The sequence below is a fragment of the Streptomyces sp. NBC_01298 genome (genome assembly GCF_035978755.1).
Classification (GTDB): domain Bacteria; phylum Actinomycetota; class Actinomycetes; order Streptomycetales; family Streptomycetaceae; genus Streptomyces.
Map to the genome: position 1 here is coordinate 2,969,807 of NZ_CP108414.1, position 57,671 is coordinate 3,027,477.

At 71.0% G+C, this 57,671-nt stretch carries 44 protein-coding genes and 1 riboswitch (2 of these 45 running past the window's edge); of the genes, 23 read left to right on the forward strand and 21 right to left on the reverse strand.

Annotated features, from left to right (window positions below; translation table 11 throughout):
- On the forward strand, positions 1-985 hold the 3' portion of the coding sequence (locus tag OG730_RS13240) for an L-serine ammonia-lyase (protein ID WP_327304425.1). 398 nt of this gene lie to the left of the window's left edge; 985 of the gene's 1,383 nt are visible here — the last part of the coding sequence; its start codon lies off the left edge, out of view; it ends in the stop codon at positions 983-985.
- 146 nt (positions 986-1,131) lie between these two features.
- On the opposite strand, the gene OG730_RS13245 is transcribed toward OG730_RS13240, so the two are convergent.
- On the reverse strand, positions 1,132-1,584 hold the full coding sequence (locus OG730_RS13245; protein ID WP_327304426.1) for a hypothetical protein: 453 nt from the start codon (positions 1,582-1,584) through the stop codon (positions 1,132-1,134).
- Entirely contained in the window at positions 1,584-8,831 is a 7,248-nt protein-coding gene (locus OG730_RS13250) for a polymorphic toxin-type HINT domain-containing protein (protein WP_327304427.1), read from the reverse strand. The genes OG730_RS13245 and OG730_RS13250 overlap by 1 nt, the downstream gene beginning before the upstream one ends.
- A 298-nt stretch (positions 8,832-9,129) precedes the next feature.
- Between OG730_RS13250 and OG730_RS13255 the strand changes: the two genes are divergently transcribed.
- The 4 genes from OG730_RS13255 to OG730_RS13270 all read left to right on the forward strand — a co-directional run bounded on the left by OG730_RS13255 (position 9,130) and on the right by OG730_RS13270 (position 15,338).
- Positions 9,130-13,503, forward strand: a complete 4,374-nt coding sequence (locus OG730_RS13255) for a ricin-type beta-trefoil lectin domain protein (protein WP_327304428.1) — start codon at positions 9,130-9,132, stop codon at positions 13,501-13,503.
- A gap of 249 nt (positions 13,504-13,752) precedes the next feature.
- On the forward strand, positions 13,753-14,067 hold the full coding sequence (locus OG730_RS13260) for a hypothetical protein (protein ID WP_327304429.1): 315 nt from the start codon (positions 13,753-13,755) through the stop codon (positions 14,065-14,067).
- A 220-nt stretch (positions 14,068-14,287) separates the two neighbouring features.
- Positions 14,288-14,695: an SsgA family sporulation/cell division regulator gene (locus OG730_RS13265; protein WP_327304430.1), complete on the forward strand. Its 408-nt coding sequence runs from the start codon at positions 14,288-14,290 to the stop codon at positions 14,693-14,695.
- A 106-nt stretch (positions 14,696-14,801) separates the two neighbouring features.
- A complete protein-coding gene (locus tag OG730_RS13270; RefSeq protein WP_327304431.1) occupies positions 14,802-15,338 on the forward strand; it encodes an AMIN-like domain-containing (lipo)protein in 537 nt (178 codons plus the stop codon).
- A gap of 34 nt (positions 15,339-15,372) precedes the next feature.
- Here OG730_RS13270 and OG730_RS13275 read toward each other — a convergent pair whose 3' ends face one another.
- Positions 15,373-16,098 carry a flavodoxin family protein gene (locus tag OG730_RS13275; protein ID WP_327304432.1) on the reverse strand — a complete coding sequence of 242 codons (726 nt, stop codon included), beginning with the start codon at positions 16,096-16,098 and terminating at the stop codon, positions 15,373-15,375.
- Positions 16,099-16,207: 109 nt separating this feature from the next.
- Positions 16,208-16,401: riboswitch (cobalamin riboswitch) on the forward strand.
- Between the two features lie 29 nt (positions 16,402-16,430).
- Here OG730_RS13275 and OG730_RS13280 point away from each other — a divergent pair.
- From OG730_RS13280 to OG730_RS13305, 6 genes are read left to right on the forward strand one after another with little or no spacing between them, the layout of a single operon-like run.
- Positions 16,431-17,150, forward strand: coding sequence for an energy-coupling factor ABC transporter permease (locus tag OG730_RS13280; protein WP_327304433.1), 720 nt, complete (start codon positions 16,431-16,433; stop codon positions 17,148-17,150).
- Positions 17,151-17,158: 8 nt separating this feature from the next.
- Positions 17,159-17,506 (forward strand): energy-coupling factor ABC transporter substrate-binding protein, encoded by a 348-nt coding sequence (locus OG730_RS13285; protein ID WP_327304434.1) that lies wholly within the window; start codon positions 17,159-17,161, stop codon positions 17,504-17,506.
- A gap of 3 nt (positions 17,507-17,509) precedes the next feature.
- Complete coding sequence (cbiQ, locus tag OG730_RS13290; protein ID WP_327304435.1) at positions 17,510-18,259, forward strand: cobalt ECF transporter T component CbiQ; 750 nt, start codon at positions 17,510-17,512, stop codon at positions 18,257-18,259.
- Positions 18,260-18,264: 5 nt separating this feature from the next.
- On the forward strand, positions 18,265-19,089 hold the full coding sequence (locus OG730_RS13295) for an energy-coupling factor ABC transporter ATP-binding protein (RefSeq protein WP_327304436.1): 825 nt from the start codon (positions 18,265-18,267) through the stop codon (positions 19,087-19,089).
- Between the two features lie 18 nt (positions 19,090-19,107).
- Positions 19,108-19,830, forward strand: a complete 723-nt coding sequence (locus OG730_RS13300; RefSeq protein ID WP_327304437.1) for a hypothetical protein — start codon at positions 19,108-19,110, stop codon at positions 19,828-19,830.
- Between the two features lie 9 nt (positions 19,831-19,839).
- On the forward strand, positions 19,840-20,397 hold the full coding sequence (locus OG730_RS13305; RefSeq protein ID WP_327304438.1) for a PadR family transcriptional regulator: 558 nt from the start codon (positions 19,840-19,842) through the stop codon (positions 20,395-20,397).
- Positions 20,398-20,441: 44 nt separating this feature from the next.
- Here the strand turns inward: OG730_RS13305 and OG730_RS13310 are convergent, their stop codons facing one another.
- Positions 20,442-20,654, reverse strand: a complete 213-nt coding sequence (locus OG730_RS13310; RefSeq protein ID WP_327304439.1) for an EF-hand domain-containing protein — start codon at positions 20,652-20,654, stop codon at positions 20,442-20,444.
- A gap of 254 nt (positions 20,655-20,908) precedes the next feature.
- On the opposite strand from OG730_RS13310, the gene OG730_RS13315 reads away from it, so the two are divergent.
- Together OG730_RS13315 and OG730_RS13320 are read left to right on the forward strand one after the other, a co-directional pair.
- Positions 20,909-21,715 carry a tRNA-dependent cyclodipeptide synthase gene (locus OG730_RS13315; protein ID WP_327304440.1) on the forward strand — a complete coding sequence of 269 codons (807 nt, stop codon included), beginning with the start codon at positions 20,909-20,911 and terminating at the stop codon, positions 21,713-21,715.
- Entirely contained in the window at positions 21,696-22,934 is a 1,239-nt protein-coding gene (locus OG730_RS13320; RefSeq protein ID WP_327304441.1) for a cytochrome P450, read from the forward strand. The genes OG730_RS13315 and OG730_RS13320 overlap by 20 nt, the downstream gene beginning before the upstream one ends.
- A 97-nt stretch (positions 22,935-23,031) precedes the next feature.
- On the opposite strand, the gene OG730_RS13325 is transcribed toward OG730_RS13320, so the two are convergent.
- The 9 genes from OG730_RS13325 to OG730_RS13365 all read right to left on the reverse strand — a co-directional run bounded on the left by OG730_RS13325 (position 23,032) and on the right by OG730_RS13365 (position 33,601).
- Positions 23,032-24,219, reverse strand: coding sequence for a YncE family protein (locus OG730_RS13325; protein ID WP_327304442.1), 1,188 nt, complete (start codon positions 24,217-24,219; stop codon positions 23,032-23,034).
- Complete coding sequence (locus OG730_RS13330; protein ID WP_327304443.1) at positions 24,216-25,022, reverse strand: polysaccharide deacetylase family protein; 807 nt, start codon at positions 25,020-25,022, stop codon at positions 24,216-24,218. Before OG730_RS13330 ends, OG730_RS13325 begins: the two co-directional genes overlap by 4 nt.
- A gap of 408 nt (positions 25,023-25,430) precedes the next feature.
- Positions 25,431-25,943: an ATP-binding protein gene (locus OG730_RS13335; protein WP_442814900.1), complete on the reverse strand. Its 513-nt coding sequence runs from the start codon at positions 25,941-25,943 to the stop codon at positions 25,431-25,433.
- A 240-nt stretch (positions 25,944-26,183) separates the two neighbouring features.
- Positions 26,184-26,951 (reverse strand): enoyl-CoA hydratase/isomerase family protein, encoded by a 768-nt coding sequence (locus OG730_RS13340; RefSeq protein ID WP_327304445.1) that lies wholly within the window; start codon positions 26,949-26,951, stop codon positions 26,184-26,186.
- A 102-nt stretch (positions 26,952-27,053) separates the two neighbouring features.
- The gene (locus tag OG730_RS13345) at positions 27,054-28,295 is read right to left on the reverse strand and encodes a L,D-transpeptidase (protein ID WP_442814901.1); all 1,242 of its coding nucleotides are present in this window, start codon (positions 28,293-28,295) and stop codon (positions 27,054-27,056) included.
- 113 nt (positions 28,296-28,408) lie between these two features.
- The gene (locus tag OG730_RS13350) at positions 28,409-29,140 is read right to left on the reverse strand and encodes a L,D-transpeptidase family protein (protein ID WP_327304446.1); all 732 of its coding nucleotides are present in this window, start codon (positions 29,138-29,140) and stop codon (positions 28,409-28,411) included.
- Between the two features lie 109 nt (positions 29,141-29,249).
- Positions 29,250-31,451 (reverse strand): choice-of-anchor A family protein, encoded by a 2,202-nt coding sequence (locus OG730_RS13355; RefSeq protein WP_327304447.1) that lies wholly within the window; start codon positions 31,449-31,451, stop codon positions 29,250-29,252.
- 176 nt (positions 31,452-31,627) lie between these two features.
- Positions 31,628-32,290, reverse strand: a complete 663-nt coding sequence (locus OG730_RS13360) for a hypothetical protein (protein WP_327304448.1) — start codon at positions 32,288-32,290, stop codon at positions 31,628-31,630.
- A gap of 114 nt (positions 32,291-32,404) precedes the next feature.
- Positions 32,405-33,601 (reverse strand): L,D-transpeptidase, encoded by a 1,197-nt coding sequence (locus OG730_RS13365; RefSeq protein WP_442814902.1) that lies wholly within the window; start codon positions 33,599-33,601, stop codon positions 32,405-32,407.
- Between the two features lie 429 nt (positions 33,602-34,030).
- Here OG730_RS13365 and glgX point away from each other — a divergent pair, with 429 nt between their 5' ends.
- Positions 34,031-36,244, forward strand: coding sequence for a glycogen debranching protein GlgX (gene glgX / locus OG730_RS13370; RefSeq protein ID WP_327304450.1), 2,214 nt, complete (start codon positions 34,031-34,033; stop codon positions 36,242-36,244).
- A gap of 242 nt (positions 36,245-36,486) precedes the next feature.
- Positions 36,487-37,227 (forward strand): CDP-alcohol phosphatidyltransferase family protein, encoded by a 741-nt coding sequence (locus tag OG730_RS13375; protein ID WP_327304451.1) that lies wholly within the window; start codon positions 36,487-36,489, stop codon positions 37,225-37,227.
- A 51-nt stretch (positions 37,228-37,278) separates the two neighbouring features.
- On the opposite strand, the gene OG730_RS13380 is transcribed toward OG730_RS13375, so the two are convergent.
- Positions 37,279-37,752, reverse strand: a complete 474-nt coding sequence (locus OG730_RS13380; protein WP_327304452.1) for an FAD synthase family protein — start codon at positions 37,750-37,752, stop codon at positions 37,279-37,281.
- 172 nt (positions 37,753-37,924) lie between these two features.
- Between OG730_RS13380 and OG730_RS13385 the strand changes: the two genes are divergently transcribed.
- From OG730_RS13385 to OG730_RS13395, 3 genes are read left to right on the forward strand one after another with little or no spacing between them, the layout of a single operon-like run.
- Positions 37,925-39,130, forward strand: a complete 1,206-nt coding sequence (locus OG730_RS13385) for a glycosyltransferase (RefSeq protein WP_327309247.1) — start codon at positions 37,925-37,927, stop codon at positions 39,128-39,130.
- A complete protein-coding gene (locus OG730_RS13390; protein WP_327304453.1) occupies positions 39,127-40,896 on the forward strand; it encodes a lipopolysaccharide biosynthesis protein in 1,770 nt (589 codons plus the stop codon). Before OG730_RS13385 ends, OG730_RS13390 begins: the two co-directional genes overlap by 4 nt.
- Complete coding sequence (locus OG730_RS13395) at positions 40,893-42,134, forward strand: MATE family efflux transporter (RefSeq protein ID WP_327304454.1); 1,242 nt, start codon at positions 40,893-40,895, stop codon at positions 42,132-42,134. The genes OG730_RS13390 and OG730_RS13395 overlap by 4 nt, the downstream gene beginning before the upstream one ends.
- Before the next feature lie 107 nt (positions 42,135-42,241).
- Here OG730_RS13395 and OG730_RS13400 read toward each other — a convergent pair whose 3' ends face one another.
- Together OG730_RS13400 and OG730_RS13405 are read right to left on the reverse strand one after the other, a co-directional pair.
- Positions 42,242-42,823, reverse strand: coding sequence for a TetR/AcrR family transcriptional regulator (locus OG730_RS13400; protein WP_327304455.1), 582 nt, complete (start codon positions 42,821-42,823; stop codon positions 42,242-42,244).
- Between the two features lie 80 nt (positions 42,824-42,903).
- Positions 42,904-44,412 carry a hypothetical protein gene (locus OG730_RS13405; protein WP_442814903.1) on the reverse strand — a complete coding sequence of 503 codons (1,509 nt, stop codon included), beginning with the start codon at positions 44,410-44,412 and terminating at the stop codon, positions 42,904-42,906.
- Between the two features lie 112 nt (positions 44,413-44,524).
- On the opposite strand from OG730_RS13405, the gene OG730_RS13410 reads away from it, so the two are divergent.
- The gene (locus OG730_RS13410; RefSeq protein WP_327304456.1) at positions 44,525-45,064 is read left to right on the forward strand and encodes a WcaF family extracellular polysaccharide biosynthesis acetyltransferase; all 540 of its coding nucleotides are present in this window, start codon (positions 44,525-44,527) and stop codon (positions 45,062-45,064) included.
- A gap of 8 nt (positions 45,065-45,072) precedes the next feature.
- Positions 45,073-46,188 carry a glycosyltransferase gene (locus tag OG730_RS13415; protein ID WP_327309249.1) on the forward strand — a complete coding sequence of 372 codons (1,116 nt, stop codon included), beginning with the start codon at positions 45,073-45,075 and terminating at the stop codon, positions 46,186-46,188.
- 23 nt (positions 46,189-46,211) lie between these two features.
- On the opposite strand, the gene OG730_RS13420 is transcribed toward OG730_RS13415, so the two are convergent.
- The 4 genes from OG730_RS13420 to gmd form a co-directional block, all read right to left on the reverse strand.
- A complete protein-coding gene (locus tag OG730_RS13420) occupies positions 46,212-46,424 on the reverse strand; it encodes a hypothetical protein (RefSeq protein WP_327304457.1) in 213 nt (70 codons plus the stop codon).
- A 129-nt stretch (positions 46,425-46,553) separates the two neighbouring features.
- Positions 46,554-47,240: a hypothetical protein gene (locus OG730_RS13425; protein WP_327304458.1), complete on the reverse strand. Its 687-nt coding sequence runs from the start codon at positions 47,238-47,240 to the stop codon at positions 46,554-46,556.
- A gap of 79 nt (positions 47,241-47,319) precedes the next feature.
- Positions 47,320-50,097, reverse strand: coding sequence for a LamG-like jellyroll fold domain-containing protein (locus tag OG730_RS13430; protein ID WP_327304459.1), 2,778 nt, complete (start codon positions 50,095-50,097; stop codon positions 47,320-47,322).
- 252 nt (positions 50,098-50,349) lie between these two features.
- Positions 50,350-51,363 (reverse strand): GDP-mannose 4,6-dehydratase, encoded by a 1,014-nt coding sequence (gmd, locus tag OG730_RS13435; RefSeq protein WP_327304460.1) that lies wholly within the window; start codon positions 51,361-51,363, stop codon positions 50,350-50,352.
- A gap of 716 nt (positions 51,364-52,079) precedes the next feature.
- Between gmd and OG730_RS13440 the strand changes: the two genes are divergently transcribed.
- A complete protein-coding gene (locus tag OG730_RS13440; RefSeq protein WP_327304461.1) occupies positions 52,080-53,081 on the forward strand; it encodes a GDP-L-fucose synthase family protein in 1,002 nt (333 codons plus the stop codon).
- Positions 53,082-53,105: 24 nt separating this feature from the next.
- Here the strand turns inward: OG730_RS13440 and OG730_RS13445 are convergent, their stop codons facing one another.
- Positions 53,106-54,581 carry a sugar transferase gene (locus OG730_RS13445; protein WP_442814905.1) on the reverse strand — a complete coding sequence of 492 codons (1,476 nt, stop codon included), beginning with the start codon at positions 54,579-54,581 and terminating at the stop codon, positions 53,106-53,108.
- A 435-nt stretch (positions 54,582-55,016) separates the two neighbouring features.
- On the opposite strand from OG730_RS13445, the gene OG730_RS13450 reads away from it, so the two are divergent.
- Together OG730_RS13450 and OG730_RS13455 are read left to right on the forward strand one after the other, a co-directional pair.
- Entirely contained in the window at positions 55,017-57,287 is a 2,271-nt protein-coding gene (locus OG730_RS13450) for a M4 family metallopeptidase (protein WP_327304463.1), read from the forward strand.
- A 225-nt stretch (positions 57,288-57,512) separates the two neighbouring features.
- Positions 57,513-57,671: the beginning of a nitronate monooxygenase gene (locus tag OG730_RS13455; protein WP_327304464.1), read on the forward strand. 1,302 nt of this gene lie beyond the right edge of the window; the window shows 159 of its 1,461 coding nt (coding positions 1-159); its start codon is at positions 57,513-57,515; its stop codon lies beyond the right edge, outside the window.

Here is a 57,671-nt window from a genome sequence, read left to right on the forward strand (position 1 = left end):
GACGCTCTTCGCGTACGACGAGACCGGCAACCCGCTGCTGGAGAAGACCTACTACTCGGTCGGCGGCGGCTTCGTCGTGGACGAGGACGCGGTCGGCGAGGACCGGATCAAGCTCGACGACACCCCGCTGAAGTACCCCTTCCGCAGCGGTGACGAGATGCTGCGCCTCGCGAACGAGACCGGTCTGTCGATCTCCTCGATGATGCTGGAGAACGAGAAGGCCTGGCGCACCGAGGACGAGATCCGCGAGGGTCTGCTGGAGATCTGGCGCGTCATGCAGGCCTGCGTCTCGCGCGGCATGTCCCGCGAGGGCATCCTCCCCGGCGGCCTGCGGGTCAAGCGCCGGGCCGCCTCCACGGCGCGCCAGCTGCGCACCGAGGGCGACCCGATGATGCACCGCAGCGAGTGGGCGACCATCTATGCGATGGCGGTCAACGAGGAGAACGCGGCCGGCGGCCGGGTCGTCACCGCCCCGACGAACGGCGCGGCGGGCGTCCTGCCGGCGGTCCTGCACTACTACATGAACTTCGTGCCGGGCGCCGACGAGGACGGCGTGGTCCGCTTCCTCCTCGCGGCGGGCGCGATCGGCATGCTCTTCAAGGAGAACGCCTCGATCTCCGGCGCCGAGGTCGGCTGCCAGGGCGAGGTCGGCTCGGCCTGCTCGATGGCGGCGGGCGCGCTGGCCGAGGTCCTGGGCGGCACCCCGGAGCAGGTCGAGAACGCGGCCGAGATCGGCATGGAGCACAACCTCGGCCTGACCTGCGACCCGGTCGGCGGCCTCGTGCAGATCCCGTGCATCGAGCGCAACGGCATGGCGGCGGTCAAGGCCGTCACCGCGGCCAAGATGGCGATGCGCGGCGACGGCAGCCACAAGGTCTCCCTCGACAAGGTCATCAAGACCATGAAGGAGACGGGCGCCGACATGAAGGTCAAGTACAAAGAAACGGCCCGCGGCGGCCTGGCGGTCAACGTCATCGAATGCTGACCCGGCCGTCCGCGTAACCCGCGGCCGTCACCCCACGCAGAAGCCCCGCCGGGTCTCACCCGGCGGGGCTTCTGTTCGTTCGTGTTGCGGCTTGTTCGTGTTACGGCGTCTTCGACGCCCTAGGCCTCACGGACCCCAGCCGGAGGTCAGTACGGGCGCGTCGCATGCACGGCGCCACCGACCGGCTGGTACGTGTCCGCCTCCTCACGGTTGCGGCTGTCGAGCGGGGTGGGAAGTGTGAACGGGACCGGAAGCACGAACTCGGCCCACTCGACACCCCCCGCGATGATGTAGCTCTCGATCGAATCCGGTTCGAGCAGGAAGACCCATTTCTTCCCGATCGGCCCGATGCGGGATTCCAGGGTGGCGCGCTCCGCATCGTCCGCGGCCCGGAGATGAAGGGGCCCGATGTCCTTCCAGCAGGAGATTCGCTGGACGTTGATGAAATACAGGTCGAGGACCACGCCCTCGCCGCTCTCCACCACGAAATCGTCGAACGGCGGGAACCCGCGCAGGATCGCGTACGTGTGGCCGTGTCCGTAGTCGATCAGGCTGAAGCTTCGATCGTCGAAGAATCCCAATTCCCTTGGAACTGCCATCACTTCACCTTCGCGTAGGCGCCCAACCGCTTGTTCCAGCGGTAGAAGTCGACCTTGTCCATCAGTCCCGCGTCATCGATCTGGATGAGTTCCCACTGGGTGGCCATCGGTTTGCCCTTGCCATCGGCGGCCGCCCTCGCGAGCTTCAGCACCTTGGCCGAACCCTGGGTGTCTCCGGGAAGTCCGTCGAGCAGGAAGGAGATTCTTCCCTCGCCCCGGCCGAGCTTGCCGACGGCGGCGATCACGTCTCCCTCCCAGTCCTTGGAGTTCATGAAATGACGCGCCTGAACCACGCCCGCGAACTTCTCGACGCTGGCCGACCCGTCCTTCATTTCCCGCCCGAGGGCCACGTGGTCCTGGGGACCGATGAAGTCGTCGCAATTGTGGACGAGGACCGGGGCGAGCCCTGCCAGCACATAGTACGTGTGGACATCGTCGACGGTGAGGTTGTGGGTGGTGACGGCGTAGCGGTAGTTACGGCCGGCAGTCACCGTGAGGGTGGTGCCGTCCGGCTGGAGGAGCTGCTCGCCGACAGTGAGTTCGCCGGCATCGATCCACTGGTGGCGGGTTTCGCTCCAGTAGGGGTGGTGAGAGGTGGAGGTGATCTTCGCGGGCGGACCGCGGGGAGCGGCCTCGTCGGTGAGGGTGAGGTCGGTGAATTCCTTGTCGTCGGGGGTGGTGATGGTGGCGGTGACCTTCTTGGGGCCGGTTCTGCCCGTCTGGGGGTCCGTGGCCATCACGGTGTCACCGACGCGGACGTCTTCGATCGCCTTGGTGCTGCCGTCGGCCATCTGGACGTGAGTGCCGGTCGGGAAGCTGTTCTTCTTGGCGCAGGACGGACCCGAGGGAGAGTCGGCCGAACCGCTGTCGGCCTTCGCGGCGTCGGCTTCGTCCGCCACCGATTTGGCCTCTGTTCCGGCGCTGTCGCCGGCTGATTCCTTGGCGGCCTTCTCCGATGCGGATTTGGCCGCCTTGGCTTCGGCGTCGCGTGCTTCCTTCAGTGCCTTTTTCGCCGTGCTGTAGGCCTCGGCGGCCTTCGCGGCTCCGCGTTCGGCTTCGTGGATGGCGTCGTAGGCCTTGTTCATCTCCTTGTAGATCTTGAAGGCCTTGATGCCGACCTTGACGGCCTTGAAGAGCTTGCCCCAGGGGACGAAGTTCAGGGCCGTGTTGATGCAGGCCATCACGTCGCCCTTGGTGAAGCAGTCCCGGGCGTCGTTGTATCCGATCAGGTCACCGACCACGTCGATGACTTCGTCGATCAGCTGGTCGCGCTTCTTCTTGGCGTCGGAGACCTTCTTCGTGGATGCCTTGAGCTCGGTGTCCGACGGCTCGTCGTCGTTGCCGGTCGGCGGCTTCTTGCCGTAGTTCGGGTCGAACGTGGAGCCGAGGTCGGTGCCGTTGCTGCCCGAGCAGTACGCGACTCCGAAGCAGCTCTCCAGGCCCGTCGCGTCGGACTTGTTGACCGGATCGTTCTCGGAGTAGGCGTAGGCGTTCCACTGCTGGGGGTTGCCCGCGTTGATGATCGGGTCGGCGCTGATGAACCGGCCGGTGGTGGGGTCGTACTCGCGGGCGCCGAGGAGGGTGAATCCGGTGGACTTCTCCTTGGTGCCGCCCAGGAACCCCTTGTCTCCGGCCCAGGCGCCGGGGGCGGGCTGGGTGCCGCGTTCGTTGCCGAACGGGTCGGAGGCGCGCCGGACGTGGGCGAGGTCGGAGACCTTGAACTGGACTCCGCCGGTGCCGTGGTGGTCAGAGCTCTGGTAGGTGAGCGTGGAGCCACTGGTGGTGCTGGTGGTGCGGGTGACGGACAGGCCGCCGGGCATCCCGTAGGTGCGGACGTTGGTGACCTTGCCGCTGGCGGTGTCCAGGGTGATCTGGTCGGTGCCGAGGTTCAGCGTGGTGCTGGTGGGGTCGCGGCGGATGAGCTGGTTGCCACCGGTGTCGTAGAGGTAGCCGGTGCCGGCGCTCTCACCGGTTCCGATGATCTTGTCCAGCTTGCCCTGGCCGTTCCAGGTCAGGGCCTTGGTGCCGGCGGTGTTGGTGACGGCCGCGGTGTTTCCGGTCGCGTCGTAGGTGTAGGAGGTGACCTTGGTTCCGGACGGGCCGGTCTCGGTCGTGGACATCAGTGCGTGCGGACCGCCGGTGCCGCCGCCCGTCTGCGGGTCGGTGGACGGGGTGTTGTTCTTCGGGCCGAACGTCTGGGTGATCGTGACGTCCTTGGCCGCGTTGCCGGTGGCGTCCTTCTTCACCAGCTTCTTGCGGTTGCCCATCGCGTCGTACTCGTACTGCTGCCAGTACGGAGCGGTGCCGCCCACGCTGGGCTTGCCCGTGCCGTCTACGGCCGGGCCGGCCGAGTTGGCGCAGCCGCCGATGCCGCGAACGCTGGGCGCGGGAGCCGTGGTCTGGGTACCGGTGTCGGTCCAGGCCTGCGTCAGCCGTCCCAGGTAGTCGTGCGTGAAGCACTGCAGGTCACGGCCGGTGCCGTCCTGGGTGTCACCCACCGAGGTGATCAGGCCGGCCTTGTTGTAGGTGTAGTCCAGGACGTCCACACTGGCCGTCGCGGCCGTCTGCTTGTCCAGGGTGGAGCGGACCGGACGGCCGCTTCCGGCGTCGTAGTCGTCCGTGGAGACGACCTGCATGCCGGTGTCACCGACCGTGGTGCGGATGGCCCGCCCGTAGGGGTCGTAGCGCACGTCCACGAGGTACGGGGTCCTGGCCAGCCCGATCTTGCCGCCGAGCGAGGTCAGGTTGCCCGCGACGTCCGAACCGAACGTCAGCGTCTCGACACCGAGGCCGGCCTTGGGGATGCCGGGCAGGGCGGTCGTCTTCAGCTGCCCGTACGCGTCGTAGGTGTTGACCGACTCGTACGTGCCGGCGAGTTCCTTCTCCGCCGCCGGGATGGTGACCTTGGTACCGAGGGAGCGGTACCCGCCGTCGTAACCGGTCACCTCCGACACGTAGGCGCTGCCCGTCTTGCCGCCCACGTAGCGGGTGGTGGTGTCGGGCTTGCCGAGCTTCTTGCCGTCGTAGGTGAACGCACCGACCTGCTTGGCCGGATCGGCGGCCGTGCCCTCGTACGTCGCGACGGTGCGACCGAGGATGTCGGACACCGTGGTGGCGCTCTTGAGGCGTGCGTCCGTGGTGGTGGTGAGGTTCTTCTTGTCGTCGTAGACGGTCGTGCTGATCCCGACGTCCGGGTCGGTGGTCTTCACCGGACGGCCCAGGAGGTCGTAGGCGAAGGTCCACTCGTTGCCCGCGGAGTCCTTCCGCGAGAGCTCCTGCCCCTGGGTGTTGGACAGGTACGTCGTCTCGTCGTACGCACCGGTGGGCGTGTTCGACTTGTACTGGCGCAGGATCGAGGTGGTGCCGTTGGTGATCGTCGCCGTGGCGAAACCGCCGGCCGGCGGGATCTGACGGGTCTCGTCCACGCCCGGGTACTGGGTCGTGGAGCGGGACTGCTCCACGCCGAACGACTGGATGACGGACGCGGTGACGCGGCCGAGGCCGTCGAAGACCTGGACGGTCTGGGCCGGGATCTTGCTGTCGGGCTGAACACCGCCGTTGGGCAGGAAGACGGCCGCGGAGGGTGCGCCCTGGTCCGTGTAGTAGGCGGCGCTGGTCTTGGTCTGCCAGCCGTGGGAGTCGAACAGCGCGTCCGTGATCATCCGGCCGGCCACGCCCGAGGGAGCGTTGGCCTGGGTCTGGCGGACCCGGCCCAGACCGTCGTAGATCGAGTAGCTGGACGTGTAGGAGTTGTCGTTCATGAGCGCCTGGCTCAGAACGGCGGACGGCGCGTTGGTGCCGTTCATCGTGTAGGAGAACTTGCGGACCGGCAGGTCCGTGGTGGAGTCCTGACCGGGCTGCCAGATGGAGACGACCCGCCCGAGCGCGTCATACGTGCGCTCGGCGGCGTGACTGTTCTCGTCGGTGGTCTTCAGCGGCTGGGAGCGGCCGATGTCGAGCGTGGTGGTCGACTTCCAGCCCAGCGGGTTGGTGTGCGTCACCGTGCTCGGCAGCACCCCGGTGGCCGGGGAGTACTCGGTCGTCGTGACGGCGCCGCCGGGGTGGGCGGTGTCGGTGCGGACCTTGTTGGTGTTGCTGGTGACACGGCCGTAGGCGTCGTAGGTCGAGGTGGAGTTGAGGCGGTAGACCGGCTTGCCGGTCGCGTCGTACTTCTCCAGGACCTCGGTGCCCGTGCCGTCCGCCGTGGCTCCGACCTGGCCGTAGGCCAGACCGTCGAAGTAGGAGCGGGTGTCGCCGACGGTGTTCGCCGCGGTCGGTGTCTGACCGCAGACGCCCGAGATGACCAGCGTGCGCGAAGCGAGCTCCGTCACCGCGCCACCCGGGCCGGTCGGGTACTCGAACGTGGTGCACAGACGCTGGTCGGTGCGGGAGGTGTCGCTGTTGTCGTCGACCAGGAGGGGCCGGGTCGTGAGCGTCGCGTCGTAGGTGGACTTGCGCTCGCTCGTGCGCCAGCTTCCGCCGGCGAGCTTCGCGCGGGTGGTGACCTGAGCCGTGTTCACCGCACGGGCCGTGATCGGCGGCATCCCCGCCGACTGGGCGCGGGTCGCGGTGACCGGACCGATCCACGGCGTGGTCACCTCGTCCGTGATGACGGCTCCGCCGTCACGGTCGTAGGTCTGGCTCTGGCGGACGAAGCCGGACAGGACGTTCTCGTCCTTGATCGTCCCGCCCTGTGCGTCGGGGACGCTGATGCTGCGCGTGCTGCCGTTGGCCAGGACGTCGCCGTCCATACCGCGCAGGTAAGTGGCGACGCTCTTGGTACGAGGGGCTTCGCTCGCGTTGCCGCTACCCGTCCTCGTGGTGACGGTGGCGTAGCCGCGGAACTGGTCCCAGGTGCGGGTCTTGGAGTCGGTGAACTCCGAGTCGTTGCGGTGCCAGGCGATGCCGCCGCCGTACTCGTAGTCCGTGACCGTGGAGACCTGGCCGCCGACCCTGTCCTGCTGGGTCACGGACTGGACGACGATCTTGTTGAACCAGTCGTTGACCGGGTCCGCGAAGGACTGGCCGGGCAGGTACCACTTGACCGGCATGCAGGCCATCGTGTTGCCGTCCTCGGAGGACGGCATCGTCCCCGCGAGGCGCGAGCACTCGGGAGCCTTGTAGGCGACGTTGATCTGGCCACCGGTCTCGGTGGTGATCGTCTGGATGCGCGGACGCCGGTAGCTCGGCGCCGAAGCGTCCGTACCGTCCGGCCGCCGGACGACGCCGTCGACACGGTTGGGGAACTGCGTCGGCTGGAACAGGACCGCGGGGAGCTTGATCGCGGTCTTGCCGTTGGTGGCGTTGCGCTGGACCGAGTCCAGCCACAGCGTCGGGGACGTGCCGTCACCCGGGTCCTGGAAAGACTGCTTGAGGTCGTACCAGTCGACCGTGCGCCAGGCCGTACCCGTCCAGACCTGAGTCGCGATCTGGGTGAACTTCTTCGTCGTGAAGTAGGTCGGGGAGAGGTTCAGGCACGTACCGGTCGCCGGGCACTCCTGGTCGATCGGAGTGTCCGGCCAGGAAGCGGCGTTCGCCTTGACGCGCTGAGCGGTGTCCGTGCAGGTGACCGCCCCGATCACCACGCAGCGTTCGGCGTTCTTGATGTTGATCTGGGCGGCCGGCTTCGCCGCGCCCTTCGCGGCTATCTGCTCGGGCAGGCGCTGGCCGTAGCCGATCCAGGTCGGGTAGGAGCCCCGCTGGTACTTCGTATTGGTGCCGGTGCCACCGTTCTGGCCGCCACCACGCCCGTAGTGGTTGTCTTCCTGCTCGTAGCGGTAGGTGACCAGGTTCTGGTGCGGGTCCACGACGTAGTCGAGGTTCCACTGCCAGCCCAGCTGCTGCCACGTCCCGTTCGCCGGCGTCGTCGCGCCCAGGCACTTGTCCTGACCGCTGTTGAAGTACACCGGCACCGTCGAGACCGACTTGGCCTCCGGGTCGGTGCCGTCGCCGCCGGGCAGGCGGTTGGAGCCGAAGAAGTACTGGGTGCCGTCGGTCGTGGTGACCTTGAAGGCCTCGCCCTTCCAGGCGGCGTTGCGCTGCCCGGTCAGACGCTCGATCTTCGTACCGTCCTCACCCTGGAGGTGATAGACGCAGCTCGTGTCGTCGCGGACGATCTGGCCCGAGTGGCCCGCCAGGTTCAGGGACAGGATCTCCCCGGCCCAGCACTCGTCACCCGACTCCGCGATCCCCGCGTCCTTACAGCCCTTGTAAGAACGCGAGATCGAGCCCGGACTCCAGTCCCAGCCCTCACCGAAACCGGACGCCTGCGCGTTCGTCGACGCCGTACGGCCGTCGATGGAGGAGGAGTCGTAGGCCAGGCCCACGCTCGGCCCCGCACCCGCGATCGCGGAGGGAACCTCGACCGTGTAGCCGTAGGTGAAGTTCGCGGCGTTCCCACCGGCCTGCCACGACATGGACGGCGCCAGCGGGGTCGCGCTGTAGTCACCGCTCGCCCCCGACGGACCCGCCTCCACCGCGAGCGCGACGGCCTGCGTCGCCAGCATCCGCGGAGCGTCCGACGGAGCCGACTCGAACGTGCTCGTCTTCGCGGACACCGCCTTGGGAGCGTCGACCTCCGCGACCAGACGGCCCGAGGCGTCCTTGTGGGACGCGACCGGCGTACGCGTCGTGCAGCCCGGCGCGCCCGGAGTGGTCAGCGCACAGTCGGGCAGACGCACCACGCGCGCACGGTCAGCCCAGTTCGCGCCAGTCGTCTTCGACCATGCCGAGACATCGAACCCGACCTGCACCTTCCCGGACGAGGCGCTGCCCGCCGCATCGGTCAGCGCGACGAGGACACCCCCGACACCGGCCGCACGCGTCTTCGCCTCGTCCTTCACCTCCACCCGCAGCGAGCCCTCGCCGGAAGCGGAACCGGAAGTCGCGAATTCCGACAGCTTTGCCGAATGCTTCGATCCCTTGGCGGAAGCAACCCAGACGGGCAAATCGCCGGCCTGAACCGACGGGCCGCCTATCGCGGAACCCGGCCCACCGGCAATGCCGAGCGGGACGGTTGCGGCACCGGACGGGACTTTCGCCTTGGCGTCCGGGTTCCACGCCTTACCGGCCGGCGCCTTGGCGTTGGCGGGTTTGGCATTCGAGCCCTTGACGGGCTTGGTCTGCGGGAGCGCCGTATTCGGCGGCACCCACACCTTCGGCGGCTTCGCCACCGCTTCGACCACGGGCAAGCCCAGGCCGGAGATGAACACCGCGAGCACGGCGACCATCGCAACACGTGGTCGCATCGCGCGCGCACGCGAATGCAAACCACTCTGCCGAGACAACAAAATCCCCCCATGAAAAGGAATGACAAGGTCCGCTTTCAACACTGCCCGGACAGCCGCACCTTAAAGAGAGGGGTATTCCTTCGTATAGATTTTCCTTAACATTCCCTTACATGATCAATGTCACTTGCCAGCCAATGCAATCTTTATTCCCATGAACCAGACATATTGCCTGACATCTCCTTTGACAGGTTTTCGGACAGCGAGCACCGTGCGCGTGACCTTCGTCCACCGACGCGCATAGCGAGGACTTGTGCCCATGAGGCCATCTTCTTCATCACCCGACCGCACGCCGGGGGCCCTCCGGCGTCGGCGGGCATCCGCGGCCGCGCTGCTGCCCCTGGCCGGCGCCGTCGTGCTGGCCCTCGGGGCCGGGTCGATCACCGCCCCGGAAGCCTTCGCGGCCGGCTCATCGAGCCCCGCGCCGAAGCCCGCGTCCCGCGCCGAGGCCGGGCCCACCGCCGAGCAGAAGGCCGTGGAAGCCGCGCTGGCCGAGGCCAAGCGCACGGGCAAGCCGGTGGCGGTAGAGCTTCTGACCGCTGCCGACTCGCAGACGTTCGCCAACCCCGGCGGCACCCTCACGATGGACGCCACGGCCGCTCCGGAGCGGGTGAAGCAGGCGAACGGGTCGTGGAAGGCGATCGACACCACCCTCCGCGCGAACGCCGACGGGACCATATCCCCGGCGGTCGTTCCCTCCCCGTTGAGCATCTCCGGCGGCGGCAGCGGGCCGATGGCGACGATGACCACGGCCGACGGCAAGAAGCTGGCCTTCAAGACGCCCTTCAAGCTCCCCGAGCCGGTCCTCGAAGGCAACGACGCGCTCTACAAGAACGTCCTGCCCGACGTCGATCTGCGGCTGACCGCCACCCAGTTGGGCGGCTGGAGCCAGGTCCTGATCGTCCGCACCGCGCAGGCCGCCGCGAACCCGGCGCTGAAGAAGATCCGCCTCGGTGTGGACGCCCCCGGCCTGAAGACCACCGTCGACGCCGCGGGCAACATCAGCTTCGACGACGCCCAGGGCAAGGCCCGATTCACCAGCCCCACCTCCTTCATGTGGGACTCCACCAAGACGGCCCTGCCCGAGGCCGCCGCCCCGAAGGGCGGCGCGAAGAGCGGCAAGTCCGCGGGCGTCAGCGGCGCGGACACCGCCCCGCCGGCGGCGCCGGCCGCCGCCGACCGGGTCATCTCCTCCACCCCCGACGGCCCCGGCGACACCGCCCGCGTCAAGCCCATCGGCGTCAAGGCCGACGCCACCGGCATCGACCTGATCCCCGACACCTCCCTCCTCGGGCAGGGCACCGGCCCCTGGTACATCGACCCGGGCGTCAACCCGTCGGCCGACAACACCACCCGTGCCTGGTCGCAGGTCCAGGAGGCGTACCCCGACACCAACGAGTTCAACGGCACCAGCAGTGGTCAGGACACCCCCGCCGCCGGCTACTGCGGCTACTCGACCTGCACCCGCAAGGGCCGCGAGCGCGCGTACTTCCAGGTCGGGATCAATTCGACGATCTACGGCACCGAGGTCATCGACGCCCGGCTCCGCGCCACCGTCGTCTCCTCCTCCAGCCCCGGCACGGCCACCCCGATGGGCCTCTACCAGACCGGCCCCATCAACAACCCCACCAGCTGGAACAACCAGCCCTGCGACAAGAACTCGCGCATGGGCGGCGGTTGCGTGAAGATCGGCGGCATCAACATCTCGGGAACGGGCGAAGTCCAGTACGACGTCACCACCCAGGTGCGCAACGCCGCCCGCGACCGCTGGCCCCACTTCACGTTCGGCTTCGCGCCGGACGACGAAGGCAACATGTACTACCGCCAGCGGTTCGGCAACACCCCGCACGTCTCGGTCACGTACGACATCCGCCCCACCATCGGCAACCTCCGCACCAGCCCCACCCCCGGCTTCGCCGCCACCGGCACCTACGCGGCCTGCCGCACCGCCGGCGCCGTGAACGCTTGGGACAACCCGGGCTGGATCGGCCTCAATTCCGACATCTCGGTGACCGTCGCCACCCACTCGCCCACCGGTCGCCAGCTCCAGACGAACTTCGCGCTCGTGGACGAGGACGACAACGGCAGCGCCCAGTACGTCAACACGGGCTGGAACAGCTCTTCCGGTGATGTCACCGCCGGCTTCGGCGCGCTGAAGGACGGGCACAAGTACTACTGGTACTCGAACACGCAGGACGACACCCTGTGGAGCCCCGACAGCGAACGCTGCTACTTCCTCGTCGACCGGACCTCGCCCTCCGCGTCGGTGACCTCGACCGACTTCCCGCTCTCCGGCACCACCGGGGCCCACCCCAAGCGGGTCGGCGAAGAGGGCACCTTCACCCTCGCCGGAGCGGACGACGCCCCCGCCGGCGGCGGCACCCGCAGCTCGGGCATCGCCTGCGCCCGGTGGACCACGGACCCGGTGAAGGCCGCCTCCGACTGGAACTGCACCGACTCCGACACCCGGATCATCAAGACCTTCACCAACGGCAAGGCAACCGTGAAGTTCACCCCGCAGGCCTGGGGCACCAACTACCTCTACCTGCAGACGCAGGACAACGCGGGCAACATGTCCCAGCCCGTCGCCCACAGCTTCTACGTCCCGTCGAACCCGAACAGCCCCGCGCCGATCTTCGGCGACATCAACGGTGACAAGAAGGCCGACGTCGTCCTCGCCGACGCCGCCGGCAACATCCGCCAGATCAACGGCGGCGGCGACCCCGCCACCTCGCCCGTGGCCCTCGCCCGCTCCAGCGTGAGCGGCAACGGCTGGAACGGCGTCCAGCTCACCCACCGCGGCAGCCTCGGCAACAAGAACGTCGACGACCTCCTGGCGCACGAACCGGGCAAGCCCAACCTCTACGCCTTCACCAACAACAGCACCGGCCTCGTCGACGGCCAGGCACCCATCGGCATCACCAAGCCCGGCTCCTGCGCCACCGCCGACTTCACCCCCCTCGACTGCGCCGCCCACGGGTTCAGCACCACCAACTGGACCAACGTCACCCAGATCGCCGCCTACGGTTCCGTCACCGGTGACAGCAAGCCCGGCGGCGACATCAACCTGCCGCAGACCTCGCTCCTGTTCGTGGAGAACGGGCGCCTCTGGCTGGGCGTACCGGGTGCCACCAACCAGCTGGACTCCCCCGCGATCCTGCTCTCCGCCAACGACACCAAGTGGGACGGCTACGAGCTGCTCACCCCGGGCCGCGCCAAGGGCACCGACTTCCCGACGCTGTGGGCCCGCAACAAGACCGACGGCGGCACCCTGCACACCTTCGGCATCACGGGCACCGCGGACGCGCCCGTCCTCACCGGCTTCACCGACCCCGCCGCCGGCCTCATCACCGGCAAGATCGACCCCGCCCGCTACCCGAAGGTCGGCTCCGACGGCGACCTCACCGGCGACAAGATCCCCGACCTCTGGGCCGTGGACAAGGAGCAGCAGCTCGTCGCCTTCAACGGCCTCGGCACCGCCCCCAACGGCACATCGGTCCTCTACCCCACCGTCACCGGCATCGCCCCCGCCTTCACCCTCCAGGGCAACCTCAACACCCCGGCCTTCCAGTGGAAGCTGACCGCTGCGGCCGCCGGCAGGACGCCGAGCGCCGCCGGAAACAAGTTCCCCGCCTCCGTCGCGGGCGGCGTCACCTTCCCCGCCGCCGAGACCATCGAAGGCCGCAGCACCGCCTACGCGGCGTTCAACGGCGCGCAGGCGGCCATCACCGCCACCGGCGCCTCCCTCGACACCCGCAAGAGCTTCACCATCAGCACCTGGGCCAAGTCCGGCCCGGCCGGCGGCATCGTCGCCAGCCAGGACAACACCCGCAACAGCGCCTTCACCCTCTACGCCGACCCGGCCACCACCTCGTGGCGGTTCGCCCTGGCCAAGGGCGACGTGGACGGCTGGTCGTACGACTGGTCCGACAACGCCAACGACGCGGCCCGGTTCCATGCGAACACCTGGACCCGCCTGACCGCCGTCTACAACGCCGAGACCGGCTTGATGAGCCTGTACGTCAACGGCGTCCTCGCCGCGAGCGGCAACCACGCGGCCGCCACCGGCTCGGCCCCGACCGGACCGCTGGTCCTAGGCCGCTACAAGGTCAACGGGCAGCCGGACTACTTCGTCGACTTCGTCGGCGGCATCAGCAACTTCGCCGCCTTCCCCTACGCGGCCGCCCCCACCGCCACCAGCGCGACCACCAAGATCGCGCTGGCCTCCACCGGCACCAAGTGCGCGGACCTGGCGTCCGACGGCAACACGGTGCAGATCTGGGACTGCAACGAGATCGGTGGCGGACTCGCCCAGCAGTTCGAGGTCCGGGCCGACGGCACCGTGCGCATCCAGGGCAAGTGCGTGGACGCCAAGGACGCCGGTACCGGCAACGGCACGCCGGTCCAGGCCGTCGACTGCCACAACCACCCGGCGCAGCAGTTCCTGGCCCGCGCCGACGGCAGCCTCCACAACCCGGTCTCCGGTCGCTGCCTCGACCTGAACCGCGGTGACACGACGAACGGGGTCCAGCTCCAGCTCTGGGACTGCAACCGGACCGCCGCGCAGCGCTGGTCCGTCACCGCCCTGGCCACCGCGACGCTGCCGCTGCCGAGTTACGACGCGGCAGCTTGAGCCACCCACGCCCCACACGTACCCCACGCGCATCCATGGGTGGGTTACGCCAGTAACTTCGTTCGAGATTGGGTGGGATGTGAGGTTTGACAGGTAGTTGATCACGCTTGAGGGGGAACAAGCCGGTCTGGGCTGGTTTCTTGATGATCACCTGCGCCAGGGTGGGGGCACGACGTCGCGTCCACACCCCCGGCGGTTGGCCAACCGTCTTGGACCACAGCCGTTTTGCTTAACTGGAGGACTTGAATCATGGCAAGCACCCGCAGCATCCGCCTGATGGCGGCCGCCGCATCGCTCCCCCTCGCCTTCGCGCTCCTCTCGGGCGTCGCCCAGGCCGACAACGGGGCCGGCGCGGCCGGGACCGCGTCGAACGCGGCCCTCGCCGGGGTCCTCGGCAGCGGGGTCGGCGGCAGCAACGCCGGCAACTCCTCCACCGCCCAGCAGGTCGCCTCGGGCTTCGGTGCCTCCAACCAGAACAACGGTGCCCAGGCCAACGGTTCGGGCTTCACCGCGATCGGCCAGTCCAACTCGCACGAGTCCTTCATCTACAACCCCCTCCCGTAGTTCCGGCCGGGGCCCCGCCCCGGTCGCGCACGCCCTTCCGCCGAGCCCCGCCCTCCCCCCGGAGGGCGGGGCTCGGCGCGTCGGGCCAAGAGGGGACGAGCGGCCCGGACGAAGGGGACCTTTGGCCACGGATGGGCGGCCCGGGGGTGGGCTAGCTTGCCCGAGTGGGCCTGCCGCACGTGCGCCGGCGGGACCCCGTCCCGAGAGAGAGGCGCCCCGCATGACCGGCACCGAACACCGCGTCCTCCCGCTCCGTTTGGAGGCCGCGCCCGCGCCCGTCCCGGTCCGGGGCGTCTTCGTGTACCGCAGCGACCGGCCCTACGAGATCTCCCTCGACTTCGAGGGTGCCGGGATGCACCTCGCCCACTGGGTCTTCTCCCGGGAACTGCTGCTCGACGGCCAGGTCTGCGCCACCGGCGAGGGCGACATCCAGGTGTGGCCGCGCTGGAAGGGCACCGAGCCGCGGGTTTTCCTCGCCTTCAGCAACGGCGCGCAGTCCTGCGTGGTGTCCGCCCGGGCCAAGGACGTACAGGCGCTGTGCCGCCGGATGACCGAGCTGGTACCGCGCGGCCGGGAACACCGGTACTACGACCTCGACGCCGAGCTGAGCGCCCTCCTGCCCAGCTGAACCGGCTGGACCGGCCGAACCCGGTGAACCCGGTGCAACCGCAGTCGTACCGGGCGCGTCTTCACGGCTGACACCGTTCCCCGTCTCTCGGAATCGAGGGGACGCCATGAACCGTCCACGCCGCCGGCAGGCCACCGCACTGGGGTTGGGCGCACTGCTCGCCGCCACTCTGGCCTTCGCCGCACCGGCCTCCGCCGCAGCCACGACCGCAACCCCGGCCACACCCGCCACCACCACCGCCACCGCCACGCCGCTCGTCGTCAATGCCCGCTGGGGCGGTCACTGCACGTACGACCGGGTGGTCGTCGACCTGCGGGGATACGTACCCGAGGTCACCGTGACCCCCGTCCCGAAGCTGGTCTACGACGGGTCCGGCAAGCCCGTCCCGCTGGCCGGGCGGTACTTCCTGGAGATCCGTCTGCACCCCGCCGCCGGACACGACGAAGCGGGCAACAACGTCTACCTCGGGCCCAAGCTCGTCAAGATCTACCTGCCCAAGCTGAAGGGCCTCGCCCTCACCGGCGACTACGAGGGGTACGTCACCCTCGGCGCCGCCTTCGACACCAAGCCCGCCTACACCTCGTTCAAGCTGCACGCCCCGGAGCGCTTCGTCCTGGACGTCGCGCACCCGAACGTCTGCTGAGCACGCACCGCCGGCGGGAGACCGGGCCCGGCCGCTACCGGTGCTCGGGGTTCGGGAAGTCGAAGCGGCAGCCCGCGTCCCACAGGGAGCGCTGGTTGCCGTGCGCCGGCATCCCGCCGGCCCGCTTGAGCAGGGCGGCCAGATGCATGAGGTTCCAGCTCATGAAGGTCGTGTTCCGGTTGGTGAAATCGTTCTCGGGACCGCCGGATCCGGGGTCCAGGTACGAGGGCCCGGGTCCGGCCTCGCCGATCCATCCGGCGTCGGCCTGCGGGGGGATCGCGTAGCCGAGGTGCTGGAGGCTGTAGAGGATGTTCATGGCGCAGTGCTTGACGCCGTCCTCGTTGCCGGTGATCAGCGCCCCGCCCACGCGCCCGTAATAGGCGTACTGGCCCTGCTCGTTCAGGATCGACGAGCAGGCGTAGAGCCGCTCGATGACCTGCTTCATCACCGAGCTGTTGTCCCCGAGCCAGATCGGGCCGCACAGCACCAGGATGTCGGCGTCCATGATCTGGCTGTAGAGCACCGGCCACTGATCGTCGTCCCAGCCGTGGTCGGTCATATCGGGCCAGACACCGGTGGCGATGTCGTGGTCGACGGCCCGGATGAGCGAGGTCCGGACCCCGGCCGCCTCCATCACCGCGCGGCTCTTCCCGATCAGGCCCTCGGTGTTGCTGGGCTCGGGCGATCGCTTGAGCGTGCAGTTGACGTACACGGCGGTGAGGTCGGAGTAGTCGAGGTCCTGCGCGGGGTCGGTAGCCACCCGTCCAGCCTCGCCGGGGCCCGGCGCGGCCGCCACCGGACCGCATCCGTCCGGGGCCGCCGCGGCCCGGCCCGACGGGGGCGGGTTTGTGACCGGTCCGTGCGGCCGACTAGGGTCAGCGGGCCTTGGTGTTCGGGAAACCGGTGGGAAACCGGTGCGGCCCTCGCCACTGTGATCGGGAAGTCCGGCTCCACTCCTGCGGGAAAGCCACTGGGCTGCGCGGGAGGTTCCGCGCTGCCCGGGAAGGCGGGGCATGGACGTCAACCCGTGAGCCAGGAGACCGGCCGGGGCGCGTTGTCCATCCACGAGGTGCTGGAGAGGTCTCCCTACCCATGCATATAGCCGAGGGGTTCCTGCCCCCTTTGCACGCGGTCGCCTGGGGCGCCGCGTCCGCCCCCTTCGTCGTCCACGGCGTCCGCGCGCTCACCCGCGAGGTGAAGGCCAACCCGGAGAGCACGCTGCTGCTCGGTGCGTCCGGGGCCTTCACCTTCGTCCTGTCCGCCCTGAAGATCCCGTCGGTGACCGGCAGTTGCTCGCACCCCACGGGCACCGGGCTCGGGGCGATCCTGTTCCGGCCGCCGATCATGGCGGTGCTGGGCACGATCACCCTGCTGTTCCAGGCCCTGCTGCTGGCGCACGGCGGGCTCACCACCCTCGGCGCCAACGTCTTCTCGATGGCCATCGCCGGCCCGTGGGCGGGTTACGCCGTCTACCGGCTGCTGCGCACGTCCGGGCTCCCGCTGATGGTGACCGTCTTCTTCGGCGCCTTCTTCGCCGACCTGGTCACCTACTGCGTCACCAGCGTGCAGCTCGCCCTGGCCTTCCCCGACCCGGCCTCCGGTGTCGCGGGCTCGCTCGCGAAGTTCGGGGGGATCTTCGCGGTCACGCAGATCCCGCTGGCCGTGAGCGAGGGGCTGCTGACCGTCCTGGTGATGCGGCTACTGATGGCGTCGAGCAAGTCGGACCTGGTCAGGCTGGGTGTCGCGAAGCTGACGGCCCCCCGTACCGGTGGTGGTACCGGTACGGCCACCGGAGAGAAGGCGGCGGCCTGATGAGCGGGATGTCCAAGAATACGAAGATCAACGGCCTGCTGCTGCTCCTGGTGGCGGCGCTGGCCGTGCTGCCGATCGCCCTGGGGCTGGGCGAGGGCAAGGAGGAGCCCTTCACGGGCGCCGACGCGCAGGCGGAGGCCGCGATCACCGAGCTGAAGCCGGATTACGAGCCCTGGTTCTCCCCTCTCTACGAGCCCCCCTCCGGCGAGGTCGAGTCCGCGCTGTTCGCCCTGCAGGCGGCACTGGGCGCGGGCGTGCTCGCGTACTACTTCGGCGTCCGCAAGGGCCGCCGCCAGGGGGCCGCTGCCGCCGCCGCTGCCACCACCACCGCCACCGCCACCGGCCCGGAGGCCTAGGCGGTGCTGCCGATCGACGTGGCCGCGCACAGCAGTCGCTGGCGCGGCCGGCACCCGCTGGAGAAGGCCCTGCTCGGGATCGGGCTGACGGTCACCGCCGTGTGCCTGCCGCCCTGGCCCGGCGGGCCGCTGGTGGCCGCCGCCACCCTCGCCGTGCTGCTCGGCCCGGCCGGAGTGGCCGGCCGGCAGCTCTGGCGGGCCTTCCGGATCCCGCTCGGCTTCTGCTTCACCGGGGCGCTGCCGCTGCTGTTCGCGGTCGGCGGCCCCACGGGGCCGGTCTCCCTGGCCCCCGACGGCCCCCGGACCGCCGCCGAACTGCTGCTGCGTACCTCGGCGGCCTCGCTCGGACTGCTGCTGTTCGCGTTCACCACCCCGGTCTCCGACGTCCTGCCCCGGCTGGTCCGGGCCGGGGTGCCGGCCCCGGTGGTGGACGTCGCGCTGGTCATGTACCGGATCGGCTTCCTGCTGCTCGACTCCATGGCCCAGGTCCGCCGGGCCCAGGCGGCCCGGCTCGGGCACACCGGTCGGGCGGCGGTGTGGCGTTCCCTGGCGGGGCTCGCCGCCACCTCCTTCGTACGGGCCTTCGACCGCGCGGCCAAGCTCCAGGCGGGGCTGGCCGGACGCGGCTACGACGGCGCCCTGCGGGTCCTCGTACCGGAGGCGGCCCTGTCGTGGCGCTTCCTGACGGCCACCGCGGGCCTGCTGGCGGCCCTGATCACCCTGACCCTCACCCTGAAGGGGCTCTTCTTGTGAACCCGGTGGCCACCCCCCTGATCGAGCTGTCCGGCGCGGGCTACGCCTACGAGGACGGCCCGGCGGTCCTGACCGGCGTCGACTTCGCCATCGCGCCGGGCCGGGCGCTGGCCCTGCTGGGCCGCAACGGCAGCGGCAAGACCACGCTGATGCGGCTGCTCAGCGGCGGCCTGCGGCCCGGCGCGGGATCGCTGCGGCTGGACGGCACGGAGGTCTCGTACGGCCGGGCCGGGCTGACCCGGCTGCGTACGTCCGTCCAGCTCGTGGTGCAGGACCCCGACGACCAGCTGTTCGCGGCCTCGGTCGAACAGGACGTGTCCTTCGGCCCGATGAACCTGGGGCTCCCCGCTCCGGAGGTCCGCGCCCGCGTGGACTCGGCCCTCGCCGCCCTGGACATCACCCCGCTCCGGGACCGCCCCACCCACCTGCTCTCCTACGGTCAGCGCAAGCGCGCGGCGATCGCCGGGGCGGTGGCGATGGCTCCACGGGTGCTGATCCTGGACGAGCCGACGGCCGGGCTCGACCCGGACGGCCAGGAGCGGCTCCTCGACGTCCTCGCCGGCCTGCGGGCGTCCGGCACCACGGTGGTGATGGCCACCCACGACGTGGACCTGGCGGTCCGCTGGGCCGACGACGCGGCGGTCCTGACCCCGACGGGCATCCGCTTCGGCCCGGCCGAGGCCCTCCTCTCGGACCCGTCCCTCCTCACCTCGGCGGGCCTGCGGCCGGCCTGGTCCCCGGCGGTGGCCGCGCTGTTGCGGGCCCACGGCCTGCTGGCGGCGGACGCCCCCGGGCCCCGTAATCCCGAGGCGCTGGCCGCCTGGCAGTAGGTAGGTTCGCGGTTCGTGATGATGATCGAGACATCGAGCGAGCCACTGTCCCTCCGGTGGGACGGCGAAGAACTGGTGGACGCGGTCGGCGGGTTCCGCCGCTGGCCCCCGGACGGGACCGAGCACTCCGGTGGGTTGCGTTACCCGCGCGCATTCGACCGGGCCGCACACTCGCCCTCCGGCCGCTGGGCAGTGATCTACACGGAGCGCGGCACGAAGGCCCTGCTCCTGGACGGCGAGCGGATCGCGCGCGAGCTGAGCCGCAGCTCCTACCAGGCCTCGGCCTACGACTACCCGATCGTGCTCGGCACGCTGCCGGACGGCAGCGGCCCGCGAGCCCCGGGACTTCTTCCACTCCCGGCTCGCCGTGAGTCCGGACGGACGGCGCCTGCTCTCCGCCGGCTGGGTGTGGAGCCCCGGGCACTGCGTACGGCCGAGCTGGGCGTCTGGTCCTGCGCCCAGGGGCGCTGGACGCACCGCAGCGGCGGCGGCGACGACTGGGGAACCGTCGTCCCGTGCGGCGGGAGCCGTGTCATGTCCCTGTACGGCCACCCGCGCCTGATCGAAGCCACCGACGGCACCGTCCTCGCACAGTGGCCCGAGGTGGCGGTCTCCCGCCGGGACGGGGCGTACGGGGTCACCCACATCCCCTCGCCGGTGACGGCCCTCCACCCCGACGGGTCCCGCCTGGCCGTCGCCGTGGAGACCGGCATCGCGGTCCTCGATCTCCCCCAAACCTAGGATGGCCGCATGTCGCTCCCGCACGCCATCCTCACCGCCCTGCTCGAGAAGCCCTCGTCGGGGCTGGAGCTGACCCGGCGGTTCGACAAGTCGATCGGGTACTTCTGGTCCGCGACGCACCAGCAGATCTACCGGGAGCTCGGCCGGCTGGAGGAGGCCGGGCTGATCCGGGCACTGCCCAGCGAGGGGCCCGTACGGGGACAGAAGAAGGAGTACGAGGTACTGCCCGCCGGGAGCGCGGAGCTGGCGCGGTGGGTCGGGGAGCGTCAGGATCCCAAGCCGGTGCGGGATCCCCTGCTGCTGCGGATCCGGGCGGCCGCGGTCGTGGGGCCGCAGGGCCTGGCCGCGGAGCTGCGGCGGCATCTGGAGCTGCACCGGGCCCAGTTGGCCGTGTACGAGGGCATCGAGGAGAAGGACTTCCCGGCCGGCCGGGACTCCGACGAGGACCGGCTGCGGCGTGTCGTGCTGCACGCGGGAACCGGGCTGGAGACCTTCTGGCTGCGCTGGCTGGAGGAGGCCCTCGCCGAGGTGGAGGGCATGACCGGCGGGACCGGTCGGCAGACCTGACGCGCGCCCCCGGCCCGGCAGGGGGCCAGAGGCGGCGCGGGGACTTACTTGTTCAGGGAGGCCCAGAACTCGTCGAAGCTCAGCAGGCCGTCGTCGTTCGAGTCCTTCGCGGCGATCACGGCCTCCGCGACCGGGCCGGTGACGAACGGGTCGCCCATCGCCGCCATCGCCGAACGGAACTCGTCGGCCGTCACGAAGCCGTCACCGTTCACGTCGAACTTGCCGAACGTCGTCCGTGCGCTCTCGATGTCCGCCACTGGGTCCACCCCTTCTTGGTGCTTGTTGACCGGCTCAGGGTAGCGGCATGCCCGCCCCCCTCACGCCCCGGGTCCCGTTCGAGCGGCAGATAGAAATTCAATTACTCTTCCGTAGTGCGGAAGCGATAATTCCAGCCAACAATTCAAGCCCCCACTTGTCACGCTCCGGGACCACCGCATAACGTAGCGACATTGCCGCCACACCGGGAGCGCAGGGCTCCCAGGGACAAGCGGCAACAAGGGCGATCACACAGGTGACGATCACAGCTGACGCATCATTCGAAGTTCTGCCCTTCACCCGCACTTGCCACCACATCTGGGAAGACGGCGACCATGTGCTCATCGGAGTGAGCCCCGGAAACAGCTACTTCAGCTCCGAGCGCATAACCAGCCTCTCCCGGTGGGCCACGACCCGCTTCGCACAGGTCGACTTCGTCTACGCAGACCTCCACGTGGACAGGATGTTCGCCGCCTTCGGCTACACCCGGGAACACGCGGAGAAGCGTGCGACAAAGGAAATCAAGGCAGTCCGGCGAAGAATTCTGAAGGGTGTGGAGGAATCAGGACCTCCGCACGCCGAGATCCGAGTGAGGGCACTGTCGGAGTTCCAGGAGAACCCCGTCTACCAACTTCTGCACCGGCGCGTGCTCCATTTCCTGGAGACCGACGACAAATTCCGCAAGGGCTGCGAGGAAATGGCCCTGCATTTTGTCGGTTCCAAGTTGCGGGAAGGTGAATCAATCACCGACGCACAGTTGCAGGTGTGTTTCGATTACATGGCGGCCGAGCTGCCGTTCTTCATCGACACCCCGAGCATTCTCGACGTGCCGTCCTCCGTGGCGGCCTACCACGTCAAGATGCCGATGACCGACCTCCTGTTCGCGCGCGGTGGGGGACTGCGCGCGACGAGGAACCAGGCATACGCCGTGGTGCGCCCCGAGCCGGACGAAAAGGCGCAGAGCAACCCGAACCACCCGACCACGAGCACGAGCACGAGCACGCACGCGAACGCGCACACCGCACCAACCGAAGGGACCGTCGATGAGCGTCGAGCAGCTTGAGGGCACCGGGCAGACCACCGAGCCCCTCATCGACTTCCCGCTCTCGCGGCGCGGCGACGTGCTCCCCGAGGAGTGCACCTGGCTGCGCGAGAAGGCGCCCGTCGCGAAGGTCCGTACCCTCACCGGGGATCCGGCCTGGCTGGTGAGCAGCTACGCGCTGGCCAAGCAGGTGCTGGAGGACGAACGCTTCAGCCTCAAGGACACGGCGGGCGACGGCGTCCCGCGCCAGTACGCGCTGACGATCCCGCCCGAGGTCGTCAACAACATGGGCAACATCAACAGCGCCGGACTGCGCAACGCGGTCATGAAGGCGCTCAACCCGCGACAGAAGGGCCTGCAGGACCGGCTGCGCGCCACGGCCGGCGAGCTCATAGACCAGCTCCTCGCCGAAGGGGGGCCCGCCGACCTGCGGGCCGGCTTCGCCGATCCCTTCTCTGCGGCCATGCACTGCCAGGTGCTGGGCGTGCCGTTCGAGGACTGGCGCCGGCTGATGTCGGGGCTGGACGTCGCGTTCATGACCGCGCGCGAACCGTTCGCCGACTCCGCGCTCAACTGGTACAAGGACGTCGGCTACTTCGAGCAGCAGCTGAAGGCGCAGCTGGCGCTTCCTGCCGAGGAGCGTACGGGGCTCCTCGGCAAGTTCGCCGAGCTGAAGGAGGCGGACCAGGAGTCGGCGCACCTGACCGACGACATGTTCGCCACCGTCGCCGTCTCCCTCTTCGGGGCCGGCGCCGTCTCCACCTCCGCCTTCCTGACCCTGGCGGTCCTGGCGCTGCTGCAGAAGCCCGAGCTGATCGGGTACCTGCGCAAGCATCCGGAGCGCATGGGGAAGGCCGTGGACGAGCTGCTCCGCTGGAACCTGTCCGTCGGCGACGGCCTGCCGCGCATCGCGATGGCGGACATCCAGGTCGGGGACGTGCTGGTCAAGGAGGGCGAGCTGGTGCTCGTCCTGCTGGAGGGGGCCAACTTCGACCCCGAGGCCTTCGAGAACCCCGACGAGCTGGACCTGGAGCGCGAGAGCCCCAACGCCAACCTCGCCTTCGGCGCCGGCCGGCACTTCTGCCCGGCTTCCGCGCTGGGCCGGGCGCACGCCGAGATCGCGCTGGAGGTGCTGGTCGAGCGGCTGCCCGAGCTGCGTCTCGCGGTGCCGGCGGAGAACCTCGTGTGGCGGACCGGCTTCATCAAGCGCCTTCCCGAGCGGCTCCCCGTCGCCTGGTGAGGAGGCGGCGGTGAGCGGTCCAAAGTGCCCCGGGAGCTGTGCGAGCTCCCGGGGCACGGCCGTCTCCTGCGCACTCGCGCGAGCGCGCGCTCGCGGCCTACCGGAAGATGCCGGTGTGGCCGAGGGAGTAGCGGCCGGGCTGCGGGTAGACGGCGAGGCCGTGCGGGCCGCTGCCCACCGGGATCTTGGCGAGCTGCTTGCCGGTGGTGGTGTCGATGGCGTAGACCTCGGAGTTGTAACGGCCCGAGAGCCACAGCACCTTGCCGTCGGCGGAGACCCCGCCCATGTCGGGACTGCCGCCGTCGGGCAGCTCCCACTTCTTGGTCAGCTTGTTCTGCGTGAAGTCGAAGACGGAGACGGACCCTTCGCCCCGGTTGGAGACGTACATCTCCTTGGAGTCGCGGCTGACGTACAGGCCGTGGCAGCCCTTTCCGGTGGGCAGCAGCTTGGGGGTCTCGAACTTATCGCCGCCGAGCACCCACATGCCGTGCGCCATCATGTCCGCGACGTAGAAGGTCTTTCCGTCCGGCGAGACCTTGACGTCCTGAGGCATCGCTCCCTCGAAGGGGAGCTTCTGCTGGCCGATGACCTCCATCTTCTCGGTGTCGACCTTGAGCAGTTCGCCGGAGAACTCGCAGCTCACGATGAAGTAGCGGCCGTCCGCGGAGAAGTCCGCGTGGTTGACGCCGAAGCAGGTCACCGGGACGGTCTTCACGCGGTCCATCGTGTGCGGATCGCGGAAGACCAGCTCCTTGTCCATGGAGGCCATGACCACCGCGTACTTGCCGTTGGGCGTGAAGTACAGGTTGTACGGGTCGTGCACTTCCACGGGCTTTCCGGCCTCGCCGGTGGCCGGGTTGATCGGGGTGAGCGTGTGGCCCCGGTTGTTGTTGACCCAGAGGGTCTTCATGTCCCAGGAGGGGACCACGTGCTGGGGCTGGATGCCGACGGGGATGGTGTCGATGACCTTGTACGTGACCGGGTCGATGACGGACACCGTGTTGGAGCTGGTGTTCGGCACGTAGACGCGGGACGGGAAGTCCTTGACCACCGGGGAGAGCTTGTTCGGCCGGTCGGCCGCGTAGACGTCGTTCGGATCGAGGAGCGGCGGCATGCCGGCGAGGCCCGGCGGCACGGCGGGCACGGCCTTGGCGGGCACGGCGGGCCCCTTCGTGCCGAGCGCCTCGGCGGGTCCCTTGTCGGCCGCTCCGCAGCCGGCGAGGGCGGCGAGGACCAGGCCGGCCAGCAGCGCGGTGGCCTTCCGGGGAAGGCGGGTGGTCGTCATGGGGTCAGCAGCTCCGTGGTGGTCACCGCGCGCAGTTCGCGGCGTGCGAGTTCTTCGAGGAGGGGCGGCATCGCGTCGACCGTGTCCGCGTAGCCGAAGTGCAGGCTCACCACCGATCCGGCGTGGATCGGGCCGATGACGGTGCGGACGACGGTCGCGGCACCGGGCGAGGTGAAGTCGAGGGAGTCCACGTCGTACGAGAGGACGTGCGGGTAGCCCGCCCGCTGGGCCAGTTTTCGCACCAGGGGGGCGGCGTACTGGGTCTGGGACGGGCGGAACCAGGTGCCGATGGATCCGGTCAGCCGTTTGAGCCGGTCGGCGCAGCCGGTGATCTCGGCGTACGCCTGCTCCTCGGGCAGGGTGTTGATCGCGAGGTGGCGCTGGGTGTGGTTGCCGAGCTCGTGGCCGCCGTCCAGGATCCGGCGGGCCATCTCCGGGTGGGCGTCGAGCCAGGCACCGATGGCCAGGACCGTGACCCGCGCGCCCGCCCGCTCCGCCTCGGCGAGCACCGCCTTGGCGATGGCGGGGTCGCCGTTGCCGTGGAAGGTGAGCGCGACGCCGGACCCGCCGCGGGGTCCGTGCCCGATCTCCACGGGCTGACCGGCGAACCGGCGCGGGGCGGGGGCCGCCTTCGCCGGCGCGGCCTTGCCCGGGGCCGCCTTGTCCGGGGCCGCCGGTCTGTCCGGGGCGGCCTTCGCCGGGGCCGCGGGGCCGGCGGGGGCACTACAGGCGGCGGCGAGGGCGCCGGCGGCGACCGCCGCGCCGGCACGGAGAGCGGATCGGCGGTCCGGGTAGCAGAGCACCCGCCCATTTAAGGGGTGGATGCCCGTCTAGCTATTGATTGACCCAATTCAGGACCTTCGCCCGAACCGGTGCCACCCGGTGACCGTCCGCTATGTGATCAACGATTCACTCACAGCGGTTGATATTTATGCGCTAATTACGAGGTGGGTGGCCCATCTCACCTAAGATTTAGGTAGAAAGTCTTAGGATATGCACACTTATGTCCAACTTGGGACTTTTGGCATTTGGTCCCTCGTCTGCCATAGTCGGAACCACGGCTTCCCGTTGACCCGAGCGAAGTCCCCGCCGAGGATCACACCCCCTTCGATCCTCGGCACACCCATGAAACCCCCGCAGCGCCCCACAACGGCGACAGGGGGTTTCTGGCGTTCAAGAGGGTTTTCGCCGTTCAAGGGGGTTTCCGGCGCTCAGGGGCCCTGCCGGTCGGCGACCCGCATCTCGAACCAGGTGATCTTTCCGCGCGGCAGCAGGTCCGCGCCCCAGCGGTCCGAGAGCTTGTCGACGAGGAACAGCCCCCGCCCGGTGGTGTCCATCTCGTGCACCGGCATCAGGCAGGGCAGCCCGCGCGAGGGGTCGCGCACCTCCACGCGGATCCAGCCGCGCCGCCTGAGCATGCGTAAACCGAAGGAACGGGCTCCGGTGTGCCGGACGGCGTTGCCCACGAGCTCCGAGACCAGCAGGACCGTGTGCTCGGCGATCTGCGGCGACAGCCCCCACAGGCGCACGACCACGCACTGCGTCAGCCGGCGGGCGGTGCTCGCCGATTCGGGCATCGAGGGCAGCGTCACCTCCGCCTCGGCCGGGCTTCCGTACAACTCCAGCGCTTTGAGGCCCAGTTCGTCCTCCAGGGCCGCCGTGAGCCGTACGGCGGAAGCGCTACTGCGCTGCCGCGGCTGTTCCACACCCTCCAGACCCGCCATGCACCCATCATGGAGGGCCACCATGGCCGTTCGGGCCGTTCCGCGGGAAAAGACCCCCCGGGATCACGGAGCCCGGGGGGTCGCACTGGCATATGCAATCGGCAACCCGGAGGTCGCCGCGCACCCCTGACCTGCGGTGACGCACCGCAAAGCGATGATCACCCTGAGTGGATCAGCGACCGCTCTTAAGGCCGCCTTAAGGCCTGGCTAATCCACCCGCAGGGAGGATCCCCCCGCGGCCTAGAGGAACTTCGCCTTCCCCGGACCCTCCTCGACGAAGCTGCGCATCCCGCGCTCGCGGTCCTCGGTGGCGAACAGGCCCGCGAACCAGCCCCGTTCGATGGTCAACCCGGTGTCGATGTCGGTCTCCAGCCCCGCGTCCACGCACTCCTTGGCGGCGCGCAGCGCGAGGGCCGGGCCCTGCGCGAGCTTCGCGGCCCACGCGTGCGCCTGCTCGTAGACCTCGGCGGCCGGGACCACCCGGTCCACGAGGCCGAGGGCCAGCGCCTCGTCGGCCTTGACCATGCGGCCGGTGAAGATGAGGTCCTTGGCCTTGGAGGGGCCGATCAGCCGGGACAGCCGCTGGGTGCCGCCCGCGCCGGGGATCAGGCCGAGCAGGATCTCGGGCTGGCCGAGCTTCGCGTTGTCTCCGGCGATCCGGTAGTCCGCACAGAGGGCCAGCTCGCAGCCGCCGCCCAGCGCGTAGCCGGTGACGGCCGCGACCACGGGCTTGGGGATCTTGGCCACGGCGGTGAAGGCGTCCTGCAGTCCGCGGGACCGGGCCACCATGGCCGCGTGGTCCATCGTCTGCATCTCCTTGATGTCCGCGCCGGCCGCGAACACCTTCTCGCCGCCGTAGATGACGACCGTACGGACGTCGGCCCGGTCGGTCGCCTCCACGGCGAGCTCGCGCAGCCGGTCCTGGGTGGCGATGTCCAGGGCGTTCATGGGCGGCCGGTCCAGCCGGATGACGCCGACGCCTTCGGAGACTTCGAGAGAGATGGTCATACGGGAAGGTTAGCGCCGGTTAACGGCGAGTGGCCCGGTGCCGTGGGTCACAGCACCGGGCCACCAGAACGCCGGTCCACCAGAACTACGGACCGACCGGAGTCACTTGATCCACTCCGCCCAGTCCATGTTCCAGCCGTTGAGGCCGTTGTCGGGGGCGACGGTCTTGTCCTTGGAGTTCTTCACGATGACCACGTCGCCGATGATCGACTCGTTGAAGAACCAAGCCGCGGGCTGGCTGCCGTCACCGGCGCCGCGGATGTCCTTCAGGCCCACGCAGCCGTGACTGACGTTCTCGGAGCCGAACGTGCCGGACGAGGCCCAGTAGTTGCCGTGGACGAAGGTGCCGGAGGTGGTCAGCCGCATCGCGTGCGGGACGTCGGAGATGTCGTACTCCCCGCCGAAGCCGACGGTGGCGCCGTTCATCCGGGTCACCTTGTACTTCTCGCTGATGACCATCTGCCCGTTGTACGTGGTGTTCGCGGGGGCGCCGGCGGTGATCGGGATGTTCTTGAGCACCGCGCCGTCGCGGACCACGCTCATCTGGTGCTCGGCGGCATCGACGGTGGTGACCTGGGAGCGGCCGACCTTGAAGGTGACCGTACGGGTCTGCTTGCCGTAGACCCCCGGGCGGCCTTCGACTCCGTCGAGCTCCAGCTTCAGGGTGACCTTGGTGCCCGCGGCCCAGTACTTCTCGGGGCGGAAGTCCAGGCGGTCGTTGCCGAACCAGTGGCCCTCGACCGGTACGGCCGGATCGGCCGTCACCGTGATGGCCTTCTCGACGGCCTCGGGGTTGGTGATGCCGCGGGAGAAGTTGATCGAGACCGGCATGCCCACGCCGACCGTCGATCCGTCTTCGGGGGTGTACTGGCCGATGAAGGTGTTGGCGGGCGTGAGCGTCGTGAAGGTGGTGTCCTTCGCGGACTCCCGGCCGGCCTCGTCCTTGGCCACCGCGTGCACCTTGTACTCGGTGGCGGAGGCGAGGTTGCGGGCGGGCTCCCAGCTCGCGCCGTCCGCGGCGAGCTTGCCCTCCACCGCGTTGCCCTTGGTGTCGGCGACCGTCACCGTGGTGAGCTTGCCGCCGGTGCTGGTTATCTTGAGGATGCCGCTGGTCGCGACCTCCTTGGCCCCGTCGTCCGGCTTGACGCTCACGACGGCCTTCGACGCCTCGGTACCGGTCGTGCCGGTCAGCCCGTCTCCGCCACCGCTCCCGCCGTCGCCACCCGCGTTTCCGCCACCGCTGCACGCGCTGGTGAACAGCAGGGCCGCGCCCAGCAGGAGGGCCGGCAGGCCGGTGCGGGCGCGGCCGCGTATCGGCTGCAGGTTCACTCTTGTTCTCCCCATGTCCCCCGCGCGCGGACAGTCGCGCGCTTCATCGCCAGGAAATCACATGGGGGATCACGAGACGGTACGGTCGTGTCACCGTTCCGTCCCAAGAGTGGTGCGGGCGCCGGGAGTCAGTCCTCCGTGCCGGGCTTGGTGCCCCAGACGTAGACGGCGTCGCCCTCGGTGAGCAGGTCCCACAGGCGCCGCGCGTCGGGGACGGTGAGGTTGACGCAGCCGGCCGAGCCGCCGTGGGCGTACAGGTTGCCGGGGCGGCCGTGCAGGGCCTGGCCCTCGTCGAAGAACTGGGCGTAGGGCATCGGGGAGTCGGGGTAGAGCGTGGACACGTGGTCCTCGCTGCGCCAGTAGACCTCGTGCCAGCCGGGGCGGGTCTCCTCCTCGTCGCGTCCGGTGCGGACGGGCACGGGCGGGAAGACCACCGTGCGGCCGCGCTGCACCCACAGGATCTGGCGCTCCAGGTCCACGCAGGTCACCCGGTGGGAACGGACCGGACAGTCGCCGGCGGCGTTGGGGTTCGCGCGGGCGGCGACCGCGACCATGGTGCGGAAGGTGACCAGCCCCGCGTAGCCGTCGGCGGGCCGGATCGCGTTGGCGCGCTGGAAGGTGCGGATCGCCTCGCAGTCCCCGGTGTCCTGTGTCCCGTCGGCCGTCCGGCGCAGGTGGCGCTCCAGCTCGCGCTGGTAGGGGCCGGTCCCGGCGGTGCACGCCGCCTCGGCAGGGGCCGACGGGGAGGGGGAAGGGGCCGCCACGGCCGCCGCCTGCGGCGGGGCGAGGGCGGCCGCCGTGAGGATCGCGGCCGTCACGGCAGCCCTGCCGATCGCGCCTGCCGCACACCCTGTGCTCATACGGGCCTCCTCGCGCCCGCCGGCCGGGCCGTCGGGTCCGAGCCAACCGGACCCGCCCGGCCCCGGCGCGCCGGGTGGGCCGGCAGGGTCACCGGCCCACCCGGGCGGCCTACTCGGCGGGCCGCTTCGGGCCCTTGCCCTTCCCCTTGCCCTTGTCCTTGCCGCCCTTGCCGCCCTTGCCGTGGTCGTCCCGCTTGTTCTCCAGGGTGATCACCACGCGGTGGTCCGGGGTGTTCTCGTCCAGGTGGAGCGGACCCGTGACCCGGTTCCGCGGCAGGACGTAGCCCTCCGGGACCGCCGTCTCGACCACGTAGTACCAGCCGTCCTCCAGGTTCGGGAACGAGCACTCCCCGGCCCCGTCGGTCGCACAGCCCTCCGTCACCTTGCGGTCGGGGTTGATGCCGCGCGTCTGGAGGCCGACGGTGCTGTTGGTCTCCTTCCACACCTCGAAGACCGCCCCGCGCAGGGGGCGCTTCGTCTTCGCGTCCTTCTTCAGGACCTCGATCAAGCCGTCGCGGTCGGGCTCCTCGGTCCGCTCGTCCGTGACACCGACGACGAGGCCGGTCGTCACGTGGCTCTCGTCGAGGTCGAAGGGCGTGACCCGGTTCGCCGGCAGGTCGTAGCCGGCCGGTGCCTGCGTCTCCCGCCAGTAGTACCGCTCGCCGACCGGGAGCTGGACCGTGCAGCTGCCCTGCGCGTCGGTGGTGCAGGACCCGGCGAGCTGCACGTCGGGGTCGGCTCCGTCGGTCTGCAGGCCCGCAACGCCGTTGGCCTCGCGCCACAGCTCGAAGCGGGCGCCGGGCAGCAGCGCCCCGCCGTCCGCGTCGGACTTGCGCAGCACCACTTCGGCGCTGCCCGGGAGCTTGGTGTTGCTCATGGTGGCGCTCACGCCCTCGGCCGCGTTCTGCGCGGTCAGCGTCAGCTCCACGACGGGGTTCGCTGCGAGCTCGTAGCCGGCCGGGGCCTGGGTCTCGCGCCAGTAGTACGTGCCGGGCGCCACGGTGCCGGAGCAGATGCCGTTCGCCGGGGTGACGCAGTCGGTGACCTTGGTGTCCCCGCCGGGGCTCGTGAACTGGGCTCCGGGGGTGCCGTTGGTCTCCCGCCACAGCTCGTACGTGGCTCCGGCCAGCGGCAGGCCGCCGGTGTCCTGCTTGAGGACCGAGACCTTGCCCGTGACCGGGACGGTGTTCCCGCAGTCGGGCAGGTCCCCGTTGAACGGGTACGCGTGGAACTCCTGGCCGCCGCCCGCGGTGCTGGTGTGGACGAGCCCGCCGGTGGTGAAGAAGCGGCCGTTGGTCCCGGGCAGGGTGACGGTGGTGGTCGAGGCCTGCTCGCCGACGAGCACGCTGCCCTGGAACTGTCCGGTGCCGACCAGCTGGACGGTGGTGGCGTCGGGGAAGTTCCACAGGAGCCGGGTGCGGTAGCCGTTCCAGGGGTCCGCTCCGGCACCGGTGTCGTTGATGCTGCCGGCGTAGGTGTTGATCGTGCGGCTGGTGCCCAGGACGTTGACCAGGACGGTGGCGGTGGCCGGGATCCGGTCGAAGCGGAAGCCGATGGCGCCGTTGCCCGCGCTGACCAGGTCGAAGTCCACGTTGAAGACCTGGAGCGGGGAGGTGTTGTCCCCGGTGAAGACGGTGGTGCCGTCCTGGTTGACGGCGGTGCCCGTGGCCGGGCGCGGGCTGCCGTCGACCCGGGCGTAGCACCGGCTGGCCGCGGTGAGCTGGTCGCGCAGGCCGGCGTAGGGGGTGATGGCGGCGGGGTCCGCCGCCAGCGGGCCGGTGACGGTGCCGGGCCCAGGGGCGGTGCCCGCGTGGCGGACGACTCCGTCGTCCGAGATCAGCCGCTGGTCGACGGCGATGTTGACGTTGCGGCCGGTGGTGAGGAAGTCGGATCCCGACGGGGGCCGCACGAGCGAACCCGCGCCGACGACGCCGATGTTGTAACCGCCGCCCGCCGCCAGGTTCTTGTTCTGGTCGAAGCTGCCGAGGACGACGACCTTGCCCTCGGCCTCGGCGGCGCGCTCACGGACGAGGAAGTCGGCGCCGACGAAGATGTTGATGCCCTCGTCGTAGCCGTTGGGGTCGGTGCCGACCTCGATCGGCGGGAACACGGGCGGGCACCCGGCCCCCAGGCAGGGACCGAGCCCGCCCGGCAGCGGGGCCCGCAGGGCCGCGGCGTGCCGGGCCGGAGCCGGCTGCTGTCCGCCGGGGCCCGGCGCGGGCGGCGCCGCCAGGGCCGCGGGGGCACCTGCGGCCAGTACGGCCCCGAGGGCGAGCCCCAGGGGCCCGAGGGTCCACTTCCTTGCTGACATGACGCTCCGTCCGTTGCCCGCCGCCGCGTGCGGGCGGGCCCGTACAGGCTGGCGGCGGGCTCCGGCGAGCCGGGCGGACCGACACTCCCCCGCTACGGCATTCCGGTACGACAATCACCCGACTGGGGCGTCGGCCCGGAAGGCGGGGCGGGTGCGGGAAGCGGCGGTCCCGCGGGTCAGAATCCCGGGTTCTTGCCCTCGGCCACGGTCCTGACCCTCTGGACCTGGACCTTCGCGATGTGCTCCAGGGCCCCGGGTTCGGTTTCGGTCGTGTAGAGGTACGCGACGACCGTGCCGATGCGCATGACGCCCTTCGCGGTGGCGTCGTCCACGAACGCGTCGGTCTTGTCGGCTCCCGAAGCCACGGTCACCGGCTTCGAGGCCTCCTTGTGCTCGGCGGACGACTTCCGCTCCGTGTCGGCCAGGCTCTTCATGGCGGTGCCCGCCTGCTCGGCCGTCTCGAACGAGTAGAGCCTGAACTCCATGCGCGTACCGTCCGAGTCGCCCCGGACCTCCATGTCCTTCCCCGCGACGGCGACCAGCCCGGCGCAGGTCGCCCCCGTCTTCTCGGCGCAGTGCTGGACCGCCTCGGTCCCCTGCACCATGAAGGGGTCGCCCCCGACCATCACGTCGCTCACGCTCTCCTCGACCGGGAGCGCGTGCATCAGCGCGGTCGGGTCCAGCCGGACGACCTGCGACGGCGCCGACCCCTGCCGGGTCTCGCCGGGGAAGGACGGAGCCAGGCCGCCGCCCGCCGCCGGGCTCCCGCCCTCCTGGCAGCCCGTCAGCCCCAGCACCAGCGCCGCCGCCACGGCGGCTCCCCGTATGGCAGCCTTCACGTGAATTCCCCTCGAGCCGGTCGCCCCCGCACATCGCCGACGATCCGAGTGCCATGATCACGTAAGCGTCGGCCTCCGCATCCGGCGGGCCCCCGGCCGATGACCCGGGAAGGGTCAGCCGATCGCGGAGCCCGCGACCCAGGCGGGCCAGGACATGTTCCAGCCGCCCAAGCCGTTGTCCGGGGCGACCGTCTTGTCCTGCGAGTTCACGACCTCCACCACGTCGCCGACCAGGGTCCGGTCGAAGAACCAGCCGGCCGGGGTGTCCGAGCCGCCGCCCTTGTTGTCGCGCAGGCCGATGCAGCCGTGGCTGACGTTGGTGGAGCCGAAGGTGTCGGGGCTGGCCCAGTAGTTGCCGTGCAGGAAGGTGCCGGAGCGGGTGAGGCGGATGGCGTGCGGCACGTCGGGGATGTCGTACTCGCCGCCGAAGCCCACCGTCTGCCCGTTCATCCGGGTGACGTCGAAGAGCTCCATCACCACCATCTTCCCGTTGTAGGTCATGTTCTTCGGGGCCCCGGCGGTGATCGGGACGGTGGACAGCAGTTCGCCGTCGCGCCGGACCTCCATGGTGTGCGCGGCCGCGTCGACGGTGGAGATCTGGGAGCGGCCGACGGTGAAGCGCAGGGTCTTGTCCTGGATGCCGTAGGAGCCGGGCGCCCCCTCGACGTCCCGCAGGCCGAGCTTGACGGTGACCTCGGTGCCGGGCTTCCAGTAGGTCTTGGGCCGGAAGTCCAGGCGCTCGTCGCCGAACCAGTGGCCCACCACCTCCACGGCCGGGTCCGAGGTGATCGTGATGGCCCGCTCCACATCGGCGCGGCGTTCGATGGACCGGCTGAACCCGAAGGAGATGATCATGCCGGTGCCGACGGTCGAACGGTTCTCGGGCTTGAAGTAGCCGATGAACCGCTCCTCGGGAACGTAGGTGGTGAAGGTGGTGTGCCGGGCCTGGCGGCGGTTGTGCCCGTCGAGCGCGACCGCGTCCACGGTGTACTTGGCCGCGAGCGCGAGCCGGCCCTGCGCCGGGTCGGGGCTCCAGCTGAGCCCGTCGACGGCGATGGCGCCGGGCACCGTCTCCTGCTGGGCGTCCTCCACCTTGGTGACCACGACCCGCTCCAGGCGGCCCTCGGGCACGGTGACCCTCAGCGGGCCCTCGGCCGGCACCCCCTTCGTATTGTCCTCGGGACTGATCCTGATCGCCTCGTCCGGTGACCGGGGTTTGCCGGGCAGCTGGATCTCGATCGGGGAGCCGCCGTTCTCGGTGCATCCGGCCAGGCCTCCGAGGAGGCCCGCCCATACCGCCACGGCGGCCAAGCCCGCCCCTGCCCGCCTCGTCAGAAGAGTCACGTTCCTCCAACGACCGGCCCCCTCCGGGGGAAACGTGGGCGCGGCCCACGTTCCAGGCAGGGCAGTCCGGGCAGAACAGTGGGAAGGACCAGACGGGGGCGGGCCCCGGCCGGGACGCCGGGGCCGCATCTCCCCCACCCCCGCAGGTACCGAGAGCCGTGGAGGCGGGCAGTGTCGAGCGCAGCCGAGCAAGAGGCGGAGCCCCTGGCCGGGGTTGAGAGCGGATCCGGGGCCGGGACCGAGCCCAGGGCCGAAACCGGACCCGGGGCCCGGGTCAGTGTTCAGGGCGGGATCGGGGCCACGACCGGCCACAGGACGGGGAACGGGAACGGGAACGGAAGCGGGCCAGGAGCCGGCAACGGGAGCGGGCACCCGGCCGGCCAGTCCCTGGGGCTGATGGAACCACAGGTCAGGGGCCACGCCGTGGTGAGCCGGGGGGTGCCCGGACCGCCCGTGTGGCCCGGGTCCTCGCATCCGCTGGGGGCCCGGTTCCACCAGGGGCCGGACGGGACGGCCGGAACCAACTTCGCGCTGTGGGCCCAGGGCGCGGAGGCGGTGGAGGTCTGCCTCTTCGCGGAGGACGGCTCCGAGAGCCGCTGCGCGCTGACGGAGCTGACCCACGAGATCTGGCACGGCTTCCTGCCGGGCGTGCGGCCCGGACAGCGGTACGGATTCAGGGTGCACGGGCGCTGGGACCCGTGGACGGGGGCCCGCCACAATCCGGCGAAGCTGCTCCTGGATCCGTACGCGCGGGCCGTGGACGGGGACTTCCTGCTGCCGCCGGAGGTGTACGGGCACGTCCGCGACTGGCCCCAGCAGTACATCGCGGACACCGTGCGCGACGACCGCGACTCGGCCCCGCACGTCCCGAAGGGGGTCGTGGTCCACGATGACGACGACTGGTCGGACGACGTCCGGCCGAAGACCCCGTGGGCCGATTCGGTCATCTACGAACTGCACGTGCGCGGCTTCACGATGCGCCATCCGGGCATCCCCGAGCACCTGCGCGGCACGTACGCGGGCCTCGCGCACCCGGCGGCGATCGAGCACCTGACCGGGCTCGGGGTGACGGCGGTGGAGCTGCTGCCGGTCCACCAGTTCGCGCACGAGGACCACCTGCTGCGCCGGGGCCTGCGCAACTACTGGGGCTACAACTCGGTCGGCTACTTCGCCCCGCACGCGGGGTACTCCTCCAGCGGGACGGCCGGCCAGCAGGTCGGCGAGTTCAAGCGGATGGTCAAGGCGCTGCACGCCGCCGGGATCGAGGTCATCCTCGACGTGGTCTACAACCACACGGCGGAAGCCGGCGAGCTCGGCCCGACGCTGTCGCTGCGCGGGATCGACAACCGGGCGTACTACCGGCTCCAGTCGGACCAGCGGCGGTACGCCGACTACACGGGCTGCGGCAACACCCTGCACGCCGGACGGCCGCACGTGCTGCGCCTGATCACCGACTCCCTGCGGTACTGGGTGACGGAGATGGGGGTGGACGGCTTCCGCTTCGACCTGGCGGCGGCGCTGGCCCGCTCGATGCACGACGTGGACATGCTCTCGCCGTTCCTCGCGGTGATCGCCCAGGATCCGGTGCTGCGCCGGGTGAAGCTGATCGCCGAGCCGTGGGACGTGGGCTCGGGCGGGTACCAGGTGGGGGCGTTCCCGCCGCTGTGGACGGAGTGGAACGACCGCTACCGGGACGCCGTACGGGATTTCTGGCGCGGCGCGCTGCCCGACGTACGGGACCTCGGGTACCGGCTGTCGGGGTCGAGCGACCTGTACGCGTGGGGCGGGCGGCGGCCGTACGCCTCGGTCAACTTCATCACCGCGCACGACGGTTTCACCCTGCGCGACCTGGTCTCGTACGAGTCCAAGCACAACGAGGAGAACGGCGAGGCGGGCCGCGACGGGACCAATGACAACCGGTCCTGGAACTGCGGGGTGGAGGGCGAGCCCGAGGAGGGCACGGATCCGCGGATCGCGGCCCTGCGCAGGCGGCAGTTGCGCAACCTCCTGACCACGCTGCTGCTGTCCACCGGGGTGCCGATGCTGGTGGCGGGCGACGAGTTCGGCCGGACGCAGGGCGGCAACAACAACGCGTACTGCCAGGACAACGAGACGAGCTGGGTGGACTGGTCGCTGCTGGAGGACCCGTCCTGGCAGGCGCTGCTCGCGCTGACCCGGCGGCTGCTGGCGCTGCGCCGGGACCATCCGGTGCTGCGGCGCCGGGCGTTCTTCTCGGGGCGCTCCCAGGGGGCGGACGGGCTGCGCGACCTGGCCTGGTTCACCCCGGCGGGGGTGGAGATGACCGAGCGGGACTGGTACGCCCCGGCCGGGTCGGTGGGCCTGTACCTGTCGGGGCAGGACATCCCGGGCCGTGACGAGCGCGGGCGCCAGGTCACGGACGACAGCTTCCTGGCCCTGCTGCACGCCGGGGACCGGCCGGTGGCCTGGACGCTGCCGGGTCCGCCGTGGGGCCGGGCGTACGAACTGGTCCTGGACACCTCCCGGGAGGACCAGGCGGCGGCGCCCGCCACCGTGCACCGCGGGGGCGGGAGCGTGACCGTCCCGGCCCGCGCGGTGCTGCTGCTGAAGGTGGTGGGCGGGGGCGCGTAGGCATGCGGCGGGGGCGCGGTGGGCGTTCGGCGGGGCACGGTGGGCGTTCGGCGGCGGCGCGGTAGGCGTTCGGCGGCGGCGCGCGGGCGTTCACGGGTCCGCGCCCCGGGTGGACTCGGGGTGGACCCGGGGTGACCCCGGGGTGGACCCGGGGCGGGAGCGCCCGAACGCCCTGCGATGATGTGCCCTTCGTACGGATCGCACGCACGCACGCATATACGGATGTTCGAGGGGTTGTGTCGATGGCGAGTGTCGGGACCGCGCTGCGGGAGCTGCGCGGGGCGCAGAAGTCGGCGAAGGGGGTGTCGCTCTACTCCCGGTTCGTCAACCGGCCCGTCGGGCGGTACCTGGCCGCCGGGTCGTACGCGCTCGGGCTCACCCCGAACCAGGTGACCCTGATCAGCGCCGCCCTGAGCTTCGCGGGCGCGGCCGCCGTCGCCCTGGCCTCGCCCTCGTGGGGGCTGGGGATCGCGGTGTGGGCCCTGCTCGCCGTCGGCTTCGCCTTCGACTCCGCCGACGGGCAGCTCGCGCGGCTGCGCGGGGGCGGCAGTGCGGCGGGCGAGTGGCTGGACCACGTCGTGGACTGCGCGAAGCTCACCTCGCTGCACACCTGCGTACTGATCGCCTTCTACCGCTTCCCCGAGGCCTACGGGGTCGGCGGCGGGGCGCACGGAGCCTCGGCCGGCTGGCTGCTGGTGCCGCTCGGCTTCCAACTCGCCGCGGTCGTCACCTTCTTCGGCGGGCTGCTGACCGAGAAGCTCAAGCCGAAGCCGGAGTCGGGAAGCGCGGCCGCCGCGCCGTCGTCCCTGCGCGCGGTGGCGCTGCTGCCCGTGGACTACGGGGTGTTCTGCCTGGTGTTCCTGCTCCTCGGCGGAGGCGATGTGTTCCGCTGGGCGTACGCCGGAGCGGGCGTGATCGCCGCGCTGTTCCTGGTGGCGTTCCTCGCGAAGTGGTTCCGGGAACTCAGCGCCGTACCCCGTTGATCCGGGCCGGCGCCGGCCGCCGTGCGCGGCCCGGACCCGCCGTCGCTCCGCTCAGCCCCGCTGTTCGTTGGCGAGCGGCTGCGACAGCACGTCCAGGGCCCGGCGCAGCTGGGTGCTGGAGGTGTGGACCGTGTACGGGAAGTAGACGACCTCGACCCCGTGGACGGCGAAGTCCCTTTCCAGCTGGTCCCCCTTGGGGGTGCCGCGCCAGTCGTCGCCCTTGAATATGACGTCGAACCGGACTTGTTTCCATGTTTCGACCTTGTCCGGGACGGTCTCCACAAAAGCCGCATCCACGTACTGGACGCTGCGGACGATCTCCAGCCGCTCGACGAGCGGTATCACCGGGCGGCGCCCCTTGGCGAGTTCCGCCATTTCATCGGACACGACCCCCGCCACCAGGTAGTCGCACTGACTCCGGGCATGGCGAAGGATGTTGAGGTGTCCGATGTGAAAGAGGTCGTAGGCACCCGGTGCGTAGCCGACGCGGTGAGGTCTACGCCCAGGCTCAGCAAATTCGGACAAATCCTTCTCCGTCACGTGATATCCCCCAGAAGCCGCACACCTCGGTGTGGCGGATTAGCAGACAATAGCGTGCACGTTCCCTGTGTTGCCGGTGAACGAATAGGGTGACGTGCGCATCATCCTGGTGAGAGGGGGACGTCCAGTGTCGAAATCCGGTCAGCGGCGCCTACTGCTGGTTTCCACGAATTACGCCCCCGAGCACACGGGCATCGGCCCGTACGCCACCCAGATCGCGGAGCACTGGGCGGATCTCGGCCACGAGACCCACGTCCTGGCGGGCATGCCCCACTACCCGGCGTGGTCCGTCGAGCCGGAGTACAAGGGGGCGCTCCGGCGCACGGAACAGCGCGCGGGCGTGACCGTGCACCGGCGCGCGCACACCGTCCCCCCGCGCCAGACCGCCGTCCGCCGGGCCCTTTTCGAAGGATCGATTCTGCTGCACGGCTCCGTGGCCCCGCCGCGGATGGCGAAGCCGGACGCGGTCCTCGCCCAGATGCCGAGCCTGGCCGGCGGCCTGCTGGCCGCGCGCCTCGCCGCGCGCTGGAAGGTCCCCTTCGTCCCGGTCGTCCAGGACCTGATGGGCGCCGCCGCCGCGCAGAGCGGGATCAGCGGCGGGGACAAGGCGGCCGCGTTCGCCGGGCGGGCCGAGGCCCACGCCCTGAAGCGGGCGGCCCTCGTCGGTGTGATCCACGAGACGTTCGTCGACCGGGTCGTGGGCATGGGCGTGGACCCCCAGCGGATCCGGCTCGTGCCGAACTGGTCCCACGTGGCACTGCCCACCAAGCCGCGCGGCCGGACCCGCCACCACCTCGGATGGGCTCCCGACCAGACCGTCGTCCTTCACTCCGGGAACATGGGGCTCAAGCAGGGGCTGGAGGTCCTCGTCGGCGCCGCCCGGCTGGACCCGAGCGTCCGGTTCGTGCTGATGGGCGACGGCAGCCAGCGCTCCGCCCTCGCCGACCTGGCCGCCGACGTCCCCAATCTCGACATCATCCCCCCTGCCGCCGACGGCGAGTTCCCGGATATCCTCGCCGCGGCGGACGTGCTCGCGGTCACGCAGCACGCCGCCGTGATGGACATGAGCGTGCCGTCCAAGCTGACCTCGTACTTCCAGGCCGGCCGTCCCGTCGTCGCCTCCGTCGCGGCGCTGGGCGGGACCGCCCAGGAAGTGGAGCGCTCGGGCGCGGGGGTGCTCGTACCGCCGGAGAACCCGGAGGCCCTGCTCAAGGCCGTACGGGCGCTGGCGCAGGACCCCGCGGGCGCGGACGCGCTGGGGGCGGCCGGACCGCGCCACGTGGCGGCGCACCTGAGCCGTGAGGCGGGCCTGGCCCGCATCGACGCACTGATGGACGAAGCACTTGGGGGAACCCGGCCGTGATCGAGACCAACCGCCCCGCAGCGGCTCCGGCCGAGGACGAACCGGACCTGCTCCGGGACCAGTTCCGCCAGCTCCTGCGCTACCGCCGGCTCATCCTCGCGGGCGTGGGAATCGGCCTGCTCGGCGGGGTCTACCTCGGCGTCTCCACGGCGGACACCTACGTGGCCACCGCCGACATCGTGCTGCGCGCGCCCACCGACGACCCCTTCAACCCGAGCCTCGCCCCCGACAAGGCGATCAACATCGGCTCGGAGCGGCAGGTCGCGCTCTCCAGCTCCATAGCCAACGAGGCCGCGAAGAAGCTCGGGGTCTCGGCCGCCGACTTCTCGGCCCTGCGCGCCGGTCTGCAGGTGACCAACCCCCCTCAGACGATGGTGCTGCGCTTCACCTACACCGCCGCCTCCCCCGCCGAGGCCGCCACCCGCGCCAACGCGATGACCGAGGCCTACCTGCTCAAGCGGCAGGAGGCCCTCGACGTCACCCGCGACAAGATGGTCAAGGGCTACCAGGAGCAGCGCGATCCGGTGGCCAAGCAGCTCGAAGACCTGACCAAGCAGACCACCGGCATGCCGGCCGGTCCGGCGCGCGACGCCGCGTACGCCGCCAAGACCGACCAGCAGAGCAAGATCAACACGCTCAACGGCAACATCGCCAAGCTCAAGGCCCTGGACATGACCCCGGGCCGGGTCACCAGCACCGCCGTCCCGCCCCACGGGGCCGACGGCCCCGGACTGCCCATGTCGCTCGCGCTCGGCGCGGCCGTGGGCCTGGCCCTCGGCCTGCTCGGCGCCTGGGTGCGCCTCGTCTTCGACCCGGCCCCGCGCTCCGAGGGCGACGTCGCCCGCGCCCTGCGCGCTCCCGTCCTGGGCTCCCTGCCCCGGGGCAAGGCCGACGGCGGGCCGCTGCTCGCCGCGGGCGAGGAGGACCCCCGGCTGGCCGAGGAGTTCCGCTCGGTGGCCTTCCGGCTCGCCTACGACGCCCGCTTCGCGGACCGGCGCCGCCTCCTGGTGGTCGCCCCGCGCGGCAGCAGCGAGATCGCCGCCGCCGTGGCGGTGAACCTGGCCGCCTCCTTCGCGGAGACCGGCAAGGACGTGCTCCTCATCGAGGCCGACCTGCGCACCCCGGTGCTGGCCAGCCAGCTGCCCACCGACGCCTCCGGCCGGCCCAACTGGAGCAAGTCCAAGGGGGGCGCGGGCGCGCAGCACGCGGAGACCGAGTGGCCCGACGGCCGCCAGCTCCTGGTGGACGCCGGGGAGTCGGGCAGCTTCGACCTGATCCCGGGCGAGCGGGTGCGCAACGTGCCCCGCGCACTGACCTCGCAGCGGGCCACCCGGCTGATCTCCGAGGCCGACTCCCCCAACTCCACCGTCGTGGTGCTCGCCCCGCCCGTGCTCTCCTACGCCGACGCCCTCGCGCTCGTCGACCGCGTAGACGGGGTCCTGGTGGTCTGCAACCCCGGTGCGGTGCGCCGCACCGACCTCTCCCGCATCCGCGAGCTGATCAGCGGAGCCGGCGGCACGGTGCTCGGCGCCGTCCTGCACGCGCCGCTGCCGGGCGAGAAGAAGCGCGGCCTCGGCCGGGCCCCCAAGGGCGGCGGCCCCGCCGCCGAGGACCCCCGGCCCGCGCCCCCGGCCGCGCCCTCGCCCCGCTCGCGCGAGCCGCAGCCGATCCCGTACGAGGTGGCCGCCGCCGACGCCTCGCAGCACATCCCGGGCGACGGCACCGACACGGTCGCCCTGCGTACGGTCCGCACGGGCCGGCGGTGAACCGGCGCGCACTCGCGGCGGTCGCCTCGGTACTGGACCAGGCCGCGTCCAGCGCCACCAACATCCTGGTCCTGGTGCTGGCCGCCCGGCTCTCCTCGGCGGCCGGCTTCGCCGACTTCTCGATGGTCTACGTGACCTTCACCGTGCTGCTCGGCCTGAACATGGCCTACGTCGGCCAGCCCCTGGTGCTGGAGAAGGATCCGAGCCTCCTCGCCACGGCCTGCCGCTCGGGCCTCGCCTTCACCGGCGCCGCCTCGGCGGCGGTGGGAGCCGTACTGGCCCTCCTGGGACTGCTCCTGCCCGGCGCGACGGGGTGGGCGTTCCTCGCGCTGGGACTCGTACTGCCCCTGGTGCTGCTGCAGGACGGGCTGCGCTACTGCTTCTCCGCCCTGCGGGCTCCCGGGCGGGCCCTGGCCGCCGACGCGCTGCGCCTCGCCTGCGTGGTGAGCGCGCTGCTGCTCCAGCCCGAGGGGGCCCCGGCCGGGCGGCTGGTGCTGGTGTGGGGGGTCTCGGCGCTGCCCGCGCTGGCGCTCGGCCTGTGGCTGCTGCGGCCCTCGGTGCGGGGCGCGGCCGGCGCCACCGATCTGAGGCCGTACCTGCGGCGCGGGTACCTGGGGCAGCGGTTCGTGGTCGAGTTCGCCGTGGGCAACGGCTCCAGCCAGCTCGCCGTCCTCGGACTCGGCGTCTTCGCGACCCCGCTGGCCGTGGGCGCGCTGCGCGGCGCCACCACCCTCTTCGGGCCGCTGAACGTGCTGTTCAACTCCGCGAACTCCTTCGGCCCGCCCGTCGTCGGCCGGGCGTCCGGGAAGCGGGGCGTGGTGCGGCTGACCGCCCTGATGGGCGGCGCGCTCGCGGTGACCGGCGCCGCGTGGGGGGCCGTGCTCTACGCGCTGCCGGAGCGGGCCGGCCGCGCCCTGCTCGGCGACACCTGGCGGGCGGCGGCCGCGCTGCTGCCCGCGACCGGCGCCCAGTACGCCGTCATGGGGCTCGGCACCTGCGCGCTGCTGACCCTGCGGGTGCTGAACCCGAAGGCCACCCTCTCGCTCCAGGTGGTCTTCTCGCTGCTGTCGGTCGGGCTGCTGCTGGGCGGGTACGCCGTCTGGGGCGTGGCCGGGGCCGCGTGGGGCCTCGCCCTCGGCTCCGCCTCGAAGGCGGCGGCGGGCTGGCTGCGCGTGGCCCGGCTGCCGGCCCCCGAAGCCGCGGCGGCCACCACCGCCGACCAGGTCCGGGCGGTCTGAGGCCGGGCTCCCGGTCAGGCCCGGGTGTCCTGCCAGGCCCGGGTGTCCCGGTCAGGCCCGGGTGTCCTGCCAGGCCCGGGTGTCCCGGTCAGGCCTGGGTGTCCCGGTCAGGCCGGCGTATCGCCGAAGCCCGCTTCGATCAGGGCGAACAAGTCCCGCATGGCGCGGCGCTGGTCCTCCTGGCCGCGGATCAGGCTCGCGGTGTCCATCACGAACCGGGCCAGCGCCGCGGACCTGAGATCACCCTCGGGGGCTCCGGCCTCGGCCGCGATGGCGGCGGCGAGCGCGAACTCGTGGCGCCGCCACATCCGGTCCCAGTACTCCACCAGTTCCGGCGTCTCCCGGACCAGGGTGAGGTGGGCGATCACCGCCGGATCGTCGATCCGGCGGGTCGCCCGGGTCTCCACGAAGTGCTCGCGCAGGGAGTGCAGCACCGACTGCCCGGGCGCGCGGTCCCGTACCGCCGAGACGAGCGCGGCCTCGATGTCCTCGTCCTCGTCGAAGACCAGGGCTTCCTTGCTCGGGAAGTGCTTGAACAGCGTGGTCACCGAGACGTCGGCCTCCTCGGCCACCTCACGGACGCCGACCTTGTCGTACCCGCGCTCCAGGAACAGGCGCAGCGCGGCATCGGCGAGGGCCTTGCGGGTCTGGGCCTTCTTGCGCTCGCGGCGCCCCACTGTCTCGGTCATGGGACCACTGTACCGACGGCACGTATCCGGTGCACAAGTTGACCGACTGCACTTGTGGAGCAGTTACGGCAGCTCCGTGGTCAGCGCAGGGAGGTGGCCCGGTCCTGCCGGTACGTGGCCACGAGCGCCAGGCACATCCCCGCGATGGCGATCCGGCCCGAGGCCTGGAGGAGCGGCCCGCGCAACAGGATGAAGGAGTACCCCGCGACCAGCGGGACCACCGTCGAGATCAGACTGCCCGGCGGCGAGCTGCGCCGGGCGCGCTTCGCGTAGCGCCGGTCGACGCGGGCGGAGGCGTACCCCATCCCCAGGAGTCCCGCCCCCATGCCCAGCGGCCCGAAGTCGATCCACAGCTCGGCCCAGATCGGGGAGGACAGGTTGGTGTTGACCGTGCCCATCCACTGGCCGACCATCACGCCGGTGTCGCGCGGCTTGCCCGACCACACCGAGCGCGGCACCGCGAAGAAGACCGACCCCGCGAGCTGGCGCCCGTAGGAGTGCCCGGGACCGGACTCCGCGAAGGTGATGGTGTTGGCGAACATGCCGATCTGGTCGTAGTCCTTGAGCGCCATCGGCTCCAGGAACGAGGTCGTCTCGACCGGCTTGTAGTTCTTCTCGTCGTAGCGGAAGCGGTCCGCGAACGGGAAGATCAGGAGGGCGACCACCACGGCCATGGACAGCGCCACCCGGTACATCGCGGCGCTCACCGGGAAGACGGTGAAGAGCATCGCGAACATGACCGTCAGGAACCAGTAGCGCGGGTTCGAGATCGGATTGTTGACGATCAGGTTGAGGACCATGAGCGCCGACCAGGTGACGATGATCGACACCTTGCGGCGGGCGAACTTCGAGGTGATCAGCCAGCGCGTGTACAGCAGCAGCGCCAGCAGGGCGGGGACCGTGCCGAAGCCGCGCAGCAGCGCCTGCCCCGCCTGGCCGTCCTGGGAGACGCCCGCCTCCTCGATGCCCGCGATGATCTCCTGGCGGCTGGAGAAGAACACCGCCGGGCCGCCCAGCTTCACGATCAGGGCCGCGCTGCCCAGGAACGCCACGGCCGTGAGCAGGTACAGCCGCCGCCGGTGCGCCATGACCGGGCGCGGCTCCTTCAGCGAACCGCCCGCGCGGCCCGCCGGCCGGTGCCGGGCCAGCAGCACGCCCACGTCGAAGGCGGCGCAGCCCAGCAGGACCAGGCCGATGGCGGCGGTGAGGTCGGAGCGCGGGCCGACGACGGGGGTCGGGACCTGGCCGAGGACGGCCTGGGCGAGGGGGGCCACGCCCATGGCCATGTAGACGAAGAGCCAGAAGGAGCCCTGGAGGAGCTTGCGGCGGCTGGTCAGCACCATCGCCGAGAGCCGGGCGCCCGCGTACATGGTGAGCAGGAGCTGGAGCCAGAAGGCCGCGTCGTGCTGGCCGGCGCCGGTCTGCACCGCGACGAACAGCGGCAGGAAGACGGTGAACCCGAGGGCCAGCGGGACGGAGAGCGCCCGCGAGAGCAGCGTCCGCGGGGTGGTGACCCTGCCCCAGGTCTTGTCGTCACCCGGGCGCGGAGGCACCGGCCGGGCGACGGCCCCGCGTATGTCGGTCGCCACGCTTGCCCCCACCCCCTGTGCCTGATCCGGGCGCAGTCTAGTCTGACGCGGTCGGCGCCCGGGGAGGCGCCTCGGGAGGCGCCGTCGGGGGCCGGACTGTGAGGGGGTGCCCGTGCGTGATCTTCCTGCCTTCACGCTCGCCGGATACGACAAGGGGCGCGGGCGGCTGACGCAGGCGCTCTGGTTCGCCGTGATGAACACGCTCTTCATGAGCTGGCTGTGTCCCGCCCGGCTGCGGGTCGCGCTGCTGCGCGCCTTCGGGGCGCGGATCGGCGAAGGGGTGCTGATCCGCCACAAGGTGCGGGTGCTGTGGCCCTGGAAGCTGACCGTGGGCGACCACGCGTGGATCGGCGAGGGCGCCTGGATACTCAACCTGGAGCCGGTGACGATCGGCGCGCACGCCTGCCTCTCGCAGGAGGCGCTGCTGTGCACCGGCTCGCACGACCACCGGGCCGCCGACTTCCGCTACCGCAACGCGCCGATCACCGTCGGGGACGGCGCGTGGGTGGCCGTACGGGCCACCGTGCTGGCCGGCGTGACCCTCGGCCGCTGCGCGGTCGCGGGCGCCGGGTCCGTGGTCCACAAGGACCTCCCCGCCCTGACCCTGCAGACCCAGGACGGGCACCGCCGCCCGGTCGAGGATCCGAAGTGAGCGCCGCCTTGAGAGTTCTGCACGCCGTCACCCTGCACTCCCCCACGCACGCCTTCGGCGGGCCGGTACGGGTCGCGCTGAACCTGGCCAAGGGGCTGCGGGCCCGCGGGCACGAGGCGAACCTGCTGGCGCTGGGCGAGGGGTTCCCGGAGCCCTGGCCGACCTCGGTGGAAGGGGTCCCCGCGAAGCTCTTCCCCGCCCGGCGCCTGCTCCCCCTCGGCTTCAGCGGGATGACCTCGCCGGCCCTGCTGGCCTCCGCGGGCCGCCTGGTGCGGGGCGCGGACGTGGTCCACGTGCACCTGGCGCGGGACCTGGTCACCCTGCCCGTCGCCCTGGCGGCGCTGCGGGCCGGCAAACCGCTGGTCCTGCAGACCCACGGCATGGTCGACCCGAGCGGGAAGCTGCTGGCCAAGGTGCTGGACGCGCTGGCGGTGCGCCGCCTCCTGCGCGGCGCCGACGCGCTGCTGTACCTCACCCCGCACGAGCGCGAGGGCCTCGACGCGGTGGTCGGGGCGCCGCTCCCGAACACCGTCCGGCTCGTCAACGGCACCCCGGCCCAGGAGGAGCGCCCCGCCCCGTCCGGGCCCCCGCGGATCCTCTACTCGGCCCGCCTGCAGGCCCGTAAGCGCCCGGTGGACTTCGTGGACGCCGCCCCGGCCGTCCTGGCGGCGCACCCGGACGCGGAGTTCGTGGTGGCCGGCCCGGACGAGGGCGAGCTCGCGGCGGTCCGCGCCCGGATCACGGAGCTGGGCCTCTCCGCCCGCTTCACGGTGCCGGGCGCCCTGTCCGGCGCGGAGGTCCTGACGGAGCTGCGCCGCGCCCACGTCTACGTACTGCCCTCCGTGGACGAGCCGTTCCCGATGTCGGTCCTGGAAGCCCTGTCGGTGGGCGTCCCGTCGGTGGTGACCCACTCCAACGGCCTGGCCCGCGACATCGCCCGCGCGGGCGCGGGCCGCGCGGTGGACCCGGGCCCGGCCGGCGTCGCGGAGGCGGTCCTGTCCCTCCTGGACCCGGCCGAGAACACCACGGCCTCGAAGGCCGCCCGCGAACTGGCGTCGTCCGCCTTCTCGATGGACGCGGTCCTGGACACCCTGCTGCCGGTGTACGAGCGCATCTCACGCTGAGAGGGCCGGCCCGCGGTCCTGTCTCAGAGCCCGCGGCGGGTTTCGTCGACCACCGGGAGGGCGCCGACGCGGCGGCGCTTGGCCACGCTCGCGTAGACCGCGAGGCCGATGCCGCCCGCGACCATCATGATGACTCCGACCAGGTCGAGGTTGACGCTCCGCAGCTGCCAGTCGCTCGCGAAGGTGAGGATGGCCCCCACCACGATCAGTCCTATGCAACCGCTGATGCCCCTCATGGGATTCGCCTCCAGCATTGGGGACGGGGTCCAGCCCCGCCCTGTGGAGGCGCGGATGCCCCCGATGCGGGAACGGAAACGCCCCCACGGCCCGGGGCACGGGCAGCGGGGGCGTCGTGCGCAAGGGAGTTACGCGGAAGGGATCCAGGCGTAGCAGCCGTTCGAGACGAACTGGGTCGTGCCCGACGGGATCTTGGCGGTGATCTTCTCGCCCGGCTTCGGCGGGGTCAGCGGGCCCGAGGCGAGGGCGGCGCCGTCCTTGCCCTTGGCCTCCCAGACGCACGTGGTGCTCTGGGTCAGCGCACGGTAGGTGCCCGCCGCCGGGGACTGCTTCGTACCGTCGGGGAAGCCCTTCGCGGCAACGGCGAGGAGCGGCTTCTGCTCGGGGCAGAGGTAGGTGATCGCGTCCTTCGCGCCCGGGATCTCCCCGGCCACGAGGGCGCCGACCGCAGCGTCCTTGTCCCGCTTCGCCGTGCGCTCCACCCGCTGGCAGGCCTCCTGGCCGCTCTGCAGGACGGCCGCGGGGTCGGTCTTCTCCGGGACCCGGCCGCTCAGGTACTGCTTCTGCGGCGCGGTGAAGCTGCCCGTCTTCGGGACGAGCTTCGTGTCCGGCAGGACGGGACCCGTCGGCTTCGCGTCCGCCGGGGGCTGCGACGGGGCGACCGAGGCGTCGGCCGGGTCGGGCGCCGAGGAGGCGGCCGGCGGCTTGGGCGAGGCGGCCGAGGCTTCGGCCTTGCCGTCGCCGCCCGAACTGCAGGCCGTCAGCGTCAGGGCGGCGGCCAGCAGGACGGCGGCCGCCGCGGAGCGTCGGTACATGAGGTGGCTCCCGTACGTATGAGATGCGTGTGCGGGGCCCGGCCGTCGAAACGGCCGGGCCCCGCACTCCGTCAAGCGGTTACTTCGCGCCGAAGGTGAGGGTCAGCTGCGGCTTGGCGTCCACGGCCGTGGACTCCGAGGACCAGATCCACAGCGGGTCGGTACCCGTGCTCGTCAGGCCCAGGCTGTAGCTGCCGCCCAGCACCGCGGAGAGCGCCGCGGTGTCCAGCGGCGTGCTCTGGACCGCCGACCCGTCCGGCAGGCCCGCGAAGGAGCCGATCGGGGTGGTGCCCAGGGTGGGCTTGCTCTTGAAGGTCGTTCCCGCACCGCTCCAGGTACCGGTGACCGGGACCACGGAGACCGTGTCGATGGTGCCGGCGGTCGCCGAGGTCGTGGTCTTGACCTGGAGGGACGCGGACTTCAGCACCGTGCCGGCCGGAGCGGCCGGGATGTCGAAGCGCAGGTACGTCTCGTAGGCCTGGGTCCCGCGGACGGCCAGCGAGGTGGACGTGCCGTAGGCGGTGCTGGGGGCGCCCTGGTTGATGTAGGTGTCCTCGGTCGCGGTGACCTTGGAGACCGTGTCGGTGGCGGCCTTCGCCAGGGTGTAGTGGTTCTTGATCTGGGCCTCGGTCAGCACCTTCGGGTAGACGGCCGTCTCGTCGATCTGGCCGGCGAAGAAGTTGCTGGTCGGGCGGGAGGACCAGCCGGCGAGGTTGTCGCCGCCGACGTGCCAGTAGCCCTCGATCGCCTGGGAGCCGGTGGTGCTGGAGCTGTCCTTGGCCTTGCCGTCCACGTACAGCGCCATGCCGGAGGGGCCCTGGGTGGCGACGACGTGGTGCCACTTGTTGTCGTTGAACGTGTCCAGCAGTCCGGTGGAGATCGTCTTCGTCGAGCCCGGGTTGACCCCGAAGAAGATCCGGCCGGTGTTGGTCATGTAGATGTTCTTGTCGTACTGGTTGCTGTTGCGGTCCAGGTTGTTGCCGAAACCGATCAGCTTGCCGCCGCGCGTGGTGTTCGTCTTGAACCAGGTCTCCAGCGTGTAGCTGCTGCCGACCGTCTGGCGGTGGTCGCTGTACACCTGCTGGCTGGTGCCGTTGAAGCCCATGGCCGTGCTGGCGCCGGTGACCGCGCCCGGGGTCTGGCGCAGCGCCGGGGCGTTGAGCTGGATGCCGCTGGTGTTGCCCGAGACCGAGGAGTCGGCCACGTACGGGCTGACGACGTCGTCGTAGCGCCAGTACAGGTTGGCGCCGTCCTCGCGGACCTGGTTCGGGTACGCGCTGACCGCGGTCGGGACCGAGACCGAGGTGGTGGCCGACAGGGCGCTGGTGTTGCCCGCCGCGTCGGTGGCGGTGACCCGGTAGCTGTAGGACGCGCCGGCCTTGACCGTGGTGTCCGTCCAGGAGGCCTGCTGGCGCAGCCACTCCAGGGAGCTCGCGCTGACGGTGGCGATCGGGGTCGCGGAGCCGTTGCGGTAGATGCGGTAGGTCAGCTTGCTGTCGTCCGCGTCGTAGCTGGCGCGCCAGCGGACCTGGACCTCGCCGGGCTTGACGCTGGAGACGCTGGAGACCGGGGTGGTCGGGGCGCCGACGTCGCCGGTGGAGGCGAAGCGGGTCAGGGCCTGCTGGGCCTTGCCGTTGATGAGGGTGAACTCACCGCCGACCCACATGTACTTGGTGGAGTCCTTCTCCGCGATGGCCATCACGCGCGGGCCGATGCCCTCGCCGAGGCCGTCGTTGGCGGTGGGGTGCCAGCCGAGCTTCGCCGGGCTGCGCACGAAGCCGTTCACGGCGGAGGGGGCGTCGAGGCCGCCGTTGCCCCAGTCGGTCAGCTGCGCCAGCAGGAAGTGGCGCTTGCCGTCGGGGTACTGGCCCTCGGAGCTGCAGTTGTGCGCGTGCGAGGAGCTGTAGAGGACTCCGTCGTACGGCAGCACGGCCTGGGTGGCGCCCAGGCACTGGTCGCGCCACTTCTCGCTGTAGTCGGTGGCGAGGGCGACGCGGCCGTCGAAGCCGCCCGTGCCCTCGGCGCCGGTGTAGTAGCCCGTGGAGTCGGCCGTGATGGACTTGATGACCGACGTCGAGGGGATGGTGCCGTACGTCTTGGTGACGGCCCCGGTGGTGGCGTTCACGACGGCCAGCGCGTGGCTCTGGGAGCCGTTGACCGTGAAGAAGTCGCCGCCGAGCAGGATGTTCTTGCCGTCGTTGCTGAGCTGGAGCGCACGGCCCGGCTCGTCGACGTTGGCGGTGAACGGCTTGAGCGCACCGGAGGTGGCGTCGACCGCGGCGAACCGCTCACGGGTCGAACCCTCGACGGCGGTGAAGTCTCCTGCCGCGTACAGGGTGCTGTCGGTGACGGCCAGCGCGCGCACGGTGGACGGGAACTTCGGGTCGAACGAGGCCTTGGGGGTGCAGGTCGCGATGTCGATGGCGGCGACGCTGGAGACCGGGGTTCCGTTGACGGCGCCGAAGTAGCCGCCCGCGTACAGGGTCTTCTTGTCCTTCGAGACGGTGAGGGCGCGCACGGTCGCGCTGCCGTCGCCGCCGGTGAAGGAGAGCTTGCAGGAGGTGGGGGCGCCGGTCGACGCGTCGAGCGCGACGAAGTTCACGGCTTCCTGCTCCGCGCCGGCCCCGCCGGTGGGCGGGCGGACGGCCGAGAAGGTGCCGCCGGCGAAGACCGTGCCGTTGGCCTCGGCCATCGCCCACACGATCCCGTTGGGCTGCCACGTCGGCAGGTTGTCGGCGGTGAAGGCCACCGGCTGCGTGATGGCCGACGCCTCGGGTATCAGCACCAGGCCTATCGCGGTGCCGGCCCCGGCCAGTGACAGGGCGAGGGCAGCAGTCAGCCCTCTGGATCTACGCATGAGCCCCCCAGGGCAATTGCCCGGCTTGAATGGCTGGTTCGGCATCTATCGGAACAGCCATATGTACTGGCGCAGACTAGGGCTCACGCGAAGGCCTGGTCACCACCCTTGACCCATTGCATACCAACTTGGAATCAACGGGTCCGGCGTGGATGGAGCACTACGGACATACGGCAGATTTGCCCCGGTCATGCCCGCCGTTGGCTGCGCGAATGACCGGGACAGGGCAAATCGTAGGCGAAATATATGGCCTCAGCGGTCGATGCGGACGCTGGCGCCCGCCAGTTGGTCCTCGACCTGCCGGATATCGGAATCCACCATGATCCGGGCCAGTTCGGCCACCAGGACGGTCGGCTTCCAGCCAAGCAGGTCATGGGCCTTGGACGCGTCCCCGATCAGGGCGTCGACCTCGCTGGGGCGCTCGTACTTGGGGTCGTAGCGCACGTGCTCGTTCCAGTCGAGACCGGCGTGCGCGAAGGAGGCCTCGACGAACTCGCGGACGGTGGCGGCGACTCCGGTGGCCACGACGTAGTCGGTGGCCTCGTCCTGCTGGAGCATGCGCCACATGGCGTCCACGTACTCCGGGGCGTAGCCCCAGTCGCGGACGGCGTCGAGGTTGCCGAGGTAGAGCTTCTCCTGGAGACCGGCCTTGATGCGGGCGACCGCGCGGGTGATCTTGCGGGTCACGAAGGTCTCGCCGCGGCGCGGGGACTCGTGGTTGAAGAGGATCCCGTTGACGGCGAACATTCCGTACGCCTCGCGGTAGTTCACCGTCGTCCAGTACGCGAACACCTTCGCGGCGCCGTACGGGCTGCGCGGGTGGAACGGGGTGGCCTCGTTCTGCGGGGGCGGGGTGGCGCCGAACATCTCCGAGGAGGAGGCCTGGTAGATGCGGGTGTCCACGCCGCTCGCCCGGATCGCCTCCAGCAGGCGCAGGGCGCCGAGGCCGGTCACGTCGCCGGTGTAGAGCGGGGCGTCGAAGGAGACGCGGACGTGGGACTGGGCGCCCAGGTTGTAGACCTCGTCGGGGCGTATCTCGCGGAGCAGGTTCACCAGGGCGACGCCGTCGGAGAGATCGGCGTGGTGCAGGACGAGGGAGCGGTTCGCCGTCTGCGGGTCCTGGTAGATGTGGTCGATCCGCTCCGTGTTGAAGCTGGAGGACCGCCGCACGAGCCCGTGCACCGTGTAGCCCTTGGAGAGCAGGAGCTCTGCGAGGTACGAGCCGTCCTGCCCGGTGACGCCGGTGATCAGCGCGGTCTTGCCCATTGGGTCCCCCTGGGGATCGTTGCGGTGCGGTCGGGGCTGCGCCCCGGAGTACAGGGGCTGCGGTTCGGGGCGGGGCCCCTAGTGTGGCTGGGGCGCGGCCCCGGATGTGGCTCGGGGTCACGCCTCGTCGTGCGGGTCGATGTGGGCCCCGGGCGTGACTCGGGGCAGCGCACCGGTGTTCGGGCCGGCCGCCTGGTGCGGAGTGGGGCCGGGCCCGGGATGCTGTACGGGGTCCGCCCCCAGGGGGCTGGGGACGGTACCGGATAGGTGCTCGATAGGTACCGGATGGGTACCGTACACGTTCCGTCCGGAGCCCCTGCCGCCGGATCCGGCCCCCTCGCCCCCTTGCGGGGCGGTATGTACCGACCTGGCCGGTACCCGCCCAAATCCGCCTCCCCTACGGGCCTTCCGAGCCCGGGCCGCGCCAACCCGGCCGTCCGGCGTTTGAGGACCGGGGTCCGGGCAAGACCGGGGAACGGGCGAAGGGCGGGGAACGGGCGAAGGGCGGGTAGGGGAACTCCGCCCCGCGCGGCGGAAGCCCAGCCGCCGGCCCGGCGCAGGACGCGGTGCGGGAGGCGGCCCGCGGCCGGTCCCCAAGCGGGGTCCGGGCCGCGGCCCGGGGTGGCCCCCGAAGCCGGGTCCGGAGGGTTCGGCACCGGAGCGGGCCGGGGGCTCCCCCGTAAAGCCGCGGACGGCGGACTGGCATCATCGGCGGTATGACAAGTTCGCCGTTCCTGCCCCCGAACGCCCGCGTCTTCGTCGCCGGACACCGCGGCCTCGTGGGGTCCGCGGTCGTCCGCCGGCTCACCGCCGACGGGTACGAGGTGCTCACCCGCGGCCGCGCCGACCTCGACCTGCGCGATGCCGCCGCGACCGCGGCGTACCTGAGGGACGTCCGGCCCGACGCCGTCGTCCTGGCCGCCGCCAAGGTCGGCGGGATCATGGCCAACAGCACGTTCCCGGTGCAGTTCCTGGAGGACAACCTCAGGATCCAGCTGAGCGTCGTCGCCGGGGCGCACGCCGCGGAGGTCGGCCGGCTGCTGTTCCTCGGCTCCTCCTGCATCTACCCCAAGCTGGCCCCGCAGCCCATCAGCGAGGACGCCCTGCTGACCGGCCCGCTGGAGCCGACGAACGAGGCGTACGCGCTGGCGAAGATCGCCGGCATCGTCCAGGTCCAGTCGTACCGCAAGCAGTACGGGGCCTCGTACATCTCCGCCATGCCCACGAACCTCTACGGCCCGGGCGACAACTTCGACCTGGAGTCCTCGCACGTCCTGCCCGCCCTCATCCGGCGCTTCCACGAGGCCGCCGCCGAGGGCCGCGAGGAGGTCGCGCTGTGGGGTTCGGGCACGCCCCGGCGGGAGTTCCTGCACGTGGACGACCTGGCCGCCGCCTGCGCCGTGCTGCTGCGCGAGTACGACGGCGCCGAGCCGGTCAACATCGGCTGCGGCGAGGACCTGACCATCAAGGCCCTCGCGGAGACCGTCGCCGAGGTGACCGGCTTCCGGGGCAGGCTCGCCTGGGACACCTCCAAGCCCGACGGGACGCCCCGCAAGCTGCTGGACGTGACCCGGCTGCGCGGGCTCGGCTGGAAGCCCGCGATCCCGCTGCGCGAGGGCATCGCCTCCACGTACGCCTGGTGGCGCGAGCAGAGCGACGGACCGGGCAACGGACAGAGCACCGGCCAGAGCGACGGCCCGACGGGCACGCGGAGCTGATCCCAAGCGAGGCGCCCCGGTGCCTCAGTACGCTCCGCGACCGTCGACGACGGCGCGGAGCGTGCGGCCCATGACGTCGACGTCACTGGTGAACGACCAGTTGTCCACGTACTGCAGGTCGAGCTGGATCGTTTCGTCCCACGAGAGGTCGGAGCGCCCGCTGATCTGCCACAGCCCGGTCATCCCCGGCCGCACCGCGAGCCGGCGCAGTTCGACCTCGTCGTACTCGGCCACCTCCTCCGGGAGCGGCGGCCGCGGGCCGACCAGGGACATGTTGCCCGCCACCACATTGATCAGCTGGGGCAGTTCGTCCATGGACGTGCGGCGCAGCAGCCGGCCCACGCGGGTCACGCGCGGATCGCGGCGCATCTTGAACATGAGGCCGTCGTTCTCGTTGGCCCCGGACAGCTCGGCCTTGCGCGCATCGGCGTCCACGACCATCGTGCGGAACTTCCACATGACGAACGGGACCCCGTCGCGGCCTATGCGCCGCTGGCGGTAGAAGGCCGGTCCGCGCGAGCCGAAGCGGATGGCCAGGACCATCGCGAGGAAGGCCGGCGACAGCAGGACCAGTCCGAGCGCCGCGCCCGCCCGGTCCAGTACCGACTTCAGCAGGGGCTGCATGCCGCGGCTCACCGGGGGCGCCACCCGCAGTATGGCCAGGCCGCCCGCGGACAGGGTCTGCAGCCGCTTGACGGAGACCTCCACCAGGCCGGGGAAGACCGCCAGTTCGAGCCCGGCGTCGTGCAGGGCCCAGGAGATCCGCCGCAGCCGCTCTCCCGCCAGCTGCGCCCCCGGTGCGACGAGCACCAGGTCGGCACGGTGGGTGGCGACGGCGCCGAGCACGGCGGTGGAGTCCCCGTTCGGGGCCTGCGCCGTCGTGGAGCCGAGCCGCGCGGCCACGGGGACCCCGCTGTCGAGTCCGCCGGGACCCACCGGGACCACGCCGACCACCACGTACGGGTGGTCGGTGCGCGCGGCGAGGTGTCCTATGACGGACTCGGCGGCGGCGGGCTCGCCGACGACCAGCACCCGGCTCACCGCCTGGGCCTCGCGCCGGGCGGCGGAGAGGCGGCGGTAGGTCAGCTTGTGGCAGGCGACGGTGAGGAGCAGAGCGGGTACGAGGGCGCCGAGTGCGGACAGCCGGGGGGTGTTCTCCCCCGTGACCACGCGGGCCACGGCCAGTACGCCGATCAGAATCAGCCAGTCGTGTACGACCGGCAGAACTCCCCGGGATTCGCCGAGCACGCGGCCCGCGTAGCGCCGGCGCACCAGCTGCACGCCGGTCCATGCCAGGGCCGCGCCGAGGGCGCAGAACAGCGGCCGGGCCTGCTGAGCGGCCCCGAAGACCAGGCCGACGGGGACTCCCGCGCCGATCAGGTCCGCAGCGACCGCGGCGGGCAGGTACCAACGGGCCTTGTCACCGAGGCCCCGCGCCGGCATGGCCGCCAACCGGGCAGCACCGGCCACTCTTTGCACAGGTATATGGACATGCCTCATGGGCCCCCCTGGCACGTGGTCTTTCAGACGGTGGCGCGAGTCCCCGGCTTCCCCAGGCAGCGGACATCAGACGCACCGGGAAACAGTACGACAAACGCCCGTACGTTAAATGCCGTTTCCGGGAACCGGACATCTTGTTGCCCAAGCGTTAGCGGTCGGCGGTCCGCATTCCACCCCCGGACGCCCCCGGACGCCCCCCGGGCGCCCCCGGGGGCTTGCGGGCGCCCCCCGGGACGGCCCCCCTCTCATTCCAAAGTGAATGTTCCGCATACCGGATACGTCTCTTCGGACAACGAACGATTTCAGGCCAACCTTTTGACGCGGCCCTGACATCACGGCGCTCAAGTGGCACTCTTCGACCGTTCTTCGCACCAGCCCGATCTGCCCGGAGGCCCACCCAGCCATCCGGAACCCCCCTTGCAGAAGGAGTCTGCGTTGAGTCCCACCCCCCAGCGGCGTGCCACCACGGCCGGCGCGCTTGTTGCCGCGGCCGCTCTCCTCGCCGTAGGCATCCAGACCGGAACCGCCACCGCCGACGCCACCGCGTCGAAGGCCGCTTCGGTCGCCCAGGTCAACCCGGGCGCGGAAAACCGCGCACTCAGCGCTTCGGAGCGTGCGACGCTCCTGGCCGAGGCCAACTCCACCTCCGCGCAGGCGGCCAAGGCCCTCGGCCTCGCCGGCACGGAGAAGCTCATCGTCCGCGACGTGGTCAAGGACGCGGACGGCACCACGCACACCACGTACGAGCGCACCTACAACGGCATACCGGTGCTCGGCGGTGACCTGACCGTCCACGCCAAGGGCGGCGTCACCAAGAGCGTCACCAAGGCCACCAACGCCGACATCAAGGTCGCGGACACCACCGCCACCGTCACCCCGGCCTCGGCCGACGCCGCGGCGGTCTCCTCCGCCAACGCGGCGGGCTCCAAGGACGCCAAGGCGTCCAAGGGCGCCCGCAAGGTGATCTGGGCCGCCGACGGCGTCCCGGTCCTCGCCTTCGAGACGGTCGTCGGCGGAGTCCAGCACGACGGCACGCCGAGCGAACTGCACGTGATCAGCAACGCCAAGACCGGCGCGAAGATCACCCAGTGGCAGGCCATCGAGACCGGCACCGGCAACACCATGTACAGCGGTCAGGTCACCCTGGGCACCTCCCCCTCGGGCAGCAACTTCACGCTGACCGACGCCGGGCGCGGCAGCCACAAGACCTACGACCTCAACGGTGGCACCGGCAGCGGCACGGGCACCCTCTTCTCCGGCCCGGACGACATCTGGGGCACCGGCGCCGCCTCCAGCCGGGAGACCGCGGGCGCGGACGCGCACTACGGCGCCCAGCTGACGTGGGACTACTACAAGAACGTGCACGGCCGCAACGGCCTGCGCAACGACGGCGTGGCCCCGTACAGCCGGGTCCACTACGGCAGCGCGTACGTCAACGCGTTCTGGAGCGACTCCTGCTTCTGCATGACCTACGGCGACGGCACCAGCAACACGCACCCGCTGACGTCGATCGACGTGGCCGCGCACGAGATGACCCACGGTCTGACCTCGGTCACCGGCAACATGACCTACTCGGGCGAGTCCGGCGGCCTGAACGAGGCGACCTCCGACATCTTCGCGGCGGCCGTCGAGTTCAACGCCAACAACCCGCAGGACGTCGGCGACTACCTGGTCGGCGAGAAGATCGACATCAACGGCGACGGCACGCCGCTGCGCTACATGGACAAGCCGAGCAAGGACGGCGGCTCCAAGGACGCCTGGTACTCGGGCATCGGATCCATCGACGTCCACTACTCCTCGGGTCCGGCCAACCACTGGTACTACCTGGCCTCCGAGGGCTCCGGCGCCAAGGTCGTCAACGGGGTCAGCTACAACTCGCCGACCTCCGACGGCCTGCCGGTCACCGCGATCGGCCGCGACGCCGCCTCGAAGATCTGGTTCCGCGCGCTGACGGTGGGCTACTTCAAGTCGACCACCAACTACGCCGACGCCCGCGTCCAGACGCTGAAGGCCGCGGCGGACCTCTACGGCCTGGGCTCGACCACCTACAACAACGCGGCCAACGCGTGGGCGGCCATCAACGTCGGTCCCCGCATCGTCGCCGGTGTCTCGGTCACCAACCCCGGTAACCAGAACACCGTCACGGGCAGCGCCGCCAGCCTCCAGATCCAGGCCAGCAGCACCAACGCCGGCGCCCTGAGCTACGCGGCGACCGGTCTGCCGACCGGTCTGTCGATCAACTCCTCGACCGGCCTGATCTCCGGGACCGCCTCCACCGCCGGTACGTACAACACGACGGTCACGGTGACGGACTCGGCGAGCCAGACCGGTACGGCGTCCTTCGTCTGGACCGTCGGTACCTCGCAGCAGACGGTGTTCGAGAACACCACCGACTACGCGATCGCCGACAACGCGACGGTCGACTCCCCGCTCACCGTGAACCGCACGGGCAACGCCCCGAGCACGCTCAAGGTGGACGTGAACATCCTGCACACGTACATCGGTGACCTGAAGGTCGACCTCGTCGCCCCCGACGGCACCCTGTACAACCTGCACAACCGCACCGGCGGCAGCGCGGACAACATCATCAAGTCCGTCACGGTCAACGCCTCCTCCGAGGTCGCCCAGGGCGTCTGGAAGCTCCGGGTCAACGACAACGCGAACCTCGACACCGGCAAGATCGACAGCTGGAAGCTCACCTTCTGACCCCCACCGGGGCCGCGGGTGAACCAGAGCTGATCCGCTAGACCACGGGGCCGCCCGGGAGAAGACCTCCCCGGGCGGCCCTGTTCCATTGGCCCCGGCCCGAGAGGGTCCGGCGCCCCTGAGGGCCGGGACCTTCGGCGCCGTCCGGTGGGCGGCCGCGGGGTCATAGTGGAATTCAGCGAACCTACGGAACCGTAGGTTCGGGTGATTCCGAGGACGTGACCCATGCCGCAGACCCCCACGAACGCCCCCGCCGCGCAGCACCCCTGGCTCATCCAGGGCGGCATGGGCGTCGGCGTCTCCGGCTGGCGGCTGGCCCGGGCCGTCTCCGGCGAGGGCCAGCTGGGCGTGGTCTCGGGCACGGCCCTGGACGTCGTACTGGCC

Excerpts from the sequence above, each read along its gene's own strand:
- OG730_RS13340 (WP_327304445.1), bottom strand. The coding sequence starts at position 26,951 with ATGACCATCTCTCTCGAAGTCTCCGAAGGCGTCGGCGTCATCCGGCTG.
- OG730_RS13320 (WP_327304441.1), top strand. The coding sequence starts at position 21,696 with ATGAGCGTCGAGCAGCTTGAGGGCACCGGGCAGACCACCGAGCCCCTC.
- OG730_RS13325 (WP_327304442.1), bottom strand. The coding sequence starts at position 24,219 with ATGACGACCACCCGCCTTCCCCGGAAGGCCACCGCGCTGCTGGCCGGC.
- OG730_RS13300 (WP_327304437.1), top strand. The coding sequence starts at position 19,108 with ATGATGATCGAGACATCGAGCGAGCCACTGTCCCTCCGGTGGGACGGC.
- OG730_RS13280 (WP_327304433.1), top strand. The coding sequence starts at position 16,431 with ATGCATATAGCCGAGGGGTTCCTGCCCCCTTTGCACGCGGTCGCCTGG.
- OG730_RS13425 (WP_327304458.1), bottom strand. The coding sequence starts at position 47,240 with ATGTACCGACGCTCCGCGGCGGCCGCCGTCCTGCTGGCCGCCGCCCTG.
- OG730_RS13265 (WP_327304430.1), top strand. The coding sequence starts at position 14,288 with ATGACCGGCACCGAACACCGCGTCCTCCCGCTCCGTTTGGAGGCCGCG.
- OG730_RS13420 (WP_327304457.1), bottom strand. The coding sequence starts at position 46,424 with ATGAGGGGCATCAGCGGTTGCATAGGACTGATCGTGGTGGGGGCCATC.
- OG730_RS13445 (WP_442814905.1), bottom strand. The coding sequence starts at position 54,581 with ATGAGGCATGTCCATATACCTGTGCAAAGAGTGGCCGGTGCTGCCCGG.
- OG730_RS13245 (WP_327304426.1), bottom strand. The coding sequence starts at position 1,584 with ATGGCAGTTCCAAGGGAATTGGGATTCTTCGACGATCGAAGCTTCAGC.
- OG730_RS13285 (WP_327304434.1), top strand. The coding sequence starts at position 17,159 with ATGTCCAAGAATACGAAGATCAACGGCCTGCTGCTGCTCCTGGTGGCG.
- OG730_RS13375 (WP_327304451.1), top strand. The coding sequence starts at position 36,487 with ATGGCGAGTGTCGGGACCGCGCTGCGGGAGCTGCGCGGGGCGCAGAAG.
- OG730_RS13345 (WP_442814901.1), bottom strand. The coding sequence starts at position 28,295 with ATGGGGAGAACAAGAGTGAACCTGCAGCCGATACGCGGCCGCGCCCGC.
- OG730_RS13430 (WP_327304459.1), bottom strand. The coding sequence starts at position 50,097 with ATGCGTAGATCCAGAGGGCTGACTGCTGCCCTCGCCCTGTCACTGGCC.
- OG730_RS13350 (WP_327304446.1), bottom strand. The coding sequence starts at position 29,140 with ATGAGCACAGGGTGTGCGGCAGGCGCGATCGGCAGGGCTGCCGTGACG.
- glgX (WP_327304450.1), top strand. The coding sequence starts at position 34,031 with ATGGAACCACAGGTCAGGGGCCACGCCGTGGTGAGCCGGGGGGTGCCC.
- OG730_RS13250 (WP_327304427.1), bottom strand. The coding sequence starts at position 8,831 with ATGCGACCACGTGTTGCGATGGTCGCCGTGCTCGCGGTGTTCATCTCC.
- gmd (WP_327304460.1), bottom strand. The coding sequence starts at position 51,363 with ATGGGCAAGACCGCGCTGATCACCGGCGTCACCGGGCAGGACGGCTCG.
- OG730_RS13355 (WP_327304447.1), bottom strand. The coding sequence starts at position 31,451 with ATGTCAGCAAGGAAGTGGACCCTCGGGCCCCTGGGGCTCGCCCTCGGG.
- OG730_RS13305 (WP_327304438.1), top strand. The coding sequence starts at position 19,840 with ATGTCGCTCCCGCACGCCATCCTCACCGCCCTGCTCGAGAAGCCCTCG.
- OG730_RS13440 (WP_327304461.1), top strand. The coding sequence starts at position 52,080 with ATGACAAGTTCGCCGTTCCTGCCCCCGAACGCCCGCGTCTTCGTCGCC.
- OG730_RS13260 (WP_327304429.1), top strand. The coding sequence starts at position 13,753 with ATGGCAAGCACCCGCAGCATCCGCCTGATGGCGGCCGCCGCATCGCTC.
- OG730_RS13400 (WP_327304455.1), bottom strand. The coding sequence starts at position 42,823 with ATGACCGAGACAGTGGGGCGCCGCGAGCGCAAGAAGGCCCAGACCCGC.
- OG730_RS13270 (WP_327304431.1), top strand. The coding sequence starts at position 14,802 with ATGAACCGTCCACGCCGCCGGCAGGCCACCGCACTGGGGTTGGGCGCA.
- OG730_RS13255 (WP_327304428.1), top strand. The coding sequence starts at position 9,130 with ATGAGGCCATCTTCTTCATCACCCGACCGCACGCCGGGGGCCCTCCGG.
- OG730_RS13335 (WP_442814900.1), bottom strand. The coding sequence starts at position 25,943 with ATGGCGGGTCTGGAGGGTGTGGAACAGCCGCGGCAGCGCAGTAGCGCT.